We start from the raw sequence: 50,293 nt of genomic DNA on the forward strand, positions 1-50,293 counted from the left end.
TGCTTTGGCCAAGGCTACTCTTTTTCGCTGTCCACCACTGAGGTTGCCTACGGGCATGGATGTGTCATGGAGGCCTAATTTGCCCATCACTTCATTCACTTGGTATTCAAAATCCCAAGCCTGAAGCCTATCCATTTTCTCAAAAATATCCTGAAGGAGGTCGTTGTTGTCCCTTCCATCCTGGGAGTCCAGCATTGCTTTGTGGTAGTCCTCAATGACCTGCATGGTCTCATTGGTGCTTCCATCAAAAATTGTCTTGTAGATACTCAATTCCCCGGTAAACACAGGGTTTTGGTGTACATATGCGATTTTGACTTGCTGATTGATTGCTACTTGGCCCGTATCCGGAACCTCTATTCCCATGATGATTTTCATCAGAGTAGATTTTCCCGCACCATTGATTCCCACCAAAGCAATTTTTTGCCCTTGGTCAATGCCAAAGGAAATGTTTTGAAAAAGTTTACGCTCCCCGAAGGATTTACTTAGATTTTCGACCGACAAATAATTCATGGTGCAAAATTAAGTCTAGTTTCTCGGAATATCCACATGAATGCAAAAATAGATGAAGGGGCTTGCTGGTCAAAGCAGTTCCGAAAGGTTCACGGAATGATTCATTACTCATGGATTGTTGCACAAGTGCCAATACCGCTTTCTGCTCATTCTTTTAAATGGGGGGTGTCCATGCCAACGTTAAATTTTATATATTCAACGTCAAAAAGATCATTTTTTTTCAAAAAGGGCCTTGATCGCCAATTTAATCTGTTCCAATGCATTCAGAAAATGTTTTTTGGATTCTTGAAGATTGGGCTCGATTTCCTCTCTTTTTTCCTGATAAGCTTGTTCCATTTTTTCCTTGGCTTTTTTGAACTCCTCCTCCAAGGTGGTTTTGTTCTCTCGCAGCGCATTGATTTTATTCTCGATCTCCACCTTGGCTTCACCGGTAGCCTCTGCACCTTTTTCGATTAAATGTTCTATTTTAGTACCGATGTCCTGTAGAATGGATTCTACTTCTTCAAAATTTGATTTTTCTTTGGCCATTGGAGTACATGTTTAATTTAAATACCTTCTAAAAATGTTTTCTAATATAGTAAGTAAGATCCAATCTACCAGTAAGCTCAAGCAGAATTTGTTAGTCCAGGTTACGGATCTTTTCCAACTTCTGGAGCAATCAAGCCTGAATTTGGCCACCAAGCTCACTGCTGCTTGTGGTCCGGAAAACCAAGTCCCACTAAAAGTGGAAAAGATCAATGATTATGAATTTGTATTTCAGGCGGGTGAAGACGTGTTGGTTTTTATACTTCAAAGCAATATCGTCAGGCTGTCGGAGGAAACGTACCTCAGCAAATCAAAATACCTGAAAAGTGATCCAAGTTTGAATTATTTCGGTCAGATTTTGATCTATAATTTTCTGGGCGAAACGATCAAAAATGAACGACTTGATGATCCGGGCTATCTTTTGGGGAGGTTGATGGTCAACCGGGAAAACAAGTTCTTTTTAGAAGGGGACAGGAAAATGGTCTACCATTTCCCCGAATTGCAGGACAATCCTGTAACGGGACAAAAAATGCAGGATTTCGTGGAGTTGTTGGTTTCCGCTGCATTGGACAATGACCTGCTGGCACCAGCCTTTGGCGATATCATGATCATCACCTATCTCCAGAAGCTGGAGCATACCTCAGGTATGGGCCATCCGAAAAAAATCGGCTTTGATTCTTTTGCCAAAAACCGACAATGATTTATCCTTCAATGGATTCGTTGGCGTGTGTTTGTTTTTCATAAAGCTCCGCATAAACACCCTTTTTTTCCATCAGGAAGTCATGTGTCCCTTGTTCCACAACATGGCCGTCGCCTAGGACGATGATTTTGTCTGCGAGTTTGGCAGAAGAAACCCGGTGGGAAATGATGATGGACGTCCTTCCCTTCATGATGATTTTCAGGGCATTCAATATGGAATTTTCCGTTTTGGTATCCACTGCTGACAAACAGTCATCCAAAAGTAATATCCGGGGTTCTTTGGCAATTGCCCTTGCGATGGAAACTCTTTGCTTTTGTCCTCCCGACAAGGTCATGCCCCTTTCTCCAAGCCTGGTTTCGAAACCTAGGGGAAAATCCAGAATGTTGTCATACACATCGGCATCTTTTGCGGCTTTCTCGACCAACCCTTCCGGCACAGTGTCCAATCCAAAGGCAATGTTGTTGGCGATGGTATCACTGAAAAGGAATACATCTTGGGGAACAAATCCTATTTGTTTCCTTAAGGAATAAATGTCGTAAGCTTTGATGTCAATATTATCGATCAGAATATCACCTTTGGTAGGATCATACATCCGTAGCAGGAGATTGGCGACGGTGGATTTTCCGGAGCCGGTAGCGCCAATGATGGCCAATGCCTCGCCCGCTTTGATCTCAAAATTGACATTGTCCAATGCTTTAATCCCTGAATCGGGATAGACAAAACTCAGGTTTTTGACTTGAATGTCACCTTGGATTTCCCGCTCTAGGTTTTCAAGGCTGACGATGTCGTTCTTCTCGTTCAGGAATTCATTGATCCGGGTCTGGGAGGCGGCGGCCCTTTGGATGATACTGGTGACCCAGCCCAAGGCTGTCACCGGCCAAGTCAGCATGTTGACATAGAGGATAAATTCTGCGATGACGCCATAGCCAATCGTTCCTTCTATTACCTGGATGCCTCCGATATAAACTGTCAAAATGGTGCTTACCCCAATTAATCCCAGGATCAAAGGGTAGAAAAGCGATTGGACCAGTGTCAACCTTATCGATTTTTCTTTGTATTCCTCACTGGCTTTCTTGAATTCATTGGCACTGTCTTCCTCCCTGACAAAAGCCTTTAAAACACGGATACCGGAAAATGCTTCCTGTACAAAAGTACTTAAGCCCGAAAGACTCCTTTGTATCTTTTCAGAACGCTCGTTGATCAGGTTGTTGACAAAATAAATGCTCAGCGATAGAATGGGCAAAGGCAATAGTGAATAGAGTGTCAGCTCGACATTGACCGTCAGCATGTACCCAATGACCAGTGGAAATAGCACCACGAGATTGATGCCGTACATGATCGCCGGGCCCAAATACATTCTGACCCTACTTACGTCTTCGGTGATTCTGGCCATCAAGTCGCCAGTGCTGTTTTTCCTATAAAAACTGAGGGGCAATTGCTGGTAATGGGTGAAAATTTCGTTTTTCATGTCAAACTCGATCAGCCTGGACATGATGATGATGGTCTGTCGAATCAAGAAAAGAAAGAAGCCCCTCAAAAGGGCCATCACCAAAATCAAAACCCCAAAAATCAAAATGAATTTCAGGAAAATGGAGCGGGCTTCAACACTCAAATCGCCCTCTCCGAACAATTGATAGAAGCTGAAACTCTCCACCACATAATCTATGGCAATTCTGACCAGTTGCGCGGGGATTATTACAAAAATGTTTGAGATGATAGTAAATACTATTCCCAAAAGTAGATAACCCTTATATTTAAGAAGATATTTGTTTAAGCGCCAGAGTGGTTTCACGAAAGAAAAACTTTAAAATCTAATGATTAGTTTCATAATACTCTTTTAAATGCATTAGCAAAGCCCACAGAAAATATATAATTTTGTATCGGTGGTTTTCAACACATCAATCCCAAATATAACACTTTATAAATTTCCAAATTCAAATGGTAGACGTTAATACTACGGAAAAGGTTAAAGAAGGATCTATCTACGGACAGATTACCTCCTTAGGTCACGAGCAATTGGTTATTTGCCATGATGAGCCCACAGGGCTAAAAGCCATCATTGGAATTCACAATACCGTGTTGGGCCCAGCCCTTGGCGGTACTCGGATGTGGAATTATTCCTCCGAAGCGGAGGCCATCACGGATGTCCTTAGGCTTTCAAGAGGAATGACTTTCAAAGCAGCTATTTCAGGGTTGAATTTAGGTGGAGGAAAGGCGGTCATCATCGGTGATCCAAAGCTGAAAAGCGAAGCGTTTTTAAGAAGATTCGGGAGATTTATCCAAAGTTTGGGTGGAAGGTACATCACTGCCGAAGACGTAAACATCAACACCAGGGACATGGAATATGTTTCCATGGAAACAAAATTCGTCACCGGACTGCCTGAAATCAAAGGTGGTGGAGGCGATCCTTCTCCGGTAACTGCCTATGGTACTTATTTGGGGATGAAATCAGCCGCCAAAAAAGCATACGGATCGGATTCATTGATGGGCAAAAAAATTGCCGTGCAAGGAATCGGTCAGGTTGGGAAATACTTGGTGGAGTACCTGATCAAAGAAGGTGCTGAAGTATTCATTACGGATATTTTTGAAGACAAACTCAGGGCGGTAGCGAAAGAAACCGGAGCCACTGTGGTGGACCCCAATCTTATCTACGACATCGACATGGATATCTATGCACCCTGTGCATTGGGTGCCACCATCAACGACCAGACGATAGAAAGACTGAAATGTCAAGTCATCGCAGGAGCAGCCAACAACCAGCTTCACGAGGAAGAAAAGCACGGAAAATTGCTTTTGGAGAAAGGGATTGTTTATGCCCCGGACTTCTTGATCAACGCAGGTGGCTTGATCAATGTGTATGCGGAATATTTGGGCGGATACAATAGGGAATCGACTTACAGACAAGCCGAAAAAATCTATGACACCTGTACTGCCATACTTGACAAATCTGAAAAGGAAAATATACCTGCACAGCAAGCAGCGACAGAATTGGCCTGGAATCGTATCCAAGCAATGGGGAATGTGAAACTTCCTTATTAAAAAATTGAATCCCCCGATTCTATTTCTTAGGAAAAATGATCGGGGGATTTTATAGTATTGTGGACAAAGACGGGTCCTTTTATAAACCTTCGTCTAAAAACAATTATATTTACGTTCTTTAAAATCAGGTATGTTAAACAGAAGAATTCTCAGGGTCAAGGCTTTTCAAAATCTATATGCTTATGAACAGAGTAAGGCATCCAACTTTAATTTGGCAAAAGACCAGATCAGAGAAGCCTTTCTTCCGGATCTAAACAGCATGGAAGTACAAGACAAGGTGCAGCTAAAGAAAGACGCTGAGCTTGCCATCAAACTTTTTTCCAGCAACCTGAACAGTAAAAACCTGATTTCTGAAACAGACGTCAGTACCAAAATCAAGTCTGAGTCCATCAAAGCCATCAACTATTACCACAAGGCCAACAAAGCGGACCATGATTTTCTATTGAACAACATGGTGATCTCTGCCGAGCGAATCCCTCAATTGTACCTTTATGCGATCCAATTGCTCATTGCATTTGGAGACCACGTAGCCAAGGAAATCGATCGAAAAAGAAAAATCTCAAATGACGCAATCATCTCCACACTTGGAGACCTTAATCTTGCAAACAATGCCATCCTGAAGAAAATCAAAACCATGCCTGAATACCAATCAGCTGTGATTCGACAAGATGCACAAATCGATGAGCTTGAACTTGAAATAAAGGAATGGTTCAGGGAGTATGTAAAACCTTCCGAAGGGTATCAGGAATACATCAAGATCAATGCGCCCACCCTTACCCAGGACTATGAAATACTGGACGACATTCTCAAGAAAATAATTTTCAAAAACAACGCGATTCTCAATTTCTTTTCTGAAAAAGATCTGAATTGGACTGAAAATAAGTCAGTAGTAAGGAGTCTGGCATCAAAAGTGCTCAAAAACCTATCAACAGATCCATCAGCTGAAGAGGCTTTGCTTCCGGAAATCGCCATCAATTGGGAAGAGGATAAGGAGTTTTTCCAGAATATCTTTAACTTGACGATTGAATGTGGCGACGAGCACATGGAGTTGATAGGGAATAAAACCAAAAACTGGGATATCGAAAGGGTAGCTTACACCGACAAGATCATCATGTCAATGGCGCTGACCGAAATGAAAAAATTCCCAAGCATTCCCGTCAAGGTCAGTATCAATGAATATATTGACATTTCCAAAACATACAGCACGCCCAAAAGCAAGCAGTTTGTAAACGGATTACTGGATGTTTTGGCAAAGGAATTAACCGAAAGTGGAGAAATCCGTAAGAGTGGTAGAGGTCTTTTAGATAACAAATAAAATATCAAAAAAATGAGCAAAAGCAGCAATACATTTATGTTAATAGCTGGAGCAGGTATAGGAGCCGCTTTAGGCTTGCTATTCGCCCCCGATACAGGAAAAAACACAAGGGATAGGCTTTCTTATCAGTTGTCGAAATACAGCGAGGACTTGGAAGAACTGATAAAAAATCTACGCGACGGAAAAAATCTTCCTTTAAATGAAGCAAAATCCGAAGGAAACAAAGTAATTTCGGAAGCCAAAAACAAAGCCGAGAATTTACTCAGTGATGTGAATAAACTTATTGATCAAATCAACAGACAAGATAATTAATCATTCAACCAAATGAGATACATCAAATTTCCAGCCTTCGTTCTAATGGCTGCACTTATGGCCTCAGGCTGTAATACCAACAAAAACGACGATTCGGCAAAATTGGCGGAATTGGAGCAAAAACTTGCCCGTCTTGAAGCCGCACAGCCCATTCCCACCAACGTGCAATCGGTGGATGTTGCTGATCCCTCCACTTTGGGTCAGTTCCAATTCGGTGAAATCGAATACGATTTTGGTACGATCGACGAAGGAAAGGTTATCGAGCACATTTTCAAGTTTACCAACTCAGGTCAATCTCCCTTGGTCATTTCCAACGTCACCGCTTCCTGCGGATGTACGAGTCCTGACTGGTCAAAAACACCCGTAAAACCGGGAGATGAGGGATTTGTGAAAGTGGTATTCAACTCTACTGCCAAACCAGGTGCCCAAGCTCCAACAGTAACCATTCAGGCCAATACTAGCCCAAATGTGACCAGATTGAGATTAAAAGGAAATGTTAACCCAAAAAATGCCGCTTCAGCCAGTGCTGGACAATTTGGCCCAGTGAAAAAATAATGATGAACAATTGGATATTATTGCAAGCAGATGGTATGAGTGGGATCATGGGACAGGTTTTCCTGTTTGGCTCCATCATTTTGATTATGTACTTCTTCATGATCAGGCCACAACAAAAAAAACAGAAAGACGCTAAAAATTTCCTTGAATCCGTAAAAAAGGGCGATAACGTGGTCACCATAGGTGGCGTACACGGGAAGATATACAGCCTAGAGGATGATACAGTTCTTTTGGAATTAGACAAGGGATTGAAAATCAAAGTGGAAAAGTCAGCGATCTCTCCGGAATTCACTAAAAAAGCAAACGGAATCAAATAAATTGGACTTGAATAAGCTCAAAAAATTAGTTTCTAATGCCAACCCTAAAAAAGTGGCAAACATGAAAGTGGTAGCGCTGTGCCTTTTGGCCGCTACCACTTTCTGGCTTTTGAATGCCCTCAACAAAGACAACTACACAACTGTTGTAGACTATCCAATCGAAATCATTTATGACAAGGAAGAATTCATGGCCGTTGAAAAATTGCCTGCCCGTGTCAAAATAGAGATCAATGGCAATGGCTGGGATCTGCTCAGAAAATATTTCAAGATAAAGGACAACCCTTTTTTGATTGAAATCAACAACCCTTCCACAAAAAACTATCTCCTGACTTCTGAAATAAGAAGGAGTCTTGCGGAAAAAATTAGCCCTACGAGTTTGGTGTCAATCGTAAGTGACACCATAAAATTCAAAATTGATAAGGTAGTCACCAGAAAGATAAATATCCGGCCTGATACCACCACCAATACATTGGCCAAGAACTTCAGATATGCAAGCCAAATCGCGATAGATCCTCCGGTAGTCAGCATAAAAGGCCCAACATCCATATTGGAACAATTGGAAGGTATTCTTGCGGTAAATCTCGGAGAAGAAAAAATCAATAAAAATTTCAGCAAAATCCTTCCTTTGACTTTGCCTGATGCGTTCAGGGATTTTTTGACAATGGAGGACGAAAGTGTCCATTTTAAGTTCGAGGTCGTACAATTTCTTGAAGGAAACAAAAGACTAAAAGTCGTCAAAACCAATTTCCCTGAAAATGTGACTTTGGTCCAGCAGCCAAATACCATCATGATGTATTATCTGATAGACGAAAGAAAAGTCAACGAATTGAAGGAAATAGAGTTTGAGGCCATTCTAAATTATAGCAACCGAAACCGCCAAGACAGTACCGTAAGTGTCCAAGTAAGTCCAAAGCCTACTTTTTTGGAGAATGTCAAATTGGAACCGGAAGTTTTTAGATTGAAATATGATTGATCGCAAACCACTCTTGGTAGGCCTTACGGGCGGAATCGGCTCGGGTAAATCCACTGTTGCAAAGGTTTTTCAGATCCTCAACATCCCCATTTATTTTGCCGATGACCGCGCAAAATGGCTGATGGCCAAAGATGAAGGCCTAAAACATAAAATAAAATCCGAATTTGGGGAAGCAGTCTATAACGAGGATGGCAGTCTCAATAGAAAGCACCTTGCCGCTGAGGTATTTGCGGATGATCAAAAGATAAAAGCACTCAACAATCTCGTACATCCTGCGGTTCGGGAAGATTTTTCCATTTGGGCAAGCAGTCAATCTGCTCCCTATGTTCTCAAGGAAGCGGCTTTGATTTTCGAAACCGGTGGAGACAAAGATCTGGATAAGGTCATCAACGTAAGTTCGCCTCTTAAAGTCCGTGTCAGCCGCATCTTGATGCGGGATGCCCACAGGGACGAAAACCAGGTCAATGACATCATTGACATGCAGCTTCCAGATGAAGAAAAAAATTCAAAATCGGATTTTGTCATCAAGAATACGGACAACAAGCTCCTTATCCCACAAGTACTACAGATTCATCAAAAATTACTTTTGGAAGCATCGGTTTGATCCCTTAAGGGATTCTCAGGGAGCATTAAGACTCTATCCTGATGTGAATCTGATCAAGATAAAATTTCATTCTCGTATGGTTTTGGTTTAAAAAATCAATGTTGTCGACCTTGTCTAGTTTGTGGTTGTAAAAAACCTCAATGTATTCTTTTTCAAGCAAGTACAAATTGACTTTATGCGAATAATACCGAATGGCTACCACAAAAGTCCCTTCGGTATAAAGCTTGTGAATTTTTTTGTGCAAGGGTAATTCTCTAAAATCCTCTCTACTCATTCCTTAATTTCGTTAATTCCATTTCCGAACCAATATAACCAAAAGCGGACCAAAATCCACTTGCCACAACGTTTTCAAAAATAATTTTTGCTTTTGAAGTGTCCCCCAAACTAAGATAATGGTTGCCAAGACCGTAACCCTGGGTCACGTATTGAAGTCTTTGATTCTCCAGATTGACATCTGCTTTGAGAAGATCCTCCGGCACCAAAATCCCTTTGTACATCAAAATTCTTTTTAAGTAATCATCGTTTTCCAAGACAGTCATTTTTTCATGGACGGGTTTGATTACAGATTGGGCTTCTTCGGTTCTTCCCAGCTTCATCAATGCCATGTAGTACCAATCCAAAGTTGCTATCAGGAGATCATCATTGTTGGATACGGTCAAGCAAGATTGGTATGCCTTCAAGGCAGATTCAAAATCTCCCTTGAGATAGTGGGCAAGCCCTAAATGATACCAGACATTGAATTGAACATTGGATAGTGGGATATTAAAAGCATTTGGCATTCCATCTTTTTCTATTTGAAGCGCTTGGCCTTGCATCAAATCAGCAGCTTTTTCCAGATCTTCAATTGCTCTGTCCAACTCCCGAGTGGAGATAAACCGATGCCCCCTATGTCTTAGGGGTTCAAAGGAATTTTTATTCTCTTCAATTCCCTTGGTAAAGGTCCGGATAGCCAAATCATACCTGCCCAAATAAGCCTCTCTTCTTCCGATCCAGATAAGGTTATCCAAACTTGGCTCTTCTGCGTATGCTCTTTCGGCTTCAAAAAGTTTCTTCAATTGATCTTGTTGGGCGACTGTATCCACATCAGTGATGAGAGAATCTCCCAAAAGACTGATCCCTTGGAAAACTGCTGTTTTGAGGACATTGTCACCGGTCCATTTTTTTTCCACTTCTTTGGTTTCACAAGACTGGAGCAATACCAACAGGAAAAGGAGGGGATAAAACTGGGTTTTCATCTTTGTGGATTATCTTTGGCCAATACTTTTGAAAATTTCAGAAGGGGACGTATTATTGAAGTTAAAATATCCGCCAATAATGATAGTGAAATTTAAGAAACTTAATATTCCGAGACCATTTTTTTTTCTTTTTTTGTTTTTTTCGATTTCCATTTTTTCTTCTTGCTCACCAACCAAAAAGCTCAGAAGTAAAAATGTAAACCAAGTGGTGGAAACGGCAAGGAGTTACCGGGGCACGCCTTATCGTTATGGAGGGACTACAAGGGTAGGTATGGACTGCTCAGCGCTCATCTACCACTCCTTTTATAGTGTGGGGATAACCATGCCGCGCACCTCGGAAGCACAAAGTGGGATGGGGAAGAAAGTCCCGACAAGAAACATTGAGAAGGGGGATGTTCTTTTTTTTGCCACGGGCAAAAAAAAGAAAAAGGTAACACATGCCGGAATCGTCACCGAAGCCTCTCGTGGCCAGGTGAGGTTTATCCATTCCTCTACCTCGCTGGGCGTTACGGAAGACAACTTAAGCAACAATTATTGGAACAAAGCCTATTTGTTTGGGAGAAGGATGTTCTAAAAACGCTGGAGAACATGTGGTTTTCCTAGCGGAAACCTTTCTTTTAGCACAAAGGAGAAGTTTTTTGGTCCGATTTTTTTGGTGTTTGAATGACCCAGAGCCATTCACCAAAAAAGCAAATACGAAGGACCAGAAATACCGGTTTTAGAACAGATTGGATTCCCAAATATTCATTTCGCTCCAATTCATAAAGAAAAGCATCTTGATGCAAGATTTAATTTCCAAACATCCTTTGGTATTAAGGTTTTATAATTAATTTTGCAAGCAAATTGAGAGAGCTTAAATCCTTTTTACATCAATATATAAAAATGATAAATACTGGTAAGATAACCCAGGTGATTGGTCCTGTTATTGACGTTTCCTTCAATGAAGGAAGGTTACCCAACATTTTGGATGCACTTGAAGTCACAAAAGAAAACGGACAAAAAATCATCCTGGAAGTTCAGCAACATCTTGGTGAGGATAGAGTAAGAACCATCGCGATGGATTCTTCCGAAGGAATGGTAAGAGGCATGATCGTCACCAATTTAGGTACTCCTATTTCTGTGCCTACGGGTGTTGGGATCAAAGGACGCCTGTTTAACGTGGTCGGAGAAGCGATCGATGGTCTTCCTCAAGTTCCAGCAGGAAAGAGATTGTCGATCCACAGATCTGCGCCAAGATTCGAAGATCTTTCTACTGCCTCAGAAATCCTGTTTACGGGAATCAAGGTGATCGATTTGATCGAGCCTTATGCAAAAGGTGGTAAAATCGGACTTTTCGGTGGTGCCGGTGTTGGCAAAACAGTATTGATTCAAGAATTGATCAACAATATCGCAAAAGCTTACTCTGGCCTATCCGTATTTGCGGGTGTTGGGGAAAGAACGCGTGAAGGGAATGATCTTTTGAGAGAAATGATTGAATCTGGAATTGTAACTTATGGTGACGATTTCGTTCATTCTTTGGAAACCGAAGGAGGATGGGATCTTTCCAAGGTGGACATGAAAAAACTTGAAGAATCCAAAGCTACTTTCGTGTTCGGTCAGATGAACGAACCTCCAGGAGCAAGAGCCCGAGTAGCCTTGACTGGATTGACTTTGGCTGAATACTACCGAGATGGCGAAGGAGATGGTGCAGGTAAAGATATTCTTTTCTTTATCGATAACATTTTCAGGTTTACACAGGCAGGATCTGAAGTGTCCGCACTTTTGGGTCGTATGCCTTCAGCAGTAGGTTACCAGCCAACTTTGGCAACTGAAATGGGAACCATGCAAGAGCGAATCACCTCGACCAAAAACGGTTCCATTACTTCAGTACAGGCAGTATATGTGCCTGCGGATGATTTGACCGATCCAGCTCCAGCAACTACCTTTGCCCACTTGGATGCTACAACCGTACTTTCCCGAAAAATCGCGGAATTGGGTATTTATCCAGCCGTGGATCCTTTGGATTCCACTTCCAGAATCCTCCAGCCAAGTATCTTGGGTGATGAGCATTATGATTGTGCCCAACGCGTAAAGGAAATTTTACAACGATACAAAGAACTTCAGGACATTATTGCCATTCTTGGAATGGAGGAACTTTCTGAAGAGGATAAGCTTTCCGTACACAGGGCGAGAAGGGTACAACGTTTCTTGTCACAGCCTTTCCACGTAGCAGAGCAATTTACTGGTTTGAAAGGTGTTTTGGTGGATATCAAAGATACCATCAGAGGCTTTAATATGATCATGGACGGGGAATTGGATCACCTTCCTGAAGCGGCTTTCAACTTGGTGGGAGGTATCGAAGATGCCATTGCCAAAGGAGAAAAAATGCTTGCGGAAGTAAGATAAGGCCATTCATTTGATCATCACGTTCATCAAAAAATAAAACAGCATCAATATGCAATTAGAAATCGTAACGCCGGACAAGAAGATCTTTCAGGGAGAAGTTTCTGAAGCGACCTTTCCTGGCGCCTCCGGTTCTTTTCAGGTATTGAACAACCACGCTGCCATTGTTTCCACTTTGGCAAAGGGAACGGTTTCGTTCACCACCAAAGAGGGCAAACAATCTATCGTTGTCGATGGAGGTGTGGTCGAGGTCAAGGACAATAAGATTGTCCTTCTTGCCGAAAAAGTACTGGATTGATATAAAAAATCATATTCAACTTGAAAGCCTGATCAACCGATCAGGCTTTTTTGTTGGAAACTTTGTATACTGAAGTTATTCTTCTACCTTTGCATCCGTGAAAGGAGGTGTATACATATGATCATAGTTAACGTAAAAGAAAACGAATCTATCGAGAAAGCGCTAAAGCGTTTTAAAAAGAAATTTGATAGAACTGGAGCTGTAAGAGAACTTAGAGCAAGACAGGCTTTTGTAAAACCGTCTGTAAAAAACAGAGAGCAGAGAATTAAGGCTGCTTACAAACAAAAAATGCAAACAGAAGAAGCGAATTAATTCATTTCTTTTTTTGATATTCCAACAGAATGGCGCACCTACCGAAAGCGGGTGCGCCTTTTTTATTTTTTTAACCCCTGTTACGCATTGTCAATTCCATTCAAGCCTATTATTACTTGGGAATCATTCAGTTATTTACTGTTTTTAACTTCATCCTATCGGTACTTCACCTTATTCTTCAATTGGTCTGATTTTATTGCCGTGTCAACACCCTTTGATAAACCGAATACATTGTTCGGATTTACTAAAAAAAATAGTATTCTTGGTATTGTAAATCTCAAGCAATCAGGGGATAAGTCTATCCTGTCTTTTTTTATCCCCGATATATCTAAAAAATAAGCATCTATTCATCGTTTTTTTAAAATATTGGGAAGCTTTTTCGTTAGTTCAGTAAGGATCTTTAAACCTGTTTATGCATTTCCAATTCCATTCTATTATTACTTGGGAGTCATTCAGTTGTTTTCCATTTTTGACTTCATCCTATCGGTACCACACCTTATGCTCCAAATAGTATGATTTTCTTGCCGTGTCAACACCCATTGGGAAACCAAATGCATATTTCGGGATTAATCCGTATTGTGTCGGGTTTAATATTGAAAAGTCGCCTGAAAGGATTATTTCCATTAAATTTCCCTTATATTCAATACTAAATATGCTGGATGCTTTTATCAATTATCTGGAACATGAAAAACGTGCAAGCCCACACACGGTTTTGGCTTATCGGATGGATTTGGAGCAATTTGGTGAATTCTGTAAGCTTTCCTTCGGTAGAGAAGACATCACTGCAGCCGACCATTCCGAAATCAGGGCATGGATCATCGATCGGGTCGATCAAGGACTAAGCCCCACCTCCGTCAATAGAAAAATGGCCACGCTGCGTTCCTTTTATAAATTTCTGATGCGATCGGGCGTAATCACCAAAGACCCGACCTACAAAATGCGGGTTTTAAAAACTCCTAAAAGACTTCCTGAATTTATCCAAGAGACCGCAATCGAAAAGATGCTGAATGAAATGGTTTATGCCTCTGATTTTGATGGACAGCGTGACAGGATGGTGATGGAGTTTTTGTATTTGACCGGCGTGAGACTTTCGGAATTGCTGGGACTCAAATGGAAGGATATCAACTTGATTTCCGATGAAGTAAAAGTTTTGGGAAAAAGAAAAAAAGAAAGAATAATCCCTCTTACAAGTGGGTTGAAAAAAAATATAATTCTTTATAAGAAAGTATTCGAGGAAACATTTTTAAATGTAAACGAGAGTGATTATTTTATCATTACCAATAAAAAAGAGCAGGCATACCCTATGAAGATTTACCGCATCGTGAGACATTATTTGGATCTGTATGCCCAGACTACAAAGCGAAGCCCCCATCTATTGAGGCATACTTTTGCGACTCATTTGCTGAATAAAGGCGCTGATTTAAATGCCGTCAAAGATCTTTTGGGGCACGGGAGTCTTGCCGCGACCCAAGTATACACCCATAATTCCATGGAAAAACTCAAGGCTGTGTTCGAACAGGCACATCCTAAAGCGTAATATAAGTTTAACTAAAACAATTACTGTTATGAAACTTCAAATGCATTCTATCCATTTCGACGCCGATCAAAAACTTACAGAGTTTATCCAGAGGAAAGCCGATAAGTTAGAGACCTATTATGATAGCATTATCGACGGCGAGGTATTTTTGAGAATTGATAAAAATGGAAAAAACGAGAATAAAATCGTTGAAATCAAACTGAATGGACCCGGGAAACAGTTTTTTGCCAAAAACCAAAGTGAAACATTCGAAGCTGCTGCAGATGATGCCATCGAAGGCTTGAGAAGGCAAATCAAAAAATTCAAGGAAAAAGTAGTAGTCGTCAAACAATAATCTCCCAAAACTCATTAAAGGCCTTTCCACCATGGAAAGGCCTTCATTTTTTAGCATCTTTGTGCGTCAGATTGAATCAAATGAAAACCCCGGAATTTTACAGGAAACTCACGCTCGGTATTTTGGCGCTTATCGCTTCGTTGAAGCTGCTTTACTTTCACTTTTCGGGACACAGCCTTTTCACAGAGGAAACGCAATATTGGCTTTGGTCAAAGCATCTGGATTGGAACTACTACTCCAAACCCCTGATGATAGCTGTTTATAATTTTCTCAGCACCTCAATTTTTGGGGATACCGAGTTGGCCATCAAATTAAACGCCATCCTTTTCAGTTCCATGACAGCATGGGTTGTTTTTGAATTGACATTGGAGATGTATCACAAAGGCAAGATTGCCTTTTGGGCCAGTATGATACTTGTCGTAATGCCTTTTTTTCACTTGGGCTCCATTTTTCATACGACGGATTCTTCGCTTTACTTCTTTTGGATCTTGGCTTTCTTCTTTTTATGGAAGGCCTTGGCGTCAAACGAAATGAAATGGTGGGTTTTGGCGGGTTTCGCCACGATCCTGGGGATCCTTTCCAAAAATATCATGGTGCTGACCCTTCCTACATTGGGGCTATACCTTTTGCTCACAGATAAAAAGAGAGTCCTCAGCAAGGGGCCCTGGGTGTATGTATTGGTTTCCTGTCTTTCTTTGATCCCTATCGTGGTTTGGAACTTCCAAAATGATTTTGTGACCTTTAAGCATGTCGGGACGCTGGGAGGCGTAGAGGGAGAAAAGAGTGGTTTTGACCTTGTGCAATCGCTCAAATATGTGGGAGAGTATATTGGGGGACAACTGGGTTTTCTTTCCCCTTTCTTTATTCCTATACTTTGGCTAAGCATCAAAAAAACCAAATTCAGCAAGGACCCTCGGGCACTTTTTTTAATCCTTCCAACCCTGGTGGTTTGGCTCTTGTTTTTAGTGATGTCGATTTTCAAAACAGTGAATGTCAACTGGCCAGCTTTTGCCATACTCACCTTGCCTATCCTAATGGCCTATTGCTTGGATTCAGCCTCAATTCAATGGAGGAGATTTGCATTGTCCGGGGGGATACTAACTGGGGTATTGTTGATGCTGCTGCTCTTCCCAGCCCCTCTTGATGCCATCGGATTTAAAAAAATCCTCAGACCTTCCAAAGATCCCATGATGCGTTTGGCGGGCTATAAAGAATTGGCAACCCGTATTGACCATTTAAAAGACAGCCTTGAATTGCGGGACAAAGAATTTTTCTTCAGTGACAGTTACCACGTTGCTTCTGAAATGGCCTTCTATCTCAAAGGAAACCCCCAAACTTACGCCATAAATATGGGCAGGCGAAAAAACCAATTTGACCTCTGGCCGGGGATTGGGCAATTTGAGCAAAAAGGATACTATGGGATCTACCTCACTCGGGAATTTGAAGTACAAGAGGCGGTAAAAAATGGATTTTCCCGCATCGTAATGCAAGAAAATTTCCCCACCATCCACCGTGGGGATACGGTCAAAACCTATATCATTGCCGTTTTGGAAAATCTAAGGCATGTAGAGGAAGTGGAGACAGGGGAATACTAATTTATAAGGGTTTGATCCAGAAAAACTTTTTCCCCAATTGGTTTTTGACCTCTTCAGGATTTCCGTTCCAAAGGCTCTTCACCATCTCCCAGAGATACTTGGCATCCCAATTCAGGGCGGCCAACTCCATTTCATATCCTGTATCGGGCAGTTTGTCAAGGTGTTTTTCCTCAAGAATCAGAAAATCGAACTCCCTATATCTGGCTCCAAAATTTTCTTCGCCCAGATCTGTCATTAAATAATCCGGTCCCAAGCCTATTCTGATCTTACTTCCGGTATGTAGATGGCCCAAATAGGCTATTTTGCTGCCCGGCATGATGCCCTGTTCCTTTGCATATATTTTTATCAATTGGCCTGCATCGGGAAGAGAAATCTGATAGGTGGAAATACTTGCCCCAAAGAACAACAGCATCACACTGATCGCAATTGCTTTTGGCAGTGCACGCTCACTCCTGGATCTTCCAATCAAATAAAACAGGATACCGGCTGCAATAAGCACCTGTATCCAAATCCAGAAGCCTGAAGGAAGCATCAAGTTGAAGAAAATACCTATCAAAAGCACCAGTGAATTCAAGGCCAAAAAGAAAATCAAGGTGCCTTTAAGGAGCTTAACCCTCTCTAATATTCCGTTTTGAATCAGCAGCCAGGCAACCCAGATGGAAGTCAGTGGAACTACAGGCAACAGGTACCTTTCATAGAACTTGCTCACCACCGCAGACATCAGCAAAATGGCAATCACCCAGACCACCACAAATCCCGTGAAGGCCTTGTCATGATTGAAAAGCTCCTTGAATTTGTTCTTGAACCCCTTGGCCCCAAAGATAAACCAGGGCAAAAACATAACCACCATCAGCAGGGTGGCCAACAATACATTCTGAATGACCAGTAAATGCCTGGAGGCAACCCGCATTCCAACTTGGTCTTCGACAAAAGATTCCAGATAGTCAGCCCCATGAACCGCATACATGGCAACAAACCAATAAAAAGCGACAAAGACAGCCGTAAGAAGAGCGGGGAGATATGCCAATTTTTGGATTTTGATTCTTTGCCAAGGATTGACCAACAAATAGAACAAACCAAGTCCTCCCAGGGCGGCTGCTGGTAAGCCTTTGACTTCAAAGGCCAAAGCCAGGCCCAAAAACAAAAGCCAGCTGTATTTTTTTGGCGCAGCATTCCCATGGCGCAGATAACCAAGGAATCCCACAGCACTCATAGCCAAAAACATTCCCAGTAAAACATCGGGGATGGATCTGGTGGCACTGAGAATCAAAACCGGGTGAGAGGCCATGATCAAAGCCGAGAGTTTTGTTACTCTGGAATCCTTGAAAAAAACACTTGCTCCCCAGTACACAAAGCCAACAGTAAGTGCGCCTGCCAAGAGGAAGAAAATCCTGGAGCCAAATGGAGTGACTCCAAAAAGCTCAAACCCAGCCAAAACAAACCAATAGGTCAAAATCGGTTTTTTGAAGCGCATCTCATCACTTCCCAAAAATGGGGTATGTATGTCACCTGTTTGAAGCATTTTGACAGCCGCATCTGTGTAATACATCTCGTCGGGATAATGCATGTGAAAACTCAGTGCAAATGGCCCGACCAAAAAGGCAAAGACCAACATGAAATACCAAATGGAAAAACGCTTGTCAGGTTGCATAATTATGATTGAAGGGCAAAGATAATATTTTTCAATTTGTATGATACCTTAATCCAACAATCCAAAAAAACCAAGGAGGGCTTGCCGATTTTCGACAAAATTGGGTTCAACCCGATATATGCAATAGGTTTCCAAATGGGATTGAAACGGAAAGAAAATCAGACTATTGGGAGAATAATTCCTGAAACCAACAGGGTGAAGTCAAGAATAATCAACAGCTAATTGATTATCAGTAAATTACAATATTGAATTACGTTTGTAATGCATAAAACGGGTTCAACTCAATTAAAAAACCCCTCCGAATCAAAATCCGAAGGGGTTTCCAATATTTCTAAATTCAGCCCGTATTTGGTTATGCTGCTAAATCCTATTTACGGGTTAATGGGACTATCTATCGGCCCTCGTGCTTGTTCGGTCCACAGGAGTTCTGTTCATCCTGTTGGCTAGATCCCAAGCGGTGTGGAAGATCAATTGTGCTCTTTTAGTCATCAATGGGAATTCGATTTTGTCAACCGTATCCGTGTGCTGATGGTAATCATCATGAACACCATTGAAGAAGAAAATAACAGGGATATTGTGTTTTGCGAAGTTGTAGTGGTCCGAGCGGTAGTAGAACCTGTTCGGATCATCTTCCGCATCATACCTGTAATCCAAAATCAAATTCGTGTGGGTAATGTTGTTGTATTCATTGATGGTTTTCAACTGGGAAGAAAGCATCTCTGACCCGATCACGTAAACATAATCCTTGTTCTCGGCATCCTGATACTCATAGTCGATTCTTCCGACCATGTCGATATTGATGTTGTTCACCGTGTTTTCCAAAGGAAAAATAGGGTGGTCGGAATAGTACTCAGAGCCCAAAAGTCCTTTTTCCTCACCGGTTACATTCAAGAATAGAATACTTCTTCTTGGCTTGATGCCGTCTTTGGCAGCCATGGCAAAAGCTTCGGCTATCTCCATGACGGAAACCGTTCCAGAGCCATCATCATCGGCGCCATTGTTGACTCTTCCTTCGCTGTCGATGCCAGTATGGTCATAATGGGAAGAAATCACCAACACTTCCTCCTTCTTGTCTGTGCCTTCCAAGTAGGCCATCACATTTTCTGTAGGGACGAGTTTTTTGCTTTTCTTTACCAAGAAGCTGGCTTTTTGGATCTTGATGGATTCCGGATTGTTTTTGGCAGCCTCTTTCAATATCTCTACGGGAGTGGCGAAAAGGGAGGACATTTGGTCACTGCTCACCAAGAAGATCGGCTCTTGTTTGGTTTCTTGTTCAAAACCAAGTCTTCCTTTACCGCTCAAGGATTTGTATCTGTTGGCCAAGCGGTCAAAATTTGCTTGACCTTCCATGGTCACGATGACGATTCCTGCTGCACCCGCATCCATCACATCTTTCACGACCGTTTGCGCACGGCTTCCGATGGCCCAAAGACCGACGATCTTACCCTTTACATCTACTTTTGCAAGGTTTTCGGGCGAAGCCAGACCAAGAAAAACCAAATCAGCTTTGGCTGCTTTCTTCATGTCACCGTCTCCGATAAAAACAAAATCTTGGTTGTTTACCAATTTCTTTTTCCCAACAGTCAAGTTTACCTCAGGGAATGAAACGCTGGCAAGGTTGAATTTTTGGTAATAACTCCCATCCACAGGACCAGCCAGTCCCAAGCCTTCATAAAATTTAGCAAGGTATTCGGCAGCCATCTTCTGGCCTTTTTCTCCGGTATCCCTTCCTTCCATTTCGTCGGAAGCCAAGATGGTCAGGTGTTTTTCCAAATCACCGGCAGTGATGGTGGAAGCATATTTGACGGCCATGTCCTGAGCATTGACCTGCCAAGAGAACATCAACAGAAGTGCGCCTGTCAAGGCATAATTTCTTTTCATAAGTTATAAATAAGGGTTATTACTATTCTAGGCTTTAAACTTATCAATTATTCCAATCAGAATGAAACCGTTTATCAATTTGAGTGTTACAGTGCTATATTTCTTTGCCTCCTAAAATTATTATCATTCAATATTTCTTACCTTTGCCCTACCAAAAATCAAGGTAGATATAACCCAAATCTCTCACAATCAACATTGATGATGAAAATCAATCTCACTCCAACTACAAAATTTGAAAACAGGCACAATGGTCCTTCTTCTGAGGAGATCACGTTCATGTTGAATAAGATAGGCGCCGCTTCTTTAGACGAACTTATCGATCAGACCATTCCCAAATCCATCCAGACGGGAAAGCCATTGGACTTGCCTGCCGCACAATCGGAGGCTGAGTTTTTGAAATCCTTCAAACTGCTCGCATCGAAAAACAAGATATTCAAATCCTTTATCGGTTTGGGCTACCACGACACGATTGTACCGGGTGTCATTCTGAGAAATATCCTTGAAAATCCGGGATGGTACACGGCATATACCCCTTACCAAGCCGAAATCGCACAGGGAAGATTGGAAGCTTTGATCAACTTTCAAACTACTGTTATCGAACTTACAGGGATGGAGCTTGCAAATGCCTCCTTGTTGGATGAAGCCACCGCAGCTGCCGAAGCCATGACGATGCTGCATGCATCCAAAGCAAAAGAGAAAAAAAATGCCAACCGGTATTTTGTCGATGAAAAGATTTTTGAGCAGACCAAAGACTTGTTGATTACCAGATCGGTTCCGGTTGGGATTGAATTGATAATCGCGCCTTTGTCGGCCTTGGACTTGACTGATCCGCAACTTTACGGATTGATGTTGCAGTACCCAAATTCGGACGGTCAAGCCATCGATTACACAGCACTCCTTGCTTCCGCTAAAGCCAACAAAGTGCTCGTTGCCTTTGCAGCAGATTTGTTGAGCTTGACTTTATTGACACCTCCAGGTGAAATGGGTGCGGATGTCGTAGTCGGCACCACCCAACGATTCGGGGTTCCGATGGGATTTGGCGGTCCTCATGCCGCATTTTTTGCAACCAAAGAAGCGTTTAAAAGACAGATTCCGGGAAGAATCATTGGTGTTTCCGTGGATAAGGATGGAAACAACGCCTACAGAATGGCTCTCCAGACCCGTGAACAACATATCAAAAGAGAAAAAGCAACCTCCAATATCTGTACAGCGCAGGTGCTTCTTGCCGTAATGGCGGGGATGTATGCGGTCTACCACGGTCCAAAAGGGCTAAAAGAAATCGCAAGCAGAATCCATGGACTTGCCCAACTCACCGGAAAGGCATTGAAATCCCTGGGCTTTGAGCAGTTGAACGAAAATTATTTCGACACCATTCGGATCAAAGCCGATGAGGTCCAGCAATCCAAAATCCACGCATTTGCCTTTTCTTCCGAAATGAATTTCAGGTATGAAAAAGGAGCGATTATTCTGACATTTGATGAGGTCAAGACTTTAGAAGATGTGACCGCAGTAGTGGAAGTTTTTGCAAAATCAACGAACATCAAGACCAAAGTCGATATCAATGCCTTGGTGGATGGTTTGGAAATCAATCTGCCGAAAGCATTGGATAGGAAATCCGAATACCTTACCCATCCTGTGTTCAACCAATTCCATTCCGAACATGAAATGCTCAGGTATATCAAACGTCTGGAAAACAAGGATCTTTCCTTGGTGCACTCTATGATCTCCTTGGGTTCCTGTACAATGAAGTTGAATGCAACTTCAGAGATGATTCCGGTCACCTGGCCAGAATTTGGACAGCTGCATCCCTATGCACCCCAAGACCAAGCCGCAGGCTATTATGAGTTGTTCCAAAACCTTAGAAATTGGTTGACAGAAATCACTGGTTTTGCCGACACCTCCTTGCAGCCCAATTCTGGTGCACAGGGAGAATATGCGGGTTTGATGGTCATCCGAGCCTACCACTTGAGTAGGGGAGACCACCATAGAAACATTGCCTTGATTCCAACTTCGGCGCATGGTACCAATCCAGCATCTGCGATCATGGCAGGGATGAAAGTGGTTTTGGTGAAATGTGATGAGAAGGGAAACATTGACGTAGCAGACCTTGAGGCAAAAGCCCTTGAACATAAAAATGATCTGGCGGCATTGATGGTGACGTATCCTTCCACCCATGGGGTGTTTGAGGAAGCCATCCAAGAAATCTGCCAGTTGATCCATGACAATGGAGGACAAGTTTACATGGACGGAGCCAATATGAATGCTCAGGTTGGTTTGACCAGTCCGGGTATTATTGGCGCGGACGTTTGTCACCTGAATCTCCACAAGACTTTCTGTATCCCACATGGTGGAGGCGGACCTGGCGTAGGCCCGATCTGTGTGGCCAAGCATTTGGTTCCTTTCCTTCCGGGAAATCCTCTGGTGAAAACTGGAGGCAAGCAGGCGATTACCGCCATTTCTGCTGCCCCCTTTGGCAGTGCAAGCATATTGGCCATTTCTTACGCTTACATCTCCATGATGGGAGGAGATGGCTTGACCAATGCAACCAAAATAGCCATCCTGAATGCCAACTACATGAAGGCAAGGCTGGAAGAGCATTATCCAATTCTCTATACCGGAACACACGGAAGGGCTGCCCACGAAATGATTTTGGATTGCAGGGCTTTCAAGGATTTCGGAATTGAAGTGGAGGACATCGCCAAGCGATTGATGGATTATGGATTCCACGCACCGACGGTTTCCTTCCCAGTGGCCGGCACCTTGATGATCGAGCCAACCGAATCCGAAACCTTATCTGAACTCGACAGGTTCTGTGATGCCATGATCAGCATCCGAGAGGAAATCAGAGATGTGGAGTCTGGAGCGGCAGACAGAGACAACAACGTCTTGAAAAATGCACCACATACTGCTGGATTGGCTCTGGCAGACCATTGGAATTTCCCATATTCCAGAGAAAAGGCTGTTTTCCCACTTCCTTATGTGAAAGGCAATAAATTCTGGCCAACTGTCAGAAGAATTGATTCTGCATACGGAGACAGAAATTTGGTTTGTAGCTGTATTCCTGTGGAGGAATATGCTGAAGTAGCAGAAACGGTTTGATAAATCAAACACTTGATTAATTTTCAAAGAACACGAATTCAATAAATATGAAGCCCCAGATCGATTCTGGGGCTTTTTTTGTATCCTTCTTAATTTATTTGAAAAGTTTTGAAACTGCTCTTAATTGATTAAAATAATAATCAGGTAGCACCTATCTGACAGCTATTGTACTTGGAAATGATCCTACTGTCACTGAGCAATTCAAATCCATATATACCATCCTGAGCACCAAGTAATCCCAACACCTCTCCTTCGCAATTGTACACGGGTATTATAGAATTGCATACAGCGCAACAGTTGCCAAAAATAAATAGTGTTTGCCCATTCAATTCTGTTTGGGCCACATAAAATAATTCCCGAAGGGAGCCGGATTCCATTTCAGCTAACTTTGTAGCCAGCCAAGGCAATTCACTTGCTGGATTGGATACGCCACAAGCTGAGATAGGCTTTTCCTCTTCATTCCTGCAGGATAGCAATACTAGCCCCATTACCAATAGTAAGATTGTTTTTCTCATAGGGAATGTAAGTAAGTTGTAGTTTGCTGAGACATTTCTATCTTTACGTAATATTGACTAAAAATGTCCTGAACTGGATTGATTTTTATATTTTTAAATCAAAATACCCTCATCAGATGAAAAAAACTTTCCCGATTTTTCTACTATTCTTTTTTATCTCCCAATTTTCATTTTCCCAAATCCAAAAAAACTGGGCTTGGGGTGGACCGATTGATCCACTTCAGGAAAAATTCCAGATCCTTCATTACCAACTGGAACTGGAGATTTTTCCCGAAAAACAGGAAATTCATGGGCTCAACAGGGTCACTTTTTCGGCTACCGAAAAACTGGACACCTTGCGCCTCAACCTGATCGAAGAATACACCGTCAACAAGGTAATCATGGATGGGAAAGAAATCGCCTTCCGTCATTTTGGGGATACGCTGGATATTTTCCCTATCGATTGCAGTTGTCAGGATGTCGAGATTCACTATGGCGGCAAGACTCCGATCGCCATTCGTCCGCCATGGACAGGTGGCTTTACATGGGAAATGGACCAGTTGGACAACCACTGGATGGGGCTTTCCTCCCAAAATGAAGGGGCGAAAATCTTCATGCCTTGTCTTGACCATCCTTCCAGTGAGCCCCAAAACGGCGTGGATCTGATTTTCACTGCACCCAAATCCTATTTTGTGGCTGCAAACGGGCAGCTCATCCGTACCACAGAAACCGAAAACAAAGTCACCTATCATTGGGCCACAGAATACCCGATCAACAATTACAACATCAATTTTACCCTTGGGGCATTCCATGAGGAATCGAAAACCTTTTTGAGTGCCGATGGGATGGAAATTCCCATGAAAGTATATGTCCTCCAGGAAAACAGGGACAAAGCCAAATCGCTTTTGGAGGTGTTGGAAATAAGTGCCAAAACCCATGAAAAATATTTTGGCCCTTATCCCTTTCCCAATGATAAAATAGCCGTGGTCGAAACTCCCTACCTCGGCATGGAGCATCAGACCATCAATGCCTATGGCAACAATTACCAATTTGTCCACATGGGAAAAGTACAATACGATTGGTTGCTGCACCATGAGTTGGGGCACGAGTGGTTTGGCAACAAGGTCTCGGTCAAGGATTGGGCGGATTTTTGGATCCACGAGGGATTGACCGCCTATGGCGATTGGTTGTTCTTTTGGGAACATGGAGCAGAAGACGCCTATCATGAAAAAGTGGCTTCTGTTCGCAAGAGCATTGCCCATGCGCGACCGGTGGTTTCCCCCAGAAATTCAACGTCCGACTATGCCTATCACGGCGAAATTTACACCAAAGGCGCTTATATCATCCATTCCCTCCGCTACTTTTTGGGCGATGAAATATTTTTCCCGATGCTCAAAGCATTCACTTCCGACGAGCGATTTACCTATAACAATCTTGTGGAAACGGCTGACTTCACGGAATTTGCCCAGCAATATTCAGGAAAGGATTTGCAGGGCTTTTTTGACTTGTATCTGAAATCGGTCCGTGTTCCCAAAGTAAATGTTCGGAAAAAGGGTAAAAACCAGTATAAAGTGAGTTTGTCCAATATTGAATTTGAAATGCCTGTGGAGGTCAAAACTTCCAAAGGTTTGGAAAGAATGGTTTTGTCGAAAAAACCGATTGTGATAAAAAGTGATGTACCGATCGAAGTGGATCCCAAAGGCTGGTATTTGATGGCCAAATGAGCACATGCTTTCATTGCCAGGGATTCAAAATTCTTAGGCAAGATGGATATTGCATACAAAATAGGTGGGGCGTCAAAACTTCACCTGTTTTTGTTTTGTGCTTTTCTGGAATCTTGCCGGTTTAAACTCTTGCCATCTTGAATCAAAATATTGTATTCTGGCACTATTCAGACAAAATTTCTTATTTTTCCAGCCAAAACAATTCCAATTGCAAATTCCTTTGCTTGCCCAGTCTTGATCTCCCAATTTTATGTCCTCAAAACTTCTTATCAGATTATCACTGATTTTCAATTACATGGTATTCGCGGTACTGCTGAATTCCGTGGGGGCTGTCATTCTTCAGGTACAGCGGACTTTTGATGTGACCAAGGCGGAGGCTTCTTTGCTGGAAGGATTCAAGGATTTGCCGATTGCCATTTTCTCCTTTATTTTCGCCTCATTTTTGCCAAAACTCGGAATCCGAAGGGGGATGCTGGTTGCGCTTCTTGCGGTAGCGGCCATTTGTTTTTTGATGCCCTTGATTGCCGATCAGTTTTGGTATTTCAAATTGCTTTTTGCCGTGGTGGGGATTTCCTTTGCAGTGATCAAGGTCAGTGTTTTTGCAACCATTGGTTTGGTCACCGATACTCCTAAAGAACACAGCAGTCTGATGAGTACCATCGAGGGGTTTTTCATGGTGGGAGTGCTCTTGGGCAATGTGTTTTTCAGCCTTTTTGTCAATGATGCGGACCCAAGTTCGGCCACTTGGCTGAACATCTATTGGTATTTGGGTGCTTTGACGCTGCTAGCAGCCTTGCTTCTGTATTTTAGCGAGATCAATGAGTCTGCATCCAAAAGGGACAGCACCCTATATTCCAATGAATTTATGGAAATGATAAAATTGGTTGCCAAGCCATTGGTGCTGGTTTTTGCAGCGTCGGCGTTTTTGTTTGTCTTGGTGGAGCAAAGCTTTATGACTTGGACACCTACCTTTTACCAAGAAGTATTGAAAGTTCCTGCCAGTATGGGCATACAGGCCGGGGCGGTTTTGGCAGGTGCTTTGGCCTTGGGTCGTTTGTTGGCGGGGCTCCTGCTGAAAAGGGTCCATTGGTTGACGGTGACGTTGACTTGTACGGTTTTGGTGGGATCCTGTGTCCTTTTGACTTTGCCCTTGACGGCTGATTTGCCAGAAGCCACTACGACCATCACCTGGTTCAATGCGCCCTCGGTGGTGTATGTTTTTCCCATTATGGGTTTGTTTCTCGCTCCGATTTATCCCACTATCAATTCCGTGGTATTGAGTGCATTGCCCAAATACATGCAGAGTTCGATGTCAGGTTTGATTGTGGTTTTTTCTGCTTTGGGCGGGACTACCGGATCCATCATCACCGGCAATATGTTTGAGGCCTATGGGGGAACCACCGCCTTTTATTTCTCGCTTATTCCCATCCTACTTTTGTGTGGAGTATTGATATTATTGAACAGACAAGTAAATAAAAACGCATGAAAACTCCATTGACACCTGAGACGATGTATGGCGAGTTGTTTGAAGCAGTGCAACTGGGCGGGGTTTTTAAAGATTCGAAGATTTTTGTGGATGCCATTCCCCAAAAACCCGTAGCGGAAATTCTTCGGGACTTTCGGGAAAGTCGGCACCATGAGGGTTTTTCCTTGGTGGATTTTGTCAGGGAAAATTTCAAGACCCAAGCAATTGTGGACTCCGCTCAACTTCCAAGGGATCTTCCTTTGGAAGAAAGGCTGCACCTCCAATGGGACCTACTCGAAAGAGCACCGGATCAACAGGTCGAAAATTCCAGCCTGATTCCATTGCCAAAGGCATATATCGTGCCCGGGGGAAGGTTTGGTGAAATCTATTATTGGGACAGTTACTTTACGCTTTTGGGATTGAAAGTTTCCGGAAAAACTGCACTGATGGCATCGATGGTCGATAATTTTGCCCATTTGATAGAGACGGTGGGCCATATTCCGAATGGCAACCGGAGTTATTTCATTTCCCGAAGTCAACCTCCTTTTTTCGCCAAAATGGTAGAATTGTTGGCGGAAGTGATGCAGGATGAAAAAATCTTCCTCCAATACCTTCCCGCAATGCTGAAGGAATATGATTTTTGGATGGCTGGGGCGGATCAATTGAATACCGGAGAAGCAATTTCCCGGGTAGTGAAGTTTGAGGAGAACATTTATCTGAACCGATATTATGATGACCTGGATACACCGAGGCCGGAGTCTTTTGTGGAGGATTTGGAATTGTTGGAAAGTGCTGGAAACACCCCTGAGCTTCTCCGCCAAATCCGTGCAGCATGCGAATCCGGTTGGGACTTCAGTTCCCGATGGCTCAAGGATCCAATGGAATTGAAAAGTATCGAAACCTTTGATCTCCTTCCCGTTGACCTGAATGTCTTGATGGCAGAGATCGAAAGGATCATTGCCAAATCCCTTGCCATTTCCGATAGGATCGCGGAAGCGGAGGCGTTCGTTCAGAAATGGGCCAACCGCAAAAAGGCAATTCAGCAGCATTTTTGGGACGATCGCTCCGGGCTTTTTTTGGATATCCATTGGAAAACCAAAGAGACGGTCTATAGGCCTTCACTCGCAGCGTTTTTTCCACTTTGGACGAATGTTGCCCATGAAAGCCAGGCAGAAAGGGTACTGGAGTACGCCGAAAAGAATTTCCTGAAACCGGGTGGTTTGGTCACCTCCAACCAGTATTCCGGACAGCAATGGGATGCCCCCAATGGCTGGGCTCCTTTGCAGTGGATCGGGTTTTTGGCAATGCGCAATTATGGCAATAATGATCTTGCGCTGGATCTGGCCCATCGCTGGACCCAGCTGAATGAGCAGGTATTTGAGCGGACAGGAAAGATGATGGAGAAATACAATGTGGAAGACCTCAGTCAGGAAGCCGGAGGTGGCGAATATCCGGTTCAGGATGGATTCGGTTGGACCAACGGGGTTTTTCTGGCGATGAAGGAATGGATGAAAAAGGCGCAAAAAACCAAATTATATTAGCGTTTGCATTGACGGTCCAATGGCTGTACTTTCTCTAAAGCTGAAAAAACACAAAGACCTTTATCAAAAAACGAATGTCCTTACTCCTTCATATTTCCCTTGCCATTCTTTGGATAATTGTAAGTACTTCCAAACTTAAAATCCACCCTTTGGTGGCATTGATCGTCGCTTCGGTTTGGGTGGGAATGGCAGCGGGGATGGATTTTTTGAAGGCGTTGGATGAATTTACCAAAGGCTTTGGGGGATTGATTGGGCAGATTGGATTGATCATCATTTTGGGCTGTATCTTCGGTATTCTTCTTGAAAAAAGCAATGCCGCCGTCCGGCTGGCCAATGCTTTATGGGAAAGCGTTGGAAAGAAAATACCGGCGCTCAGCACTACCTTTATGGGAGCTGTGGTTGGCGTGCCTGTTTTTTGTGATTCGGGATTTATCCTGCTAAACCCCATCGGGAAAAACCTTGCCAAGACATCCGGGATTTCTCCATTGACTTTCAGCTTGTCCCTTGCTGGGGGATTGTACCTTTCCCATATTTTGATTCCCCCGACACCCGGACCCTTGGCCGTGGCTGGGATATTTGGCATGGAAAATCAATTGGGTTTGGTGCTTTTGTTGGGGCTGATCATCATGATTCCAGTGCTTTTGGTGATCAGTTGGTGGGCAGGAAGGTACAAGAAGGTTTTTCCTGAAAACCAAAATCCCAAAACAACTCCCACCGAAAATGTGGTATCGAATTCTCAGCCTGCTGTTTTTTGGTCGGCGGCAGTACTTTTGGTGCCTTTGATGTTGATTGGACTGGGAAATCTTTCCGGGTTTTTTGAAGGCGAGCTGCTGAACAAAACACTCAAAATCATGGGGAACCCATTGGTGGCCATTTCGGTAGGTTTGTCTATCGGCTACGCCAAGCTCCGGGATCCCGAAACGCAGAAGAGCCTATTTTCGGAATCCTTCGCAAAAGGGATCGTCATTGCAGGACCAATTTTGGTGTTGACGGGAGCGGGGGCTGGATTTGGGGCCATTCTGAAGCAAATCGGCTTGGAAGAGATTTTCAGGGAAATGAATTTGTCCGCAACATCAGGATGGATATGGTTGCTGGTTTGTTTCGGATTGGCGGCATTTCTGAAAACTGCCCAGGGTTCAAGCACTTCCGCCATGATCATTGCGGCTTCCATCGCTTTGAGTATCATTCCGGCCGGACTTTTGGAAAACGCATTTTTCACCAGTTTGTGCATTTCAGCGATTGGTGCCGGTGCCATGACCGTTTCCCATGCCAATGACAGTTATTTTTGGATTGTCAAGGAATTTACTGGGCTTACTGTCAAAGAAGCCCTGAAAGCCTATACACTTTTGACGGGTTTGATGGGGATGACGACGCTGGCAATGGTGTTGCTTTTGAGTTTATTTGCAGGGTAGATTTAAGAATAAAGGGGAAATGAGGATTGAAAAAATCGCTTAATTCACTTATATTGTGTGGGTTAATAAGAAGTGAGGAAAATGGAGGAAATGGTTTCGTATATTTTACTTTTTCAAGCCAGCCGTGATTATTTTGTTAATCCCGGTAGCCAATGAAGGCAAAAACAAATCCCATAGCCGAATCCAAAAACAAATCCAGTCAAGCGGGCCCAGTGTCTTCGCCTGGCTTTTCATCAAGTTCCTCCCAGATCAGTATTTCGGACAACAGGGAGCAAACGGTTGCCCAAAAGGAGTTTTTGGGCATGGCCACCCATAGAAAATATTCCACCAATCCAATTTTTAATGTCAGCGTGGAAGCCAAAAACCCACCTCTTCAAAAAACCGGTTTTCCCCTTCCCAAAAGCGCTCAGTCCCCTATTCAACTTAAAAGGAAAGAAGTATTGGTGACAGGGCTATCGCATCTTGTCAAGATCGAGGGCCATACCATTTACGGTGGAGAGGAAAAAGAGGAAGTTTATCAGGGTCAGCAATTGGAAATAGGGTCCAAAAAAATCCTGTCCCGAAGAGGTCCAAACCAGGAGGAATTTTCAGCAGAAGACAAAGATGGTCCCCATCATTATCCTTGGTACAAGGTTTACAGTCTCGATGGGAAAAACATTTCCAAAAAGGAGCTTTATGTGAGAGAAGATGTCTTTGTCCACGCCACTCCTGAAAAGGGAGAGCACCGCATAGACAAAGTGAAAGATACCGTAGATGCCATCACTGCGGTTCCGGCAACATTTATCGGCAATGAAGGAATTACGGGATTGGCGGACGTATTGAATGACAAGACCATTCACACCCGGACTTCCGGTGGGCCAAATGCTACCGAATCAGGAAAAGCCCATGCTGCCAATATGGGCATCGTGGGGGACGGCATCACCGGTTTATCAGGCTTGTTGGGTATGGCCAAGGGCTTCAAGGATCTGGGAGACCCTGAGGCGAAGTTGGCAGACATCATAGAGGCTGCATTGACGATCGAGCAAGGGGCCATGAAAACCGGGGAGGCAGTTTCAAAATTGGTGCATACGGCGTCCAAAAGCACTTCTCCGACGGATGCCAGTAGATTTGGTTCGGCATTTGAGGGATTTGGATCTGCTTTTAGTGGAATCAAAGAGGGTTTTGAAGGAATGCGTGTGCTCGTCAACCTGATCAACAAACACCAAGATTATAGCACTGAGGAAAAGGCAAAAGCCAGCGGTGAAATCGCATTGCATGCATTAGAATCGGGAAAAAGCATTGTGCTTACCGTGAAGGCATTTATAGAATTGGTCGATACGGGTGGGGCTTCCGGGCAGCTCATGGCGGCAGTGCCGGGGTTGGACATCGCGATTTCTGCCGGTAAAATGATCATGCAGGGATATTATTTGGCGATTTCCAATAGCAACAGGAATTCCATGAATATCAGGAGAAATGAAATCTCCGGGAATTCCCCAGAGAGGAAGGCCAAGCTAAAGCAAGCGTCAGAGTTTTACCGGGTCATGGATGCACGAATAGCCAACAAAAAGGAGGTTATCAAAGAGGATAAAAAAAGGAAGGGAAATTTCGAGGCCAATACCGCCAAAAGGTTTTTTGCTGAAAATAGAAAGAAACAGGAGCTGGAATCAAGGATTAAAAAGCTGAACAAGGAAATATCCATATTGGAGAAAGAAGAATTTGAAGGAGTGGGCAGGGAAGAAGTGGCGGAATTTACACTGGCGACCGAACTGAAGGATGCAAATAAAAAGAGGGTAATCCGTCAGGGCATCCATCTTGCCACGGAAATGGCCAAGATTGCGGGATCGATTGCCACTTTGACCGGAATGGGGGCTGCTGCAGGAGCAGGAATCAAGGGAGCGGCTGCTGCAGTGGATTTGGCACTTCCGGCCACGAGAATGGCCAAACAGGCTGGCAGGGATCGTGCAGCCAGAAAAATCGCCAAGGGGAAATTGGAAGAGGAGAAGGGCGTTTTTAAATTTGACCAATCCAAATCTACTGCAGCCAAAACCGATTTTAGAACCAAACAAGTCAAACATTTCATGAGGCTTGCCGTCGGCTTGGCTTACAAAGACCCTCAGAAAGAACAAAAAGATTTTGAGGATGTCCTACTGTACATCAAGGCGAGTGGCGTAAGCAAAAGAAAACTTTTCAGAAACAACGGAAATCCTCAGGAACAAATCAAACTGTTGCTAGAGGCGATTACCACAAGAGAATTCATTTAAATCGAAGCATGGCCATACTCGCGAAAATTCAAACAGCAGCTGAGAAATTAGGGTACGAAACCCAACTTTATCCTCAATCGGAAGAGCACCCTTTGGAATTGCTGGCATTGACGGTAGGAGAGGACGGAGAAGAAAATAAATATTTGGGCATCACCGTTTACCCTTTGGATGAAGAATTGGAGGGGTCCCAGTTTCTGCAGTTTTTTTACGAATATCCCCAAAAGATTTCAGGCGATCAAAAAGAGCGGTTTAGAATAAGGCTATCGGAACTCAATCGACTACTGCCACTGGGTCATTTCAACTTCAATGAAATGGAAAACAGGATTTATTTTAAATATGTCCTTGTTTTGCCCAACGAAAAAGAAGTTGATCTGGCTTTTTTGAATGATCTCCTGGACATGTGCCTTTTTGCTATTTCCCAAAGACCAAGCCTTTGATTGCTCTTTTGTGCCGGTTTTTTTTAAAACCCGTTATATGCATTGCCTATTCAATTTCAGGGAGTGATTTTAAACAATGAGGTATTTGTACAATATTTTTGACTTCATCCAATCGGTGCTATGCCTTTCTTTCCAAAAAGTCTAATTTTCTTGCAGTTTCAATCCTATTAGGAATTTTACCGCATATTTCGGGTTCATCCCGTTTTGTGTCGGGTTTTAATCCTCCTTTTTTTCATCTAGGCTTTTTGATTTTTCTATTTTGAATAGGTCCGAATCGACAATCAAATCCCTTGAAATCGCATCCCTAGCGGCTTCGGTGGTATCTGTGACGAGCATCATGTCCACACCGAGGGCCCGAACTTCAGCCTTTATTTTTTCCAAAGCGGCATGCCGCCCAGGATCCACATCCCGGATGTACACCACTTTCACCCTTCCCGGATAATCTTGGATCACCTGCAGGTAGATTTCCGGGTCATGCTGTCCAGAATCCCCGATCAGAATAAACTGAAGGTGCCGCTCGATTTCAAAAATTTTCTCGACCTGCAAAAGCTTGTGCTCAGAATGGCTCCCCGCAATAAATTGTTCTCTGGACAATCCCAGGTCTCGAAGCATCAGCGGTCCACGAGGGATATCGTGGACATTCAAAAACTCCATCAAAAAATCATAAAGATTCCAGGGAGAACTGGAGATGTAAAAAAAAGGATTGCTTTCAATGCCGTCATTGCCTTTGGCCAGTGCCTGATAAAATGCAGAAACCCCTGGAAAAGGAACCCTTGAATGTGCATTGCCAAAAAAAGTGGTCTTCAGCATTTCCCAAATTCTGGTTGCGCCCGTGGGGACGATCGTGTCATCGATATCAGAGATGATCCCATACTCCACATTTCCCGAGGGCATTAGGATCCTGTTTTCAGCCCTGACTTCGCCCTGTTTTGGGATGATTTGATCGAGCAAGGACAATTGTACCTCATGCCAAAGGCCATTTGGTACAAAAGAAGCCGTAATGGGGAGATGAAATTCTGCATAGCCTTCCTCATCTGTCTCAGAAACCTGCTCCATCCCGTGAAACGTGGCTTTTACCCTTGCGCCAGGAATCTGCCAGGTCATAAAGCGCTTGTACATTTTTTTGAAGTTTCTCCAAGAGCTGTCCTCCAATTGGGAAATCCCGATTCCCCTGTCCCTGATCACACGCACCACAAAATGGATTTCATTTTCGTTGCCAAAACCTTTGTAGGGCATGATCATCAGGGACCTGACCAAACCCAACCGGATGCCTATTTTCAGTTTGGCTTTTGCCAGGGCGAGTTTCAGGAAATAAAGACGCGGAAGGATAAATCTTTTGGTTCTGGACAAGGGGATGTTGTTTTGGTAAAAAACAAAGATAAAAATTAATCGGATATTGGGGGTTTGTGTTTTTCATGGAGGCAATGCCCATCGAACACGATTTTTAACGTAGCTTTTTCCAATGCACGAATTCCCTGGACCGATTTGGCGGTTTCGGTTTTTCATTCCTTCAATCTCCCAAATCTATTCCTTACCTTTGCACCATGGACAGTAGCACAAAGAGAGACGTCAGGAAACTGACACTGGAGCAGTTGGAAGAATTTTTCATCGAAAAAGGAGATAAAAAATTCCGGGCCAAACAAGTGTATGAATGGCTTTGGCAAAAATCCCTGAAGAACTTCGACGACATGTCCAATATCTCGAAAGAGACCCGTGAGATGCTGAAGGCCAACTTCATCATCAACCATATCCGGGTGGATGAGATGCAGCATTCTTCGGACGGGACCATCAAAAACGCGGTCAAGCTTTTTGATGATAAAATCGTGGAATCGGTCCTGATTCCCACCTCCAAGCGAATTACAGCCTGCGTATCCTCACAAGTGGGTTGCAGCTTAGACTGTAATTTCTGTGCGACGGCACGCTTGAAGAGAATGCGAAACCTCAATCCTGATGAAATCTACGACCAGGTCGTGGCCATCAAGGAAGAAGCCGAAACTTATTTCAATCGCCCGCTGACCAATATCGTTTTTATGGGAATGGGTGAACCCTTGTTGAATTACAGCAATGTGATGGAAGCCATAAACAAGATCACTTCACCTGAAGGGTTGGGCATGGCGCCGAGAAGAATCACGCTTTCGACTGTTGGTATCCCAAAGATGATCCGGAAAATGGCGGATGATGGCGTCAGGTTCAACCTCGCGGTGTCCCTCCATTCTGCCATCAATGAAACCCGGAGCCGACTCATGCCCATCAATGAGGTCAATCCCATAGAGGATTTGGCGGAGTCCTTGAAATATTGGTACCAACACACCAAGAGTCCCGTCACCTATGAATATGTCATTTGGGAAGGCATAAACGATGACGAAATCCACGCAAAAGCGCTTTCCAAATTCTGTAAAATCATCCCCTCAAAAGTCAATATCATCCAGTACAATCCCATCGATGAAGGCGAATTCCGTCAAGCATCCAAGGAGGCGGTCGACATGTACGTCCGCATTTTGGAGGGTAACGGCATCATCGCCAAGGTCCGAAAATCCCGTGGCCAAGACATCGACGCAGCCTGCGGACAGTTGGCCAACAAGAACGAATTGACTGCCTAGTTTAGGGCGAAATGATTTTCATGGATGTATTTTTTGTTAAGTCAAAATGATAGAATTTGACTGAAAAGTTATATTGGATTAAAAATCACAATTAATCGTAAATTTTTTAAGAAGATTGTGAACTATTTTATTATATAGTTATATTGTGTGCGGATTTAAGCATAGGAGGGCAAAGAAGGGGGGAGTGAACCGAAACCTGTTTTTGCCGTTCTACCAATTGATCGAAAACCCAGCAATTGAAATACCTCTCACAGATTAACTCTTTGATTAGCATGAAAAAAATACAGTATGTTTTACCCATTTTTATTCTCACTTTTTTTATTTCATCGACTGCTTTCAATTCGCGTTCCGACATCAACGAATTGACCAATAAGATCATTTCCCTATTGGGGAATTACGTGGACGATGTGCCGGAGGAAAAAGTTTTCCTCCATCTCGACAAACCGCTTTATGCAGCCGGAGAGGATGTCTGGTTCAGTGTTTATCTGACTGCAGGCAGTCCTGACATCCCTTCCCCATTGAGCAAAGTGGTGTATGTGGATCTTTTGGACAACGATGGAGTCCTTCTTCAACAAAAGACCATCCAAATGGAAGCCGGTCATGGTTTTGGTGATTTCAAATTGGACAATTTTACCAGAGAAGGAATCTACCAAATAAAGGCCTACACACACTGGATGAGGGGTTTTGGGGAAGATGCAGTTTTTTCCCAGACCATTGAAGTGATGGAGCCTTACAACTTGAAGTTTCAGCCTTCGGTAGTATTCGAAAAAACAGCGAATGGCGATGGGGTTTCCTATCGTGCTGCCATCAGTGCGCTGAACCGATCGCTACAGCCACTATCCGGTGAGACGCTGACGTATGCACTGCTTTCCAAGGGAAAAGTCATCGAAGAAGGAAATGTGGTATTGGATGCCGATGGCAAAAACGAACTTACATTCCAAATTCCATTGAGCCAGTTGCAAGGCGTGGTGGCTTTGTCACTCTCTCTTCCAGAGAATGCCGAATATTCCATTTCCAGAAAGTTTTTATTGCCGTTTCCCCTCCAATCCATTGATCTTCAGTTTTTGCCGGAAGGGGGAGATTTGATCGCTGGGTTCAACAACAAGGTCGCCGTGAGAGCCATTTATCCAGACGGGTCCCCAGCCATTTTGGAGGGAAGTCTCCAAGCTGGGCAGCAGGAAATCCTTTGGCGTACCAACGAGAGGGGGCTGGGTTCCTTTGAGTTCAATCCTGTCGCAGGCGAAAAATATACTGCCAAAATAAGTGCGCAAGAAGGAGGGTTTTCCAAAGATTTGCCAAGGGTTCTCGAAAAAGGCGTCAATCTGTCCGTTGACAACAGCAAGGAAGGTCTCGTCAATATATTGATCCAGGCGGCAGGTTTCAACTCTATATCTCCATCGGGAGAAGGTTTGCTGGTGGTTCATGCCAGGGGAAGGATCGGACACATGCAAAAAATCGACCTCAGGAATGGTGTGACCGGAGCAAGGATCAACAAATCCCAATTGCCTCCGGGTATCAATCAAATCACTTTTTTCGAACCTGAAGGAAATCCTTTGGCAGAGCGGCTGGTATTTGTTCCCTTGGATCAAACGGTGAAAATAGCACTTGACGAAGGGAAAATGGAAACTTCACCAAGAGCAAAAAATACTTGGAAGCTCAGTTTGGAGGGTGATAACCTCGAAGGGGGCAGTTACAGTATTGCGGTTACCGATGCCAATGAACTTCCCTACGGATCGGTGAGCAATATCATATCCTATCTCAAGTTGGAATCCGAATTGAAGGGAAACATCCACCAGGCACATGATCTCTTGGGTCAATCCCATGACGATGCAGGGATTGATTTGATCATGTTGACGCATGGTTGGAGAAGGTTCAATTGGGATACACTTTTGGCGGAGCAGTTTGACAATCCAAACTTCATCGAACAGGGAATCAATATTACCGGGATGGTAAAGCCGAAGACAGACGGGAAACGTGGGTTGACCGGAGGAAATATCAATGTGTTCAGCAAGGGAAACCAGGAAGACTTTATGATCGTGGATTTTGCCGAAAACGGCAAATTCATCATCGACGATTTGGCAATTCAGGATACCACGCAGTTGATCCTAACGGCAAATGACAAGCGGTATAAGGAGTTTGTGGAAGTCTCTTTGGACGCACCTTTGGCCAAATATGTGACATGGGAGGGATTCAAGCCAGCTTTGAGAAGTTTTGAATTGAATCCTTCCCTGAGGGATTATTTGACCAACGCCGAAAAAAGAAGACAGGCATCCGCTGCTTTTGACGAAATGGAAGCCATCGATATCGATGAGTTTGTGGTCCAATCCCAAAAAATAGATCCAGAAGAAGAAGTCATCAGCAGGGTTTACGGTAAAGGGGACAGGACCATCAAGCCTGAGGATATTGGAGGCCTTGACGGATTTTCGGATGTTTGGCAGATGCTGCAGGGCAGGGTGGCCGGCGTTCAGATCAAGCCAAGCACCATGGGCGGAGCACCCAGCATTACCATTAGGGGAACAGGTTCTGTCAGTGGGGTGGGCCCTATTTTCTTTCTGGACAATGTGCCGGTGGAAGCCTCGCTGATCAGCACGATCAGCCCAAGGGATATTGCCGCGATAGACGTATTCAAGGAGAGTGCCAGTTTGGCCATTTTTGGATCGGGGGGCGCTGGTGGTGCCATCGCGATATACACCAAAAAAGGTGGAGGCATGCAAAGTCTTGGTGAAGGGGTTTTCAATTTCCGTTATCCGGGGTATTCCACCTCCAGGGAATATTACATGCCGAAATACGATACCGAAACGATCGCCAAACCCGATTTCAGGTCTACACTTTATTGGAATCCAAAGATTAAATGGGAGGGCAACAAGGCTTCGATTTCTTTCTACAACAATGATGTGGTTAAAAAATACAAGGTGATTATCCAGGGAATGGACAATTTGGGAAGACTCACCTATTTTGAAAAAATAGTCACGCCCTAATACATTCTCTTTTGGGGCGGGATTCTTATCCCATAAAAAAAGCCGATAATAATGACCTGAACAAGGTTTTTAGGATCGGCTTTTTTATATTGAACAGCGATTCAACCCGAAATATGCATGAGCTTAGCCAATGGGATCATCACTGCAAGAAAATCAGACTACTTGAAGGGCATCGGATATTGCCGATAGGGTGAAGTCAAAATGGTTAACAAAGACGGATTCGTAAGCGATTTCATACTCGAATTGGTAATGTAGGACACGGGTTCAAAAAAAAAGAATATGAAGAAAGGAATATTTTCAATGGTTTTTTGCCTTATGGCTTTGAGCATTCAGGCTCAGGAGCAAGGGGAAGTGAGAATCCAGGCGGGTGGAGATTATAAATTGACCATAAAGGATTATGGAAGCCATCTGGGTTTTGAATATTTCTTTGTGGATAAATTTTCCTTGGCCCCAACGCTTACGGTGTGGTTCCCGGAGATTGGAAACTCCTTCAACATGAATGTGGATTTGAGGTATTACTTGACCGAAGGTGTTTCCCAACTTTACATAATGGGTGGCTACAACAATTATTGGATCAATACCCAACCCGGAGATCCAGGATTGTCACAGACTCGGCCCGGGGCCAATTTCGGTGTTGGAGCCTTTATCAAGGCGACAGAAAGATTTGGCTTCAATACCGAATTCAAAATCCAAAGCCAAAATACCAGATGGCCGGTTTTCAGGGTTGGTGCGGTATATCTGCTGAACTGATTTTATTTTTTGCTGAATTCAAAAAGCTTCCGCTTTTCTTCCTTGCTCAGGGCTTCATATCCCTTTTCCGCGATTTTGTCCAGGATCTGATCGATTTCATCCTGCGTAGCGATCATCTGGGGCTTGCTGCTGGTAGGTGCTGGTTTTGAGACTTTAGAAGCGGTAAAATCACTTGGCCCCGAATGGGTTTTTTTGCGGTAAGAAACTTTCACTTTGGGGGTATTCCGGAAAAGATTCTCAAAGAACCGGCCGACGGCCTGAACAGGTCTTCCCCAGTCATTTCCTTTTTGCAATTGCCAAATATAAAAGAATCCCAAGGCGGCTCCACCCAGATGGGCGAGTTCCCCTCCGGCATTGCTCCCGATGGAATTGGCAAAGGCTATCACCACATAAAAGATAGCGATGTACTTGATCTTCACAGGGCCGAGGAGCAAGAGATGGAAGGTGGTGTTCGGGGCAAGTGTAGCCGCACCAACGACAACGGCATAAACCCCCGCACTTGCGCCAAGCATTTTGGAAGTAGCCAATACTTCGCTGAAGAGTGGGGAGATATTGTAAATCAACAGGTAAAACAGCCCACCGGCGATACCGCCCAAAATATAAAGATTGGCGAGTTTTCGACTGCCCAGATATTGATGGACCAATAGGCCAAACCAATAGAGGAAAAGCATGTTGAACAAAATATGGAAAATCCCCTCATGCAAGAACATGTAGGTGATAATGGTCCAGGGTTGTAGCAAAAACTGAGGGATGTCGGCGGGCATCATCAAAAGATTGATGCCCGTTTTGTATGCAGTACCTGCGCCTGCAAAAGTCATGAATACACGAAACACCAGGACCGTAAAAAATACCAGCAGATTGATCGCCAGAATTTTATACAAGCTGTTGTCGCTGTGCTTAAAAGCGTTTTTTAAATTGTCCCAAAGTCCACCGTACATAATCTCCTCAATAAAATTCTTTTCTGTTTTTCTTCCAATAAAAGACCATTCCCGCCCCGATCACCAAACCACTAAGGTGGGCAAAATGTGCGACATTGTCCATCGGATTACTGTTGATAACGTTATAAACCGTATAAAGTCCATAAAATAAAACCAAATACTTGGCCTTGACCGGCATGGGGGGAAAGAGGAGGAACAACTGTGTATTGGGAAACAACATCCCAAAGGCAATCAACACCCCAAACAATGCCCCCGAAGCGCCTACCATCGGAATATTTGCCTGGATTTCCCTTACTCCCATAAGGTTTTCCTTTGCTCTTTGAACAAGGCCAGGGTCCTCTGGATTCCGGCTATAGGCATCTACAAAATCATAAACACCGGATCTGAACAAATGTCTATTGTCTTTCACAAAATCATTGAAACGATCAGGGCTGGGGTCGCTGTAAAACTGGCTGATTTTATCATCCAATTGGGACATCCTGTAGGCGGTATAACCCGAATACAACAAACCTGAACCCACTCCACAGACCATCCAAAGTGCCAATATTTTCTTTGGTCCCAGAAACTGTTCCAGTAAAGGTCCAAAGATAAACAATCCAAACATGTTGGAGAACAAATGCCAAAAATCAGCATGCATAAACATGTAGGTCAGAAACTGGCTCGGAAAAAACCGGTTGCTTTGCACATAGTAAAGTGCAAAAAAATTCTTGAGCTGGGGCATGAAATAAGTAGTGATGACAAAAGCCCCTACGGTGACCAGCAGAATATTTTTTACAACAGGTGTTAAATTTTTAAACATTTCTTATCGATTGAAAAAGGTGTGTATCTTATTTAAATCCAGTTTGACGAAGGTTTTGTTTCCCGAAAGTCCATAATTCGGGTTTTGGCAAGCAAACAACTGCCCAACCAAAATTTCCATTTCGGGAGAACTCAGGCGCGTGCCTTTTTTGGTGGAGGATTTCTTGGCAAGTGATCTGGCCAGGTTTTCCCTTTTGTCTATGGAAAGCTCCGCTTTGAAATGTTTGAACTGCTCCAACAAGCCCTCAAACAAGCTCTTTTCATTGTTGACTTGAATGTCCGCAGGCACGCCTTGGATCAGGATGGTTTCCTTGCCAAACTCTTCTATCACAAAGCCCAGGCTGTTCAACTCTTCTTTCATGTCAAAGACCAAGGAGAAATCGGCTTGGCTCAAATTGATTTGCTGAGGGAAAAGGCATTGCTGTGAGGACCCCGAGGCATTGTCCAATTGACGCTTGTACCGTTCGTACAAAATCCTTTCGTGGGAGGCCTGTTGGTCCAAGATAAGCAAGCCCGAAGACATTTGCGCCACGATGTAATTGAGTTCCACCTGAAAGGTCGTGCCAGTGGTTTCGGACTCGGTTGGAAAAGCCAAAGAATCCCTGCTTCCCAATTCGCTTGCCTTAGAGGGAAACGTCAGCACATCATGGTCATCATCCCTGGAAATCCTTTGCTCTTCGGTCATTTCTGAAAAATTGAGGTTGCCTTCAAAGAGTTTTTCCCAACCCGAAACATCCTGTTTCTTGAAGGTGGAGGTGTTGAAATTTTTATAGCTGTTTTCGCGACTTACATCCTCCTTTTTTTGTTCGTCATGCTTCCAGTTTTCTGTAAAATTGACGTCCAGGCTGAAATCCAGTGCGGGCACGACATTGTGTGCGCCCAAAGCTTGTTTGACCGCGGACCTCACCACTGCGTAGATCGTCCGTTCGTCATCAAACTTGATTTCCGTCTTGGTCGGATGGACATTGATGTCGATATGGGAAGGGTCTATTTCCAGGAAAAGAACATAAAAAGGCTGCATGTCTCCGCCCATCAATCCTTCATAGGCATGGGTGACGGCATGGTGGAGATAATTGCTTTTGATAAATCGGTTGTTGACAAAGAAAAACTGCTCGCCTCGGGTTTTTCTGGCATTTTCGGGTTTCCCCACATATCCCTTTACAATCAGGTGGGGCGTATCTTCCTCACAGGGAACCAGCTGTCCTTGGTAGGATTTGCCAAAGATCCCCGTGATGCGCTGACTCAATTTTCCCGGAACCAAATTGAAAAGGTCCATGTCATTCTGCATAAAGGAAAATCCGATTTCTGGATAGGAAAGGGCCACTCTTTGGAATTCCTCCACCAAGTGTTTCATTTCCACAGGATTGGATTTCAGGAAATTCCGTCTTGCGGGTACGTTGAAAAACAAATTTTTGACGGAAATGGATGTTCCGGTGGCCGCCGAGATCGGCTCCTGTTTTTTCACTTCGGAGCCTTCCACTTGGATCAGTGTTCCGAGTTCATGTTCGTCTTGGCGGGTTTTCATTTCCACTTGTGCCACTGCGGCGATGGAAGCCAAAGCTTCCCCTCGAAACCCAAAAGTCCTCAGCGTAAAGAGATCCTGGGATTTCTTGATCTTGGAGGTAGCGTGGCGTTCGAAGCTCATTCGGGCATCGGTCAGGGACATCCCTTTTCCATTGTCGATCACCTGGATGAGGGTTTTTCCCGAATCCTTGACCAATACATGGATCTGCGTAGCACCTGCGTCCACGGCATTTTCCAACAGTTCCTTTAGGGCTGATGCGGGACGTTGGACGACTTCACCCGCTGCGATCTGATTGGCAATGGCATCGGGAAGAAGTTGGATGATGTCGCTCATCTTCTGGCGGGCTTTTTTAATCTAAAAAATGCCACCAATAGGACGATGACGAATATCCCAATCGCCAATATGTAGAGGGCTTGTAGCCCATAATAGACATATCCCATTCCACCTCCGATGAGGAGAACGATGATCAAAAGCCTCATGAAACCGGTATTGTTCATCACTGAACTGCCGCGGCCCTTGATGGGTCCACCTTGGGTAAAGGCGCCTCTTATTGAAGAGCCGTAATTGCTGTGAAAGGCTTCATCCATCTCTTCATCCGACTCCAACTTCCCATCGGCCTGAAGCTCCCGCTTGATTCTGGCTGTCCTTTGTTCTATCTCTTCCCTGACCGGATCGTAGTACCTGGGTTTGATATCAAAGCGACTGGGACTCGCGGAGCTGAAGATGGATGGAAATTTCATGATAATGATAGATTGAATTGAAGAGAATTACGTTGATAATAAAACTTGCTTCCTTTTGTCAAATTTGATGGCAGAAGCCGGTTTTTTTTCGTGTAAGTTTGTACGGAACATCGTATATTCTACAAAGTTATTTTAATATTCAAGCAATAAAAATTAAACAATGGCATGAGGAGAAAAGTTTGGACTGGTTTTTTTGGATTGTTTGTCATTTTCCAAATTTACGCATTTGTTGGAAAAGGAGGCGAGGAAATTAAAGACCCACTTGAATCCAGAGACCCTTTGGTCACCAAAGACCACAGAAGACAAATGGAATGGGTGGACAGCATTTTCAACCACCAATCCTTTGAAGAAAGGCTGGGACAGCTTTTCATGGTCGCTGCCTATTCCAATAAAAATGAAAGCCACAAACAGGAAATTGCCAAATTAATCAAGGAGCAGCATTTGGGGGGATTGATTTTTTTTCAAGGAGGTCCGGTAAGACAGGCTGACCTGACCAATTATTACCAATCCATTTCCAAAACACCCCTTTTTATCGCCATGGATGCTGAATGGGGCATCAGCATGCGCTTGGATTCTGTCATGGCCTTTCCCAAAGCAATGACACTCGGTGCCTTGCCGACGGAAGAGCTGATCTACGAAATGGGCAAGGAAGTGGCACGCCAATTCAAGGAAATGGGCATGCACATCAATTTTGCGCCAGTGGTGGATGTCAACTCAAACCCCAAAAACCCGGTCATTGGATACCGTGCATTTGGGGAGGAAAAGCGTTTGGTGGCCAGAAAATCCATTGCCTACATGAAGGGCCTTCAGGACCATGGGGTGATGGCCAATGCGAAGCATTTCCCAGGGCATGGAGATACGGAAACAGATTCCCACTATTCCCTTCCCTTCATCAAACATTCTGAAAGCCGGATCAAGGATATCGATCTTTATCCCTACCGGGAGTTGATCGAGGAAGACCTCATGAGCGTGATGGTTGCCCACTTGTACATCCCGAGTTTGGACAGTGAAAAAAACAAAGCGACCACGCTTTCGAAGTATGTGGTCACCGACCTGCTCAAAAAGCAGATGAATTTCAATGGATTGGTCTTCACCGATGCGCTTAACATGAAGGGTGTGAGTAGTTTTTACAAGCCTGGGGAAGTGGATTTGTTGGCATTGCAGGCAGGGAATGATATCCTGCTTTATTCCCAAGATGTCCCAAAGGCCAAAGCCATGATCATCCAGGCCATCGCTGAAGGAAAAATCAGCCAGCAGGAAATCGATGACCGCATCATCAAGGTGCTCAAAGCCAAATACTGGGCCGGGCTTCACCAAAGGAAAAAAATAGACACCAAAAAGCTGGTGGAAAGGCTGGGTGGACCTTCCACCGAATTGCTGATCGAAAAACTGTATGCGGATGCCATCACAGTGACCTCCAATAAAAACGAATTGTTGCCGCTCAAAAACCTCGATCTATTGAATATGGCGTCCCTGACCATCGGTGGAGACGGGAAGATTTTCCAAAACAAGTTGAGCAAATATGGCAAATTTGATCATTACGAAGTCCCGAAAGGCTCCGATGCCGCAAGCCTGAAATCCCTTGAGGAAAAACTTTCCGCCTACAATACTGTGGTGGTAGGTTTGATGGGTGTCACCAACAGCACCACGAGGGAATTTGGAATCAATTCCTCGGATATCAATTTGATCGCCAAACTCGGGCGGGAAAAAAACGTGATCACGGTCCTTTTTGGGAATTCCTATTCCGCAAAATACCTGAACGGAGTTCCGCACAATATACTGGCATTCGAAAACAATGAATTTACCCAACGATTGGCTCCTGAAATCATCTTTGGAGGAAGGGACGCCAAGGGAATCCTTTCGGTCACGGTGAGCGAAAACCTCCTCATGGGAAGTGGAGGGTATTTAAAAGGATTGAACCGATTGTCCTATACCCTTCCCGAAAGCCAGGGAATGGACAGTCGGGAATTGGCGAAGATCGATGAGGTGATGGAGAAAGCGATCGCCAAAAAGGCAATGCCCGGTGGGGTAGTCCTGGTGGCCCACAAGGGAAAGGTGGTTTTCGAAAAGGCGTATGGATATTATGATTATAAAAAATCACAAAAAGTAACCACTGAGACCATATACGATCTTGCCTCGATCACCAAGGTGCTCGCGACAACCCAAATGGTCATGTTTTTGGAGAACAGGGGCTTGATCGAAATGAACAGGCCGATTTCCAGGTATTTGCCTGAATTGAAAAATACCAACAAAGGAGATATGATCCTGAGTGACATCATGGCCCACGAGGCAGGGTTGGTGGCTTTCATCCCGCATTATGCCAAGACTGTGGAAGCCGGATCATGGAAAAAAGAGTATTATCAGGACAAGCCAGATGTGCAATATGCAATGGCAGTATCCAACGACATGTATGGAATCAGTTCCCTCAAGGATAGCCTTTGGCGTTGGACGGTGGACTCCAATGTCAAAAGCCCGGAACCAGGCAAGAGAAACCACAACTATGTGTATTCAGATCTGACGATGTATTTGATGCAGGCCGTTGTCGAAAGGATCGTCAATCAGCCGATGGATGAGTTTATGGATCAAAATTTCTATGGACCGTTGGGGCTTTATACCTTGGGCTTCAATCCCGCAAGGAAATTTCCGGTATCCGATATTGCTCCTACAGAAGAGGACGTCACTTTCAGAAAAAGAATGGTCCAGGGATATGTGCATGATCAGGGAGCGGCAATGTACAATGGCGTAGCCGGACATGCGGGTCTGTTTGGAAAGGCAAACGACTTGGCAGTGATGATGCAAATGATGCTTCAGGGCGGAGAATACGGAGGGGTCAACTTGTTTGAAGAAAAAACAATCAAGCAATTTACAAAAAGGCAATCCTCCCAAAGCCGAAGAGGCTGGGGTTGGGACAAACCAAACGTCGAAAAAGGAAATGGAGGGAGTGCTGGAAATTTGGCTCCCAAAAGTACCTTCGGGCATACTGGATTTACGGGAACCTGTGTATGGGCTGATCCCGACAATGATTTGATTTACGTGTTTTTGTCCAACCGCGTGCACCCCGATGCCAACAACAATATTTTATTGAAGGATGGGGTAAGGACCCAGATTCACGATATCATTTATAAATCATTTGGGAAATAATCTAGGAAAATTGCCTTCGAAATATGCGTTAAGGCATTTGTAATCATGGATTTAATGTATTTTAGTGGAGTCGTATTTTCCCGGGTATTTCAAATCCTTTGAAATCAAATCAATTGGGGTCAATATATATTTTCGTAATTTTGAACAAAAATCAGCCTCATGCGTGTTTATAGGCTATTGCGTCAAATTTTGAACTGAATTTATTTATGAAAATCGGAATCGTTTGTTACCCAACCTTTGGAGGAAGCGGCGTTGTGGCCACGGAACTTGGAAAGGCCTTGGCCAAGGAAGGGCATCAGATTCATTTTATTACCTACAGACAGCCTACCCGTCTGGATTTTTTCAGCGAAAACCTTTTTTATCATGAGGTGGACATCAAAAGTTATCCTCTTTTTGAGCATGCTCCCTACGAACTGGCCCTTGCCAGCAAAATGGTGAATGTGGTCAAATATGAAAAGCTGGATTTGCTACATGTCCATTATGCGATTCCCCATGCCTCAGCGGCCTATATGGCCAAACAGATCCTGAAGGAAGAAGGCATCCATATCCCAGTGGTCACCACTCTGCATGGAACCGACATCACCTTGGTGGGCAAGGATCCCAGCTATGAGCCCGTGGTCACCTTCAGCATCAATAAATCCGATGGTGTCACTGCAGTTTCCGAAGATTTAAGGAAAGCCACTTTTGAGCTTTTTGATATCAAGACAGAAATCGAAGTCATTCCCAATTTTATAGATTTGGAACGCTTCAAAAGGCAGAAAAAGGAACATTTCAAACTGGCCATCTGTCCCCTTGGGGAAAAACTCTTGGTCCATACCTCCAATTTCCGAAAAGTGAAGCGGGTGGAAGATGTGGTCAAGGTGTTTTATGAGGTGAACAAAGTCACGCCTTCTAAACTGCTGATGGTAGGAGACGGACCTGATAGGGACAAGATGGAAAGGCTTTGCAGGGATCTCGGTATTTATGACGATGTGCGCTTTTTGGGGAAACTCGAAGCCGTGGAAGAGGTCCTTTCTGTTGCCGATTTGTTTCTGATGCCTTCAGAAAAGGAGAGTTTTGGCTTGGCGGCATTGGAAGCAATGGCATGCGAAGTTCCGGTATTGAGTTCCAATGCCGGAGGGATCCCAGAACTGAACATCGACGGTGTTACCGGATTTGTCTGCAATATCGGGGATGTCACCACCATGACGCAAAAAGCCTTGGAAATTCTCGACGATGCAAATCTTCCGGGCTTCAAAGCCAGGGCCCTCGAACGTGCAAAGGTGTTTGACATCACCAAAATCCTCCCCCAGTATGAAGCTTTCTATCACAAAACCATTGAAAGAAGTTTGAGATTATTAGAAAAAGTTGATTAAAATCAACAAAATAAATCAAGGAATAATCATACAAAATACATTATTTAAAATTAAATTTACATATCTTCTTTGAGCAAAATAAGCTGTTGGCAAAACTAAAAATTTCTATTGTTTGCCTACAGCATTCTTTGAACAAAAAAATCATTTGAATACAATGAAAAAAATAGGAAGGTTGGATAGACCCGACAACAGCGGTTCTGCACACATGTTCGAAAGTCCGGTCTTGGAGAAAATGTCCAGGACGCATATCAGCATACCCATCGTGATGTTTTTGGTCATTAGCACCATTTCTTTTTATTATGCCTTGACCAACACCGAAATCCAGTTGGGTGTTGGGCTGTTGATTTTGGCTTCGGGATTGTTTGTTTTTACATTCGTGGAATACATGATGCACAAGCATTTTTTTCACATGGAGCCGGATACACCCGTAAAAGATAAACTTCAATATTCTGTCCATGGTGTTCATCACGATTACCCAAGAGACAAAGATCGATTGGCCATGCCTCCTTTTGTGAGTGCTGCCTATGTGATCATATTCTATTTTGTATTTACTTTCCTGATGGGAGATTATGCACTGTATTTCCTTCCGGGATTCTTGATTGGGTACACGGGTTATTTGGGTGTACATTATATTGTCCATGCATTCCAGCCGCCCAAAAACTTCCTGAAGGTACTTTGGGTCAATCATGCCATCCACCATTACAAGGATCCTGATGTGGCTTTTGGCGTGAGTTCTCCTCTGTGGGATATCCTTTTGGGTACGATGCCAAAGAAACAATAAGCTAAATTCCTTTTTCAAAAAGATTGAATGAAAAGAATGAATGATCTTCCAGGAGAGGAGATCATTCATTTTCAAAGTGAGAAACAAAACCTATCCAGAAGATTATTCAAAAATCGATTCTGGATATTGTTCATGTTTTGTTTTTGAGCGCATGAACAATTGAATCACAATACGTCCATCTGGTTTCTTCATTTAATATTGCGTCCAAATAGAGACCGGACATTTAAAAACCACAGCACAAGTACAGTTTTTATGAATACAAAAATTATTAAGGTGTAGGGATCATTCATTCAAGTCTACGGATTTACAATCCCTGCCGAAGCGTATTTAAAACCCATAGGCAATGGAATATAATCTAGCGGAAATTTATTTCGACAACTTGAACAAGCGGGCTCCCCTGCTTGAGAAAAAAATGAATGATTTCATCAATGGAATCTCTGATCCAAACTGGGAAAAAGTCCTTGATTTTTTTAGAGACAGGTTCTTCATTGATTTGCCTTATTTGCAGTCTCCCTGTTATGGATTGATTTACCCGATCCAAAAGGTTTTCCATGACAAGGATATCGATCAGATCCATTTCAATTTGTTCTTGAGTATCGAAGCACCCATTTTCACTGCCTATTATGTCGCGATGGAAGTGGATAACGGCGGGGATGCAAAAATCACCCTTTTTTCCGATCAAGATTTCCAGCCCGATGGCTTTGATTTTGATGCGGCCATAAAACATGTCATTTCGGTTTATCCTGACCACCAATTTGTCAGTCACAAAGCACTTTTTGCAGAAAAGGTGGACTGGGGAATTCCCTTGAATGGAGCCAAATCCGAAGAAGGCAGCTATCCCTTTGAGTTTTTATTTGATCAATTTTATGGGCAATTGGACCAATTAGAAGTGGAAGAATAGTATTTTGAGGGCATGAAAAAAATCTCGGTTATTGGGCTGGGTTGGCTGGGTGAACCTTTGGCCAAGCAGTTGATCAAAAAAGGATATCATGTGATGGGAAGTACCACTTCCCCGGAAAAGCAGGAAAGATTCGAAAAGCAAGGCATTCCTTCTGCCTTGCTTTCTTTTGTACCCTACCCCGAGGGCGTTGATTTCCATCCGCTTTTTGAGACGGATTTGCTGATTGTGAATATCCCGCCAAGGTCACGGACTTTTCCCGAAAGCTTCCATCCCGAGCAGATCAAATACATCAAAGCCATGGCCACTCAGGCAGGCATCAAAAAAATCATTTATGTCAGTTCCACCTCGGTGTATCCAGATGCCAATCAGGAGGCCAGGGAATCGGATCCCCTGACTTTGGAGAATACGGGAAATAAAGCGCTTTTCAATGCGGAACAGCTCCTGTGGCAAGACAAAAACTATGACCTTACCATCATCCGGTTTGGAGGGCTTTTGGGCGTGGACCGGATTCCGGGAAGGTATTTTTCGGGAAAAGAAAATGTCGTTGGCGATAGCCAGGTCAATTATATCCACCGGGATGATGCCGTTGGCCTCATCGATTGGGTCATCGAGAAATCGCTTTGGAACGAGACTTTCAATGGGGTCTGCCCAATTCATCCGCGACGAAAGGAGATCTACGAAAAGAATGCCCTTGACATGGGAATGGCTCCGCCAAGCTCTTATGCTGCTGAAGGGACCAGCAAATGGAAAGTGATTTCCCCCCAAAAAATACAGGATACTGGTTTTGCATTCAAAATTCCAAATCCTTTGGATTTTTGGTATGTGGGGTGAGGACGGGAGACAGGGGACGGGAGACAGGGGACGGAAGACGGGAGACGGGGGACGGAAGACGGGAGACGGGAGACAGGAGACGGGAGACGGGGGGTGACGATGCCTGAAATCCACTGACCACTTTTGTTAACTGCACACTCAGGGATATTGTATAGATTACATCTCGATTCTGAGCTTTTGTTTGGCCTTAAAATGATGGGGCTCGATGCCCCACCATTTTAATCATTTGCGTCGACTGACTCTGTCATCTTCGCTCTTGTTTGGCTCTGTGAATATATCCATTTTTTTTCAAACATTTCTGGTGACATTCTAGCCAACGTCGAATGCGGTTTTGAGGAGTTGTAGAGTTTGACTGTATGGTCAAGTTCCCTACTCAGTTCAGGTAGGTTGTTGATGTTTTTGAATCGGAGATATTTGTTTTTTATAACCCCGTTCAGACTCTCTGCCATCGCATTTTCATAGCAGGAT

Annotated in this window: 44 protein-coding genes (1 of these 44 only partly in view); 30 read left to right on the forward strand and 14 right to left on the reverse strand. The window is 43.8% G+C overall.

What is annotated here, in order from left to right; all coding sequences use genetic code 11:
• Positions 1-510 carry the 5' portion of an ABC-F family ATP-binding cassette domain-containing protein gene (locus tag F824_RS0102730; protein WP_019596314.1) on the reverse strand. 1,383 nt of this gene lie to the left of the window's left edge, so only the first 510 of its 1,893 coding nucleotides appear in the window; its start codon is at positions 508-510; its stop codon lies off the left edge, out of view.
• A gap of 210 nt (positions 511-720) precedes the next feature.
• The gene (locus F824_RS0102735; protein WP_019596315.1) at positions 721-1,038 is read right to left on the reverse strand and encodes a hypothetical protein; all 318 of its coding nucleotides are present in this window, start codon (positions 1,036-1,038) and stop codon (positions 721-723) included.
• A 34-nt stretch (positions 1,039-1,072) separates the two neighbouring features.
• Between F824_RS0102735 and F824_RS0102740 the strand changes: the two genes are divergently transcribed.
• Positions 1,073-1,735 (forward strand): hypothetical protein, encoded by a 663-nt coding sequence (locus tag F824_RS0102740; protein WP_019596316.1) that lies wholly within the window; start codon positions 1,073-1,075, stop codon positions 1,733-1,735.
• A 1-nt stretch (position 1,736) separates the two neighbouring features.
• Here F824_RS0102740 and F824_RS0102745 read toward each other — a convergent pair whose 3' ends face one another.
• Positions 1,737-3,527: an ABC transporter ATP-binding protein gene (locus F824_RS0102745; protein WP_019596317.1), complete on the reverse strand. Its 1,791-nt coding sequence runs from the start codon at positions 3,525-3,527 to the stop codon at positions 1,737-1,739.
• A 146-nt stretch (positions 3,528-3,673) separates the two neighbouring features.
• Here F824_RS0102745 and F824_RS0102750 point away from each other — a divergent pair, with 146 nt between their 5' ends.
• The 7 genes from F824_RS0102750 (at position 3,674) to coaE (ending at position 8,850) form a co-directional block, all read left to right on the forward strand.
• Positions 3,674-4,774, forward strand: a complete 1,101-nt coding sequence (locus tag F824_RS0102750; protein ID WP_019596318.1) for a Glu/Leu/Phe/Val dehydrogenase dimerization domain-containing protein — start codon at positions 3,674-3,676, stop codon at positions 4,772-4,774.
• Between the two features lie 130 nt (positions 4,775-4,904).
• Entirely contained in the window at positions 4,905-6,089 is a 1,185-nt protein-coding gene (gene nusB, locus F824_RS0102755; RefSeq protein WP_019596319.1) for a transcription antitermination factor NusB, read from the forward strand.
• Positions 6,090-6,101: 12 nt separating this feature from the next.
• On the forward strand, positions 6,102-6,401 hold the full coding sequence (locus F824_RS0102760; RefSeq protein ID WP_019596320.1) for a YtxH domain-containing protein: 300 nt from the start codon (positions 6,102-6,104) through the stop codon (positions 6,399-6,401).
• 12 nt (positions 6,402-6,413) lie between these two features.
• The gene (locus F824_RS0102765; protein ID WP_019596321.1) at positions 6,414-6,956 is read left to right on the forward strand and encodes a DUF1573 domain-containing protein; all 543 of its coding nucleotides are present in this window, start codon (positions 6,414-6,416) and stop codon (positions 6,954-6,956) included.
• A gap of 2 nt (positions 6,957-6,958) precedes the next feature.
• Complete coding sequence (gene yajC / locus F824_RS0102770; RefSeq protein ID WP_026333458.1) at positions 6,959-7,273, forward strand: preprotein translocase subunit YajC; 315 nt, start codon at positions 6,959-6,961, stop codon at positions 7,271-7,273.
• Positions 7,274-7,280: 7 nt separating this feature from the next.
• A complete protein-coding gene (locus F824_RS0102775; RefSeq protein WP_026333459.1) occupies positions 7,281-8,246 on the forward strand; it encodes a YbbR-like domain-containing protein in 966 nt (321 codons plus the stop codon).
• A complete protein-coding gene (gene coaE / locus F824_RS0102780; protein WP_019596324.1) occupies positions 8,239-8,850 on the forward strand; it encodes a dephospho-CoA kinase in 612 nt (203 codons plus the stop codon). Before F824_RS0102775 ends, coaE begins: the two co-directional genes overlap by 8 nt.
• A gap of 25 nt (positions 8,851-8,875) precedes the next feature.
• On the opposite strand, the gene F824_RS0102785 is transcribed toward coaE, so the two are convergent.
• Together F824_RS0102785 and F824_RS0102790 are read right to left on the reverse strand one after the other, a co-directional pair.
• Complete coding sequence (locus tag F824_RS0102785) at positions 8,876-9,124, reverse strand: hypothetical protein (RefSeq protein ID WP_019596325.1); 249 nt, start codon at positions 9,122-9,124, stop codon at positions 8,876-8,878.
• Entirely contained in the window at positions 9,117-10,085 is a 969-nt protein-coding gene (locus tag F824_RS0102790) for a tetratricopeptide repeat protein (protein WP_019596326.1), read from the reverse strand. The genes F824_RS0102785 and F824_RS0102790 overlap by 8 nt, the downstream gene beginning before the upstream one ends.
• A 79-nt stretch (positions 10,086-10,164) precedes the next feature.
• Here F824_RS0102790 and F824_RS0102795 point away from each other — a divergent pair, with 79 nt between their 5' ends.
• The 7 genes from F824_RS0102795 (at position 10,165) to F824_RS0102830 (ending at position 16,543) form a co-directional block, all read left to right on the forward strand.
• A complete protein-coding gene (locus F824_RS0102795; protein WP_051107533.1) occupies positions 10,165-10,659 on the forward strand; it encodes a C40 family peptidase in 495 nt (164 codons plus the stop codon).
• Positions 10,660-10,967: 308 nt separating this feature from the next.
• Positions 10,968-12,470, forward strand: a complete 1,503-nt coding sequence (gene atpD, locus F824_RS0102805) for a F0F1 ATP synthase subunit beta (protein WP_019596330.1) — start codon at positions 10,968-10,970, stop codon at positions 12,468-12,470.
• Between the two features lie 49 nt (positions 12,471-12,519).
• Entirely contained in the window at positions 12,520-12,765 is a 246-nt protein-coding gene (gene atpC, locus F824_RS0102810; protein ID WP_019596331.1) for an ATP synthase F1 subunit epsilon, read from the forward strand.
• 117 nt (positions 12,766-12,882) lie between these two features.
• The gene (gene rpsU / locus F824_RS0102815; protein ID WP_019596332.1) at positions 12,883-13,077 is read left to right on the forward strand and encodes a 30S ribosomal protein S21; all 195 of its coding nucleotides are present in this window, start codon (positions 12,883-12,885) and stop codon (positions 13,075-13,077) included.
• Positions 13,078-13,729: 652 nt separating this feature from the next.
• Positions 13,730-14,614: a tyrosine-type recombinase/integrase gene (locus tag F824_RS0102820; protein WP_019596333.1), complete on the forward strand. Its 885-nt coding sequence runs from the start codon at positions 13,730-13,732 to the stop codon at positions 14,612-14,614.
• A 28-nt stretch (positions 14,615-14,642) separates the two neighbouring features.
• The gene (hpf, locus tag F824_RS0102825; RefSeq protein WP_019596334.1) at positions 14,643-14,948 is read left to right on the forward strand and encodes a ribosome hibernation-promoting factor, HPF/YfiA family; all 306 of its coding nucleotides are present in this window, start codon (positions 14,643-14,645) and stop codon (positions 14,946-14,948) included.
• Positions 14,949-15,028: 80 nt separating this feature from the next.
• Positions 15,029-16,543: an ArnT family glycosyltransferase gene (locus tag F824_RS0102830; RefSeq protein WP_019596335.1), complete on the forward strand. Its 1,515-nt coding sequence runs from the start codon at positions 15,029-15,031 to the stop codon at positions 16,541-16,543.
• Position 16,544: 1 nt separating this feature from the next.
• Here the strand turns inward: F824_RS0102830 and F824_RS0102835 are convergent, their stop codons facing one another.
• Positions 16,545-18,194 carry an ArnT family glycosyltransferase gene (locus F824_RS0102835; protein ID WP_019596336.1) on the reverse strand — a complete coding sequence of 550 codons (1,650 nt, stop codon included), beginning with the start codon at positions 18,192-18,194 and terminating at the stop codon, positions 16,545-16,547.
• 387 nt (positions 18,195-18,581) lie between these two features.
• Positions 18,582-20,075 (reverse strand): M28 family peptidase, encoded by a 1,494-nt coding sequence (locus F824_RS0102845; protein ID WP_019596338.1) that lies wholly within the window; start codon positions 20,073-20,075, stop codon positions 18,582-18,584.
• Between the two features lie 201 nt (positions 20,076-20,276).
• On the opposite strand from F824_RS0102845, the gene gcvP reads away from it, so the two are divergent.
• Positions 20,277-23,174, forward strand: coding sequence for an aminomethyl-transferring glycine dehydrogenase (gcvP, locus tag F824_RS0102850; protein ID WP_019596339.1), 2,898 nt, complete (start codon positions 20,277-20,279; stop codon positions 23,172-23,174).
• Positions 23,175-23,314: 140 nt separating this feature from the next.
• Here gcvP and F824_RS0102855 read toward each other — a convergent pair whose 3' ends face one another.
• A complete protein-coding gene (locus F824_RS0102855) occupies positions 23,315-23,689 on the reverse strand; it encodes a hypothetical protein (protein ID WP_139189590.1) in 375 nt (124 codons plus the stop codon).
• Positions 23,690-23,805: 116 nt separating this feature from the next.
• Between F824_RS0102855 and F824_RS0102860 the strand changes: the two genes are divergently transcribed.
• The 6 genes from F824_RS0102860 (at position 23,806) to F824_RS0102885 (ending at position 32,487) form a co-directional block, all read left to right on the forward strand.
• Positions 23,806-25,392, forward strand: a complete 1,587-nt coding sequence (locus tag F824_RS0102860; protein WP_019596341.1) for a M1 family metallopeptidase — start codon at positions 23,806-23,808, stop codon at positions 25,390-25,392.
• 250 nt (positions 25,393-25,642) lie between these two features.
• Complete coding sequence (locus F824_RS0102865) at positions 25,643-26,878, forward strand: MFS transporter (protein ID WP_026333461.1); 1,236 nt, start codon at positions 25,643-25,645, stop codon at positions 26,876-26,878.
• A complete protein-coding gene (gene treF / locus F824_RS0102870; RefSeq protein WP_019596344.1) occupies positions 26,875-28,398 on the forward strand; it encodes an alpha,alpha-trehalase TreF in 1,524 nt (507 codons plus the stop codon). Before F824_RS0102865 ends, treF begins: the two co-directional genes overlap by 4 nt.
• Before the next feature lie 74 nt (positions 28,399-28,472).
• Positions 28,473-29,810, forward strand: a complete 1,338-nt coding sequence (locus F824_RS0102875; protein ID WP_019596345.1) for a GntP family permease — start codon at positions 28,473-28,475, stop codon at positions 29,808-29,810.
• Positions 29,811-29,962: 152 nt separating this feature from the next.
• Positions 29,963-32,050: a hypothetical protein gene (locus F824_RS0102880; RefSeq protein WP_019596346.1), complete on the forward strand. Its 2,088-nt coding sequence runs from the start codon at positions 29,963-29,965 to the stop codon at positions 32,048-32,050.
• A gap of 8 nt (positions 32,051-32,058) precedes the next feature.
• Complete coding sequence (locus F824_RS0102885; protein WP_019596347.1) at positions 32,059-32,487, forward strand: type III secretion system chaperone family protein; 429 nt, start codon at positions 32,059-32,061, stop codon at positions 32,485-32,487.
• A 216-nt stretch (positions 32,488-32,703) separates the two neighbouring features.
• Here F824_RS0102885 and F824_RS0102890 read toward each other — a convergent pair whose 3' ends face one another.
• Complete coding sequence (locus tag F824_RS0102890) at positions 32,704-33,837, reverse strand: App1 family protein (RefSeq protein WP_019596348.1); 1,134 nt, start codon at positions 33,835-33,837, stop codon at positions 32,704-32,706.
• 194 nt (positions 33,838-34,031) lie between these two features.
• Here F824_RS0102890 and rlmN point away from each other — a divergent pair, with 194 nt between their 5' ends.
• The 3 genes from rlmN (at position 34,032) to F824_RS0102905 (ending at position 38,815) form a co-directional block, all read left to right on the forward strand.
• Complete coding sequence (rlmN, locus tag F824_RS0102895) at positions 34,032-35,087, forward strand: 23S rRNA (adenine(2503)-C(2))-methyltransferase RlmN (RefSeq protein WP_019596349.1); 1,056 nt, start codon at positions 34,032-34,034, stop codon at positions 35,085-35,087.
• A gap of 272 nt (positions 35,088-35,359) precedes the next feature.
• Positions 35,360-38,065 (forward strand): TonB-dependent receptor plug domain-containing protein, encoded by a 2,706-nt coding sequence (locus F824_RS0102900; RefSeq protein ID WP_019596350.1) that lies wholly within the window; start codon positions 35,360-35,362, stop codon positions 38,063-38,065.
• Between the two features lie 279 nt (positions 38,066-38,344).
• Entirely contained in the window at positions 38,345-38,815 is a 471-nt protein-coding gene (locus F824_RS0102905; protein ID WP_022582319.1) for a hypothetical protein, read from the forward strand.
• Between the two features lie 2 nt (positions 38,816-38,817).
• Here F824_RS0102905 and F824_RS0102910 read toward each other — a convergent pair whose 3' ends face one another.
• Genes F824_RS0102910 through F824_RS0102925 form a run of 4 tightly spaced genes read right to left on the reverse strand, consistent with a single transcriptional unit; the run spans position 38,818 to position 42,816 of the window.
• On the reverse strand, positions 38,818-39,753 hold the full coding sequence (locus F824_RS0102910) for a rhomboid family protein (RefSeq protein WP_019596353.1): 936 nt from the start codon (positions 39,751-39,753) through the stop codon (positions 38,818-38,820).
• Between the two features lie 7 nt (positions 39,754-39,760).
• Complete coding sequence (locus F824_RS0102915; RefSeq protein ID WP_019596354.1) at positions 39,761-40,552, reverse strand: rhomboid family intramembrane serine protease; 792 nt, start codon at positions 40,550-40,552, stop codon at positions 39,761-39,763.
• A 3-nt stretch (positions 40,553-40,555) separates the two neighbouring features.
• Positions 40,556-42,409 (reverse strand): DNA mismatch repair endonuclease MutL, encoded by a 1,854-nt coding sequence (gene mutL / locus F824_RS0102920; protein WP_019596355.1) that lies wholly within the window; start codon positions 42,407-42,409, stop codon positions 40,556-40,558.
• The gene (locus F824_RS0102925; protein WP_019596356.1) at positions 42,406-42,816 is read right to left on the reverse strand and encodes a hypothetical protein; all 411 of its coding nucleotides are present in this window, start codon (positions 42,814-42,816) and stop codon (positions 42,406-42,408) included. Before F824_RS0102925 ends, mutL begins: the two co-directional genes overlap by 4 nt.
• A 165-nt stretch (positions 42,817-42,981) precedes the next feature.
• Here F824_RS0102925 and F824_RS0102930 point away from each other — a divergent pair, with 165 nt between their 5' ends.
• The 5 genes from F824_RS0102930 (at position 42,982) to F824_RS0102955 (ending at position 49,825) form a co-directional block, all read left to right on the forward strand.
• Positions 42,982-45,957, forward strand: coding sequence for a glycoside hydrolase family 3 N-terminal domain-containing protein (locus tag F824_RS0102930; RefSeq protein WP_019596357.1), 2,976 nt, complete (start codon positions 42,982-42,984; stop codon positions 45,955-45,957).
• 206 nt (positions 45,958-46,163) lie between these two features.
• Positions 46,164-47,312 carry an N-acetyl-alpha-D-glucosaminyl L-malate synthase BshA gene (bshA, locus tag F824_RS0102935; protein ID WP_019596358.1) on the forward strand — a complete coding sequence of 383 codons (1,149 nt, stop codon included), beginning with the start codon at positions 46,164-46,166 and terminating at the stop codon, positions 47,310-47,312.
• 154 nt (positions 47,313-47,466) lie between these two features.
• A complete protein-coding gene (locus F824_RS0102940) occupies positions 47,467-48,093 on the forward strand; it encodes a sterol desaturase family protein (RefSeq protein ID WP_019596359.1) in 627 nt (208 codons plus the stop codon).
• 343 nt (positions 48,094-48,436) lie between these two features.
• Positions 48,437-48,994, forward strand: coding sequence for a hypothetical protein (locus tag F824_RS0102950; protein ID WP_019596361.1), 558 nt, complete (start codon positions 48,437-48,439; stop codon positions 48,992-48,994).
• A 12-nt stretch (positions 48,995-49,006) separates the two neighbouring features.
• Entirely contained in the window at positions 49,007-49,825 is an 819-nt protein-coding gene (locus F824_RS0102955) for an NAD(P)-binding domain-containing protein (RefSeq protein ID WP_019596362.1), read from the forward strand.
• 218 nt (positions 49,826-50,043) lie between these two features.
• Here the strand turns inward: F824_RS0102955 and F824_RS0102965 are convergent.
• Positions 50,044-50,293 (reverse strand): integrase core domain-containing protein (locus F824_RS0102965; protein WP_019596364.1); only part of this gene is annotated, 250 nt, incomplete at its 5' end.

Source organism: Rhodonellum psychrophilum GCM71 = DSM 17998 (assembly GCF_000381545.1).
Lineage (GTDB): Bacteria > Bacteroidota > Bacteroidia > Cytophagales > Cyclobacteriaceae > Rhodonellum > Rhodonellum psychrophilum.

Bases quoted from the DNA above. Each gene is read 5' to 3' on its own strand.
- F824_RS0102880 (WP_019596346.1), top strand. From the start codon at position 29,963: ATGAAGGCAAAAACAAATCCCATAGCCGAATCCAAAAACAAATCCAGT.
- F824_RS0102925 (WP_019596356.1), bottom strand. From the start codon at position 42,816: ATGAAATTTCCATCCATCTTCAGCTCCGCGAGTCCCAGTCGCTTTGAT.
- rlmN (WP_019596349.1), top strand. From the start codon at position 34,032: ATGGACAGTAGCACAAAGAGAGACGTCAGGAAACTGACACTGGAGCAG.
- F824_RS0102785 (WP_019596325.1), bottom strand. From the start codon at position 9,124: ATGAGTAGAGAGGATTTTAGAGAATTACCCTTGCACAAAAAAATTCAC.
- F824_RS0102795 (WP_051107533.1), top strand. From the start codon at position 10,165: ATGATAGTGAAATTTAAGAAACTTAATATTCCGAGACCATTTTTTTTT.
- F824_RS0102875 (WP_019596345.1), top strand. From the start codon at position 28,473: ATGTCCTTACTCCTTCATATTTCCCTTGCCATTCTTTGGATAATTGTA.
- F824_RS0102865 (WP_026333461.1), top strand. From the start codon at position 25,643: ATGTCCTCAAAACTTCTTATCAGATTATCACTGATTTTCAATTACATG.
- atpD (WP_019596330.1), top strand. From the start codon at position 10,968: ATGATAAATACTGGTAAGATAACCCAGGTGATTGGTCCTGTTATTGAC.
- F824_RS0102750 (WP_019596318.1), top strand. From the start codon at position 3,674: ATGGTAGACGTTAATACTACGGAAAAGGTTAAAGAAGGATCTATCTAC.
- nusB (WP_019596319.1), top strand. From the start codon at position 4,905: ATGTTAAACAGAAGAATTCTCAGGGTCAAGGCTTTTCAAAATCTATAT.
- F824_RS0102905 (WP_022582319.1), top strand. From the start codon at position 38,345: ATGAAGAAAGGAATATTTTCAATGGTTTTTTGCCTTATGGCTTTGAGC.
- bshA (WP_019596358.1), top strand. From the start codon at position 46,164: ATGAAAATCGGAATCGTTTGTTACCCAACCTTTGGAGGAAGCGGCGTT.
- F824_RS0102930 (WP_019596357.1), top strand. From the start codon at position 42,982: ATGAGGAGAAAAGTTTGGACTGGTTTTTTTGGATTGTTTGTCATTTTC.
- gcvP (WP_019596339.1), top strand. From the start codon at position 20,277: ATGAAAATCAATCTCACTCCAACTACAAAATTTGAAAACAGGCACAAT.
- F824_RS0102900 (WP_019596350.1), top strand. From the start codon at position 35,360: ATGAAAAAAATACAGTATGTTTTACCCATTTTTATTCTCACTTTTTTT.
- F824_RS0102830 (WP_019596335.1), top strand. From the start codon at position 15,029: ATGAAAACCCCGGAATTTTACAGGAAACTCACGCTCGGTATTTTGGCG.
- F824_RS0102940 (WP_019596359.1), top strand. From the start codon at position 47,467: ATGAAAAAAATAGGAAGGTTGGATAGACCCGACAACAGCGGTTCTGCA.
- F824_RS0102835 (WP_019596336.1), bottom strand. From the start codon at position 18,194: ATGCAACCTGACAAGCGTTTTTCCATTTGGTATTTCATGTTGGTCTTT.
- mutL (WP_019596355.1), bottom strand. From the start codon at position 42,409: ATGAGCGACATCATCCAACTTCTTCCCGATGCCATTGCCAATCAGATC.
- F824_RS0102820 (WP_019596333.1), top strand. From the start codon at position 13,730: ATGCTGGATGCTTTTATCAATTATCTGGAACATGAAAAACGTGCAAGC.
- F824_RS0102855 (WP_139189590.1), bottom strand. From the start codon at position 23,689: ATGAGAAAAACAATCTTACTATTGGTAATGGGGCTAGTATTGCTATCC.
- F824_RS0102790 (WP_019596326.1), bottom strand. From the start codon at position 10,085: ATGAAAACCCAGTTTTATCCCCTCCTTTTCCTGTTGGTATTGCTCCAG.
- coaE (WP_019596324.1), top strand. From the start codon at position 8,239: ATGATTGATCGCAAACCACTCTTGGTAGGCCTTACGGGCGGAATCGGC.
- F824_RS0102910 (WP_019596353.1), bottom strand. From the start codon at position 39,753: ATGTACGGTGGACTTTGGGACAATTTAAAAAACGCTTTTAAGCACAGC.
- yajC (WP_026333458.1), top strand. From the start codon at position 6,959: ATGAACAATTGGATATTATTGCAAGCAGATGGTATGAGTGGGATCATG.
- treF (WP_019596344.1), top strand. From the start codon at position 26,875: ATGAAAACTCCATTGACACCTGAGACGATGTATGGCGAGTTGTTTGAA.
- rpsU (WP_019596332.1), top strand. From the start codon at position 12,883: ATGATCATAGTTAACGTAAAAGAAAACGAATCTATCGAGAAAGCGCTA.
- F824_RS0102765 (WP_019596321.1), top strand. From the start codon at position 6,414: ATGAGATACATCAAATTTCCAGCCTTCGTTCTAATGGCTGCACTTATG.
- F824_RS0102860 (WP_019596341.1), top strand. From the start codon at position 23,806: ATGAAAAAAACTTTCCCGATTTTTCTACTATTCTTTTTTATCTCCCAA.
- F824_RS0102885 (WP_019596347.1), top strand. From the start codon at position 32,059: ATGGCCATACTCGCGAAAATTCAAACAGCAGCTGAGAAATTAGGGTAC.
- F824_RS0102735 (WP_019596315.1), bottom strand. From the start codon at position 1,038: ATGGCCAAAGAAAAATCAAATTTTGAAGAAGTAGAATCCATTCTACAG.
- atpC (WP_019596331.1), top strand. From the start codon at position 12,520: ATGCAATTAGAAATCGTAACGCCGGACAAGAAGATCTTTCAGGGAGAA.
- F824_RS0102845 (WP_019596338.1), bottom strand. From the start codon at position 20,075: ATGAAAAGAAATTATGCCTTGACAGGCGCACTTCTGTTGATGTTCTCT.
- hpf (WP_019596334.1), top strand. From the start codon at position 14,643: ATGAAACTTCAAATGCATTCTATCCATTTCGACGCCGATCAAAAACTT.
- F824_RS0102950 (WP_019596361.1), top strand. From the start codon at position 48,437: ATGGAATATAATCTAGCGGAAATTTATTTCGACAACTTGAACAAGCGG.
- F824_RS0102955 (WP_019596362.1), top strand. From the start codon at position 49,007: ATGAAAAAAATCTCGGTTATTGGGCTGGGTTGGCTGGGTGAACCTTTG.
- F824_RS0102915 (WP_019596354.1), bottom strand. From the start codon at position 40,552: ATGTTTAAAAATTTAACACCTGTTGTAAAAAATATTCTGCTGGTCACC.
- F824_RS0102740 (WP_019596316.1), top strand. From the start codon at position 1,073: ATGTTTTCTAATATAGTAAGTAAGATCCAATCTACCAGTAAGCTCAAG.
- F824_RS0102760 (WP_019596320.1), top strand. From the start codon at position 6,102: ATGAGCAAAAGCAGCAATACATTTATGTTAATAGCTGGAGCAGGTATA.